Raw genomic sequence first — 54977 nt, 5'->3', positions numbered from 1 at the left:
CGCACCACCTTCACGACCGCTCCCTCACGCAGGTCGCGCAGCCGGTAGAAGACGGCGGGAGCGGTCTTGGTGTCCACGTGGCCGATGATCACGGAGGCGCCGGGGTCGCCCGGCACGGCGCTTCCGGTGTACCAGCCCGCGGTGGACGGCTTGTCGAACGGCGGCAGTTCGACGTCGCCCTCGTAGGACAGGCCGAGCTTCATGAGGGGGGCCTTGAGGTGCAGCGCCGGGATGTCGATCCGCTTGGGGACGACGGAGGACCTGGCGGCGGGCTGGTCCGTCATCCCCTTGCCGCCGGCGACGGCGGCGAACGCGAGCCCGGTGACCACCCCGGCGATGATCACCCCCCGGGTGGACAGCGCCAAGGTCAGGCTCCGGAGCGCCTGCGGGCCACGCCGATGCCGACGCCGAGCGCGGCCAGCAGCACGACGACGGTGACGCCCGTCGGCAGGCCCGAGTCGTCTTCGGGGCCCCCGGCCGCCGTGCCGCCGCCGCCCGCGTGCGGCGCCCGGGTGGGAATCCTCGTGTGGTCCTCGGTGTGGTCGGGCTCCGGCGCGACGATCCTGAACGACGCGCTGCCGATGTCGTTGGTGGCCTCGCAACGCACCTGCACGCGGTAGCCGCCCGCCTTGGCCCCGGCCCTGATGGTCGCGCTGCCGCGCACCATCGGCACGGTCGCGGTCGGGGAGGCCGACGACGGCGCCGGGGCGACCAGCGTGACGAGCCCCGTGAAGGCGTCGGAGCGGGCGGTCGCCCGATACTCGGTGCCGCCCTGGGGCAGCGGGCACCTGGCGGTGATATGGATGCTCTTGGTCGACCCGCCGACGATCCGCTTCGGATCGACCTCCACCCGCACGTCCTGCCGCGAGACCGAGACGAGCGGCGTCGGCAGGGCCGGTGTCAGCGTCATCGTGGGGTCGGTGGAGACCGTCTCGGCCGACGCGGTGCAGCCCAGCGCGCCGAACAGTAAGGCTCCTCCGACGGCGACCTGCGTGATCCTGCTCAACGGCACACCTCTTCCACGCCGGTCCCTTACCCAGAAAATCCTTACCGACTCATGGCCGAGGATCTTCCTTGGTCTCGATGATCCACAGGAACGCGGACAGGCGTCAAGGACTGTGCGGCGGACCGGTCTGGATCGCGTACGAACGACGCCCGGCTTGTCCCCGCAGGTCCTTGTCGCACGTCAGAGTCCGTGTTGCGGCCCTTTATGTGGCTCCGTGCCTCAGGGGGAGGGTGCTCAGGTGAGGGAGAGCTCCGACCAGCGCGGGCCCACGCCCGTCACCCGTACGCGGCGCTCCTCGCCCTCGGCGTCCCGCTCGAGGTGGACCTCCAGGCGGTCCTCGGACAGGCCCTCGACCAGGCCCTCGCCCCACTCGACCACGGTCACCGACTCCTCCAGCGAGGCGTCGAGGTCGAGGTCGTCTACCTCCAGCGTGCCGCCCAGCCGGTAGGCGTCCACGTGCACGAGCGCCGGCCCGCCGGACAGGGACGGGTGGACCCGGGCGATCACGAACGTGGGGGACGTGATCGGCCCGCGCACCTTCAGGCCCTCCGCGACGCCCTGCACCAGCGTCGTCTTCCCCGCGCCCAGCGGCCCGCTCAGCACGACCAGGTCTCCGGGGGCGAGCAGCGTGGCCAGCCGCGCGCCCAGCGCCCGCGTCTCCTCGGCGGTCGCGGCCCGGAACTCGGCCGTGGTCACGCGTTTCCCCTCTCCGCCCGCTTCAGCAGCTCGCGCAGCGCCTCGTTCACCGCGTCGGGCCGTTCGAGCTGCACGAGATGCGACGTCTCAGGCACGATGGTGAGCTGCGCGGTCGGCACGGCCGCCGCGATCGCCCTGCTGTGGTCGAGCGGCGTCAGCCAGTCGCGCTCCCCCACGATGATCGCGGTCGGCACCTTGTTGAGCACGTCGAGCGCGGTGAGCTTGTCGTGCGACATCAGCGCCGGGTAGAAGTCGGCGATCACCTCCGAGGGGGTGGCCCTGATCATCGACTCGACGAAGTCCACGACGGTCGGGCTGACGTTCTTGGAATCGCCGAACCCGAGGTGACGCAGCGCCAGGAACGACAGGTCGGTGCCGGCCTCACGGCCCCGGTCGACCAGCGCGCCGCTCCTGCGCATGATCGAGACGGCGGGCGGCACCGCGAGGTTGACGAGCTTGGAGACCAGGGCGGGCAGGCCCAGGGTGAGCTCGGCGAGCTTGCCCGCCGAGGTCGCGATCAGCGACACCCCGCGGATCTTGTCGCCGAACAGCTCGGGCCGCCGCTCCGCCAGCGCCATGATCGTCATGCCGCCCATGGAGTGGCCCACCACCACGCACGGCCCGGGGACGAGCTCGTCCAGCACGAGCGCGAGGTCCTCGCCGAGGCGCTCGATCGTGCAGTCGCTGGACATCGCGCGGGCGGACTGGCCGTGGCAGCGCTGGTCCCACAGCACCAGCCGGTAGGAGTCGCGCAGGTCGCGCCGCTGGTAGTGCCAGGAGTCCGAGCACAGGCAGTAGCCGTGGCAGAGCACCACGGTCAGCGGGGCGTCCTCCACGCCGTCGATCTCGGCATGGATCTTCACGCCGTCCGAGGTCGTGAGCGTCACCGAACGTCCGTGCAGCTCGCCGAAGGGCTCACTCGCCTCCAGGTCCGGCCGCAGGCGGATGCGGCCGACGGCGTACCTCTTGGCGAGCGTGGCCGCCGCCACTCCCGCCGACGCCGCACCGAAGACCGCTCCGGCGATCCCGACCTTGCGACGTGTGCTCATGCCTGCCCTCCTCGCAGCCGCGGCTCAGCGTCCGTCCGTATGGACGCGAGGCACGCGGGATCCGATCCTCGTCACGATCTCATGGGTAATCGTGCCGAGGGAATCCGCCCATTCCTGACAGGTGGGCTCGCCATTGTCCCCCGGGCCGAAAAGGATCACCTCGTCCCCCGCTTCCGCCGGATCGTCACCGAGGTCGATGACGAACTGGTCCATGCACACCCGCCCGGCGATCCGCCGCCGCCGGCCCGCTGCCAGCACCTCCGCCCGGTTGGTCCCGTTTCGCAGGATGCCGTCCGCATACCCGAGAGGGACGAGACCAAGCGTGGTCTCACGCTCCGTGACGTACAGGTGCCCGTACGACACGCCCGAGCCCGGGGCGGCCCGCTTGACCTGCGCGAGCCTGGCCGTCAGCGTCATGGCGGGGCGCAGGCCGAAGTCGCCCAGCTCGGGGATCGGGCTCAGGCCGTAGACCGCGATGCCCGTGCGGACCATGTCGTACCTCGCCCGCGGCAGCGTGACGGTCGCGGCCGAGTTGGCGAAGTGACGGATCGCGTCGCTCGGCACGCCCGCCTTGTCGGCGACGGCGAGCGCCTCCTCGAACGTCGCGAGCTGGCTCTCGATGGAGGGATGGCCCGGGATGTCCGCGCAGGCGAAGTGCGACCACAGGCCCACGATCTCGATGGCCCCGCTCGCCCGCGCGGCGAGCGCGTGCTCGACCAGAGACGGCCAGTCCGCCGCCGTCGCGCCGCCGCGGGAGTTGCCGGTGTCGGCCTTCAGGTGCACGCGGGCGGTGCGCCCGGTGCGCCGGGCGGCCTCGACGATGTCGTCCACGACCCACGTCGCGCCGGCCGACAGCTCGACGTCCGCGAGCAGCGCGGCGTCCAGCGGCTCTCCGGGCGTGATGAGCCACGACATGACCGGCGCGGTGACCCCCGCCTCGCGCAGCGCCAGCGCCTCGCGGACGAACGCGGTGCCGAGCCGGGTCGCGCCCGCCTCCAGGCACGCCTTCGCCACCGGCACCGCGCCGTGGCCGTACGCGTCGGCCTTGACGACGGCCATCATCTCGGCGCCGGCGGCCGACTCGGCGAGCAGCCGTACGTTGTGCGTGATGGCGGACAGGTCCACGCGTGCCTCGGCCGGGGTCGCGGAGCGCACCGTTGAGAAGCTCATTTTTCCAGTGTGTCAGGTGGACCCGGGTGGATGCGCCCAACCTGACACCGCACGTCAGAGCGTGCGCAGGGCTTCGGGCAGCGCCTGGGCGACGTCGAGGGCGGCGATCGGCGCCTGTCCGCGTGCCGCGTCGCCGCCTCCGGCGGCCGTCCGCGCCGCGAGCCCGTGGACGTACGCCGCGCACGAGGCCGCGTCGTAGCCCGTCAGCCCGGCGGCGAGCAGGGCACCCGCGATGCCCGACAGGACGTCGCCCGTGCCGCCCGTGGCCAGCCAGGGCGTGCCCGTGGTGTTGACCCGCACCGGCCTGTCCTCCTCCGCCACGAGCGTGGTCGAGCCCTTGAGCAGCACCGTCGCCCCCAGCTCGGCGGCGGCCCTGCGCACGTGTTCGAGCCGCCCGGCCTCGATGCGCTCGCGCGGCACGCCGAGCAGCCGCGACAGCTCCCCCGCGTGCGGCGTGAGCACGGTGGGGGCGGCCCGGCGCAGCAGCGTGCGGTCCTTGGCGACCAGCGTCAGCCCGTCGGCGTCCACCAGCACGGGCACCCCGGTGGACAGCACGGCGCGGGCCACCGCGTGCGCCTCCGGGCCCGTCCCGAGCCCGGGGCCGAGCACCCACGCCTGCACCCGCCCGACCTCGTCCAGCGAGCTCTTCAGCACCAGCGACGGATCGAGCACGGTCGTGATGGCCTCCGGCCAGCGGGCCCTGACCAGCCGCACCGGCTCGGCGGAGCTCGCGAAGCGGACCAGCCCCGCGCCGGCGCGCACCGCGCCGCCGACCGAGAGCACGGCGGCCCCGGTGTACCTGTCGCTGCCCGCGGCGATCCCGACCACGCCCCGCCGGTACTTGTCGCTCTCCGCGCCCGGCCGGGGCAGCAGGTCGGCCACGTCGTCGCCGGTCAGCGCGGCCACCTCGGGGTCCGGCAGGAAGGGCCCCAGGCCGATGTCCACCAGCTCGACCGACCCCGCGCGGGCGGCGCCGGGATCGACCAGCAGGCCGGCCTTGTACGCGCCGAACGTCACCGTCAGGTGCGCGCGGACCGCCGGTCCCTCGACCCGTCCGCTGCTCGCGTCCACCCCGCTCGGCACATCGACCGCGACGACCAGGCCGCCGGTCTCGGCGGTCAGCTCCGCCAGCGTCGCGTACGGCTCCCGCAGGGCCCCGCTGCCCCCGATGCCGACGAGGCCGTCCATGACGAGGTCGGCGCCGGCCAGCACTTCGCGCGCCCGTGCGGCGTCGTATGGATGCGCCCGGCCGCCCGCCTGCCGCAGCGCGGCCAGGCCGCCCTCGTGAGTGCGCGAGCCGGCGAGGACCGCCTCCACCCGCGCTCCCCTGCGGGCCAGGCGGGCCCCGGCGTACAGGGCGTCACCGCCGTTGTCGCCGCTGCCGATGAGCAGCGCGACGCGCGAGCCGTACACCCGGCCGCAGGAGCCGGCGAGCAGCTGCGCGCAGACCGCGGCGAGCCCTGCGGCGGCCCTGTCCATCAGCGTCCCCTCGGGGAGCCTCGCCATCAGCGCCAGCTCGGCCGAGCGGATCTGGTCGGAGGTGTAGGCGGTCCGCATGCGTCCGACGGTAGCCTGCCGCGTCGGCGATGGCGATCACCGGCCCGCTGAGGGCTCCCGCTCAGGACTCGGCGACAACGTAGGCGATCGCCATGCCGCCGTCGTGCGACAGGGAGACGTGCCATCGGCGTACGCCGAGGTCGCGGGCCACCTCGGCGGCCCGGCCCGTGATCGTCAGCTCGGGCCGGCCGTGTTCGCCGCGCACGACCTCCGCGTCGAGGTGCCGCAGGCCCGGTGGAGCCCCGAGGGCCTTGGCCACGGCCTCCTTCGCGGCGAACCGCGTGGCCAGCGACTCCAGCGACAGCGCGCACTCGGCATCGGTGAACAGGCGCCTGCGCAGCGCGGGCGTGCGCTCCAGGGCCGCGCCCAGGCGCGCCACCTCGACCACGTCCACCCCGATGCCCACGATCACACCGCCAGCGTACGGCGCGTGCCAGTCGCATGAAGCAAGCGTTCTTCCCCGTCGCGCGCCGAAGTAATCCATCGATTTTTGTCCACAGGCTGTGCACGACCCCGGGTGGGGGCGCGGAAACCCCATGGCTACGCTTGCCGTCGTGGCAGATGGGGACGCGTATGTCGAGCTGAGCCGGGAGCAGTGGCGTGACCTGCGCAAGAACACACCGCTCACGCTCACCGAGGCGGAGCTGGAGGAACTGCGCGGCGTCCACGATCCGATCGACCTGTCCGAGGTCACCGACATCTACCTGCCGCTCACCCGGCTGCTGAACCTGCACTTCACCGGCTCGCGGCAGCGCGGCGCGGCCGTCGGCGCGTTCCTCGGGGAGCAGGACGCGCCCCCGCCGTACGTGCTGGGCATCGCGGGCAGCGTCGCGGTCGGCAAGTCGACCACGGCGCGGCTGCTGCACACGCTGCTCGCCCGCTGGCCCGAGCACCCCCGGGTCGACCTGATCACCACCGACAGCTTCCTGTACCCCAACAAGGTGCTGGAAGAGCGCGGGATCATGCATCGCAAGGGCTTCCCCGAGAGCTACGACCGGCGGGCGCTGGTGAGCTTCGTGGCCGACGTGAAAGCGGGCCGCCACTCGGTGGAGGCACCGGTCTACAGCCATCTGGAGTACGACATCGTGCCCGGCGCGGCGCAGACGGTGGACCGGCCGGACATCCTCATCGTCGAGGGGCTCAACGTCCTGCAGCCCGCGCCGCCGGACGCCCTGGCGGTCTACGACTACTTCGACTTCTCCATCTACGTGGACGCCCGGATGGAGGACATCCGCACCTGGTACGTGGAGCGCTTCCACAAGCTGCGCCGTACGGCCTTCTCCGACCCGAAGTCCTACTTCCGGCACATCGCGGCGCTGTCGCAGGAGGAGGCGACCACGTTCGCCGAGAACGTGTGGCGGGAGATCAACGAACGCAACCTGGTCGAGAACATCGCCCCAACCCGCCGCCGGGCCGGCCTGATCCTGCACAAGGGTCCCGACCACTCCGTCAGACGGGTGCGGCTGCGCAGAACCTAGGATTCAGCCGTGCTGCATCTGCGGGTCATCGCCCCGTTCCAGCGGACCGACCAGGTCATCGAGGTGCTCGACCGTACGCCGGGGGTCACGAACGTCGTGCTCCTGGCCAAGGCGGCCAGGCGACCTGAGGGCGACGTGGTACTCGCCGACGTCGCCAGGGAGGCGGCCAACACGGTCACCGGTCAACTCAAGGCGCTCGGCCTGGAGCGGGACGGCTCGATCACGGCCGAGGAGATCGAGCTGTCGATCTCCCGAGGCGCCGCCGAGGCGGAGGAGCGGGCACCGGGCGAGGGCGACGACGCGGTCGTGTGGGACCACTTCGAGCAGCGTGTGGCCCTCGACAGCCGCATCACGTGGGCGTTCCTGGCGTTCCTCGCCATCGCCACGCAGATCGCCGCGATCGGCGTGCTCATCCCCTCGCAGATCCTGATCGTCGGCGCGATGGTCCTCGGGCCGGAGTTCGGCGCGGTGGCGGCCGTCTCGTTCGGCCTGCTCCGCCGCCGGTGGCCGCTCGTCGGCACCGCGGCCCGCACGCTCGCCGTGGGCTTCGCGTCCGCGATCGCCGTCACCCTGGCCTGCGCCCTCGTCTCGCGCGGCCTCGGCTGGATCACGCCCGACAGCCTGCGGCACCACGACGAGGTGCGCTTCATCGTGACGCCCGACCGGTGGTCGTTCATCGTGGCGCTGCTGGCCGGCGCGGCCGGGGTGCTGTCGATCACGGCGGGCAAGTCCTCCGCGCTGGTGGGCGTCTTCATCTCCGTCACCACCGTCCCCGCGGCCGGCTACATGGCCGTGGCCCTGGCGCTGTGGCGCTGGGACGAGGTCGGCGGCTCGGCGCTGCAACTCCTCGTCAACATCGCCGGGATGGTCGTCGCCGGCGCCCTGACGCTGTTCCTCCAGCGCTCGCTGTGGTCCCGGTACGGCGGCGGTCGGCAACGGGCGTGAGAGGCATACCTGAGGCGTAGGCGGGTTCCTCCATCAGACGGAGGCCCGGCGGACGTCCCGCCCAGTAGGGTCGGATCATGACAGCGAGCGCGACCCCATGCTTCGCGACCGAGGGGCTGACCAAGCGCTTCCCCCGCGTCACGGCGCTCGACGACCTCACGGTCGCGGCCGGAACCGGCGTGACCGGCCTGGTGGGCGCCAACGGCGCGGGCAAGTCGACGCTTATCAAGATCCTGCTCGGCCTGCTCCCGACGACCTCCGGACGCGCCTCGGTGCTCGGCCTCGACACGGCCACCCAGGGCCCGGAGATCCGGCGCGTCGTCGGTTACATGCCCGAGCACGACTGCCTGCCCCCGGACATGTCCGCGACCGAGTTCGTGGTGCACATGGCCCAGATGTCCGGGCTGCCGCGTACGGCCGCCCGCGAGCGCGCCGCCGACACCCTGCGCCACGTCGGGCTGGACGAGGAGCGCTACCGCCCGATGGGCGGCTACTCCACCGGCATGCGGCAGCGCGTCAAGCTCGCCCAGGCCCTCGTCCACGACCCGAAGCTGGTCTTCCTCGACGAGCCCACCAACGGACTCGACCCGCAGGGCCGCGACGACATGCTCGCGCTGATCCGGCGCGTCGGCACCGAGTTCGGCATCAACGTGCTGGTCACCTCCCACCTGCTCGGTGAGCTTGAGCGGGTGTGCGACCACGTCATCGTCATCGACGGCGGGCGGCTGCTGCGTTCCTCGGCGATCCGGGAGTTCACCCGGGCCGAGCAGACCATCGCGGTGGAGGTCGAGGAGGGGCAGCAGCGGCTGGCCGAGCGCCTCACCGCCGGCGGCGAGACGGTCGCGGCGCAGGGCAGGCTGCTGACGGTCCAGGTGTCCGCGGACGACCCCGGCCGCACCTACGACGCCGTACGCGACGCCGTCTGCGACCTCGGCCTCAGCCTCCTGCGGCTGGAGCAGCGCCGGGGCCGCATCGAGGACGTGTTCAAGGAGCCGGTGGCATGACGACAGAGCCGACCGCGGTCATCCACGACATCGGATACCGCCACTACGACGGCGTACGGCTGGGGCGCGGGCGGGCGACGCTCGCCCTCGGCGTGCAGAGCCTGCGCGGCGTGTTCGGGCTCGGCCGCACGGTCCGCGCCAAGATCATGCCACTGGCGCTGGCCGCGATCATGCTGATGCCGACGGTCGTGTCGATCGGCGTGATGGCCCTGGCCAAGCAGTTCATCATGCCCTATCCGAACTACGCGGTCTTCATGCAGGCGGTGATCGCGATCTTCCTGGCCGCCCAGTCGCCGTACCTGGTCGCGCCGGACCTGCGCTTCCGCGTGCTGCCGCTGTACCTGTCCCGCCCGCTGACCGTGACCGACTACGTCCTGGCGAAGCTGACCGCGCTCGCGATCGCGCTGTTCGGCCTGCTGGCGGTGCCGCTCACGATCCAGTTCGTCGGCGAACTGCTCGTGGACCTGCCCGGGCCGCCGCACACCGCCGACTACCTCGGCGCGCTGGGCGGCGCGGTCCTCTACGCGGTGCTGCTGTCCTCCGTGGGCATCGCGCTGGCGTCGTTCACCCCGCGCCGCGGTCTCGGCGTCGCGTCGGTGATCGCCTTCTACATGTTCACCGCCGCCGTCTCCGGGATCTTCGCGGGCGTGCTGATCTCGTCGGGACGCGACAGCCTCGCCGGGTGGGCCCTGCTCCTCAACCCGTTCTTCCTCGTCGACTACGCCCAGTCGGCCCTGTTCGGCACCACGCCCGTCAACACGGAGTCGGCTCCGCCGGGCATCGCGTCCTGCCTGATCCTGCTGGCCGTGGTCGCCCTGGCCGTGACGGGCGTTCTCCTGCGCTACCGGAAGGCGGCGTCGTGACCACCACAAGCTCTCCCGTGACCACCCGCCAGGGCGTGCTCGAACTCGCCCAGGTGTCCCGCTGGTACGGCAACGTCGTGGCGGTCAACGACGTCACGATGACGATCGGCCCCGGCGTCACCGGCCTGCTCGGGCCGAACGGCGCGGGCAAGTCGACGCTGCTGCACATGATGGCCGGGTTCCTCGCGCCGTCCAGCGGCACGGCGACCCTCGACGGCCGCCGCATCTGGCACACCCACGAGATCTACCGGCAGATCGGCCTGGTCCCCGAGAAGGAGGCCGTCTACGGCTTCCTCACCGGATGGCAGTTCGTGCTGTCGTCGGCCCGGCTGCACGGCCTGCCCTCGCCCGCCGACGCGGCCCGGCGGGCCCTCGACCTGGTGGAGATGACGGACGCCTCCGGCCGCCGCATCGAGACGTACTCCAAGGGCATGCGGCAGCGCGTCAAGGTCGCCGCCGCCCTCGTCCACGACCCCCAGGTGCTGCTGCTGGACGAGCCGTTCAACGGCATGGACCCCCGGCAGCGGCTCCACCTCATGGACCTCGTGCGCCGCATGGGCGAGGAGGGCCGGACGATCCTGTTCAGCTCGCACATCCTCGAAGAGGTCGAGCGGGTGGCCCACCACATCGAGGTCCTGGTCGCGGGGCGGCACGCCGCGTCGGGCGACTACCGCGAGATCCGGCGCCGCATGGCCGACCGGCCGCACATGTTCCGGGTCAGGTCGAGCGACGACCGGCGACTGGCCGCCGCGCTCATCGGCGACCCCTCCTCCTCCGCGGTCTCGCTGACCGAGCAGGGGGTCGAGGTCCAGGTGACCGACTACGCGCGCTTCACCGCGCTGCTGCCACGGATGGCGCGCGACCTCGCCGTACACCTGTGGCAGGTCTCCCCCACCGACGAGGACCTGGAAAGCGTCTTCTCCTACCTCATCTCCGGGAGCACGCGATGAACACGGTGGTGGCGGACATCACCTACCGGGCCATGCTCGGGCGCAAGCGGATCTGGCTGCTGGTTCTGCTGCCCGTGGCGCTGGTCGCGCTCGCCGCGCTGCTCAGGCTGGTCAACGGCCAGGACGAGCAGACGGCCGTGCTGCTGATGAAGAGCTTCGCGATCGGCACGATGCTGCCGCTGCTCGGGCTGATCGCCGGGACGGGCGTGATCGCGCCGGAGATCGAGGACGGCACGATCATCCACCTGCTGGCCAAGCCGATCTCGCGCCCGGTGATCGCCGTGACGAAGTTCGTGGTCGCGGCCTCCCTCGTCGCGGTGCTCGCGGCCGTCTCGACCTACGTCGCCGCCTACCTCCTGGCCGGCTCGGAGTCGGGCATCGCGACCGGTTTCACCCTCGGGGCGCTGTTCGGCGGCGTCGCGTACGCCGCAGTGTTCCTGCTGCTGGGCGTGCTCACCCGCCACGCGGTCGCGGTCGGCGTGATCTACGCCCTCGTGTGGGAGGGTGTGGTCGGCGGCTACGTGCCCGGCGCGCGGAAGTTCTCCATCCAGCAGTGGGCCCAGTCGCTCGCCGACCAGGTCTCCTCCTCACCCTTCTTCTCCACCGAGGTGACGCTCGGCTTCGCCGTGCCGGCGATGGTCATCGTCACGATCGGCGCCGTCGTCTGGACCGGCCAGCGCCTGCGCTCCCTGTCCCTGACCGGCGACGACTAGCTAGAGGTTGAAGCCGCCCGACACCTCGACGTTCTGGGCGGTGACCCAACGGCTCTCGTCGGAGACCAGTGTGGCGATCACCGCGCCGACGTCGCCGGGTTCGCCGACCCGGCCGAGCGCGGTCCTCGCGGCGAGGGCCGGGACGACCTCGGGGAACCGGGTGAAGGCGTCGTCGCCGAGGCGGGTGCGGGTCGGACCCGGTGAGACGGCGTTGACGCGGATCCCGCGCGTGCTGAACTCCTTGGCCATGTAGCGGGTCAGCACGACCAGGCCGCCCTTCATCGACGCGTAGGCCGAGTAGCCGGGCTCCAGGCCGGCCTTCGCCACCGAGCTGCTGCTCGTGTTGACGATGGCCCCGCCGTCCGCCATCAGGGGCACCAGCCTCTGCGTGAGGAAGTACGGTCCCTTGAGCAGGACCCGCATGAGCCTGTCGAACGTCTCCTCGCTGGTGTCCTCGATCAACGACGCCTCCGAGGCGCCGGCGTTGTTCACCAGGTAGTCGAAGGTGTCGCGCTGCCACGTGTCGCGCAGCACGTCTGCGACGGTGTCGCGGAAGGCCGCGAAGGTGCCGGTCTCGCCGACGTCCAGCGGCAGTGCGACGGCCCTGCCGCCCTCCTTCTCGATGGCGGCGACCGTCTCCAGTCCTCCTTGCCGGTTGTTGCCGTAGGTCAGGATGACTCCGGTTCCGCGTTTGGCGATCTCGACGGCGGCGCTCTGTCCGATGCCGGAGCTGGCGCCCGTGACGATGGCGACTTTCATTGTCCTTCTCCTGTGGGATGGTCGTAGGTGTCAGCGAGTGAACTCGGCGGCGGGCTCCGGGGACAGGACTCGGGCGAGCCAGTCGGTGCGCGTACGGCGGGCCGTGGCCGAGATCCGCGCCTGGGGATACAGGGCGTCGAATCCGTGGAAGCCGCCCGCCCAGACGTGTAGCTCCGCCTGGCCGCCGGCCGCCCAGATGCGGGTGGCGTAGTCGGCGTCCTCGTCCCGGAAGACCTCGGCTGAACCGGTGTCGACGTAGGTGGCCGGCAGGGCCGACAGGTCGTCCGCCAGCGCGGGCGAGACGTACGCGGGCACCTCGCCGCCGGTGAGGTCGCCGAGCACGGAGCGCCATCCGAACTCGTTCATCTCGCGGGTCCAGACGCCGGGCTCGCCGGAGAACTGGCGGCTCGACGTGCTGGTGTTGCGGTGGTCGAGCATGGGGCAGATCAGCATCTGCGCGGCGATCGGCGGGGTGCCGCGGTCGCGGGCCAGCAGGGTGACGCCGGCGGCGAGGCCGCCGCCCGCGCTGGCGCCCGCGACGACGATCCGGGCGGGGTCGATGCCGAGTTCGGCGGAGTGCTCGGCGATCCAGAGCAGGCCCTGGTAGCAGTCGTCGACCAGGGCGGTGCCGGTGGCCTCCGGTGCGAGCCGATACTCCACGGAGACCACGACCGCGCCGAACCGGTCGAGCCACTCAAGCGGGATGTCGATCTGCGAGAAGCGGTCGCCCATGACCATTCCGCCGCCGTGAATCCAGTAGACGCAGGGCGCGGCGGTGGCGTGGGCGTTCGCCGGGCTGAAGACCGACAGAGGGATCGAGGCCCCGTCCGTGGCGGACGCGGCGACCTCGCGCCGGTCGACCTGCCGGTGCGCGAGGAGGGAGTCGACGGGTGCCGACGGGAGCCGGCGCAGTTGCGCGAGCACTTCCGGGGTGAGCTGGGACATGAGGGGCATGTCGGCCAGCAACTCACGCAGCTCGGGGTCCAGGCCGGGTCGTGCCGGGGTCATGGTCACTGCCTTTCGCGGGGGAGGGGTGGGCCGCTGAATGATCGGCGAGGTCAGAAGGCGGCCTTGCCGCGCACCGGGACGAAGTCGGCGTACTCGGACTCCTTGGCGACCAGCTCGCCGAGCCGCGCGACGATGGCCTGGGCGGCCTCGCCGGCGAAGATCCGCTGGTGGTCCTCCTCGCTGGTCCAGCCCTCGATGACGTGGACGACGTCGGGGTCGGACGCGGAACGGGAGACCAGATAGACGACGCAGTGCTCGCTCGCGCCGGGGCCGCCCTCGTCCAGTCCGGTCAGCAGCAGGTCGACCAGCCGGTCGCCCATTCCGGGCTTGGCGGTCAGGGTGGCGGCGAAGCCGTGGTTGGCGGTCATGCACGCCCTCTCTTTCGGTGGGGGGTTGAGGTGATTCCATTGAATCGGCATGACCTGCGGAAACGTTAGAACGATGCTCCTTCGTGCTTGCACGATCCTCTCGCGTACGGGAACGCCGGCAGGGAACCGTGCTGCAATGGCCGCATGTGCCTCGAAGAGCTCCGCACCCTGCTGGCCCGGCATGCCCGGCCCGACGGGACCACCGCCATCGACGGCGTCCTCGTCTCGAAGGTCGACCGGTCGGACCCGCCGGCGCCCTCGATGTCCGGCACCGTGCTGGCGGTCATCGCCCAGGGCGCCAAACGCCTCGCACTGGGCGACCGGATCTTCGAGTACGGCGCCGGGCAGTACCTGGTGGCGTCGGTCGACCTCCCGGTCACCGGGCAGTTCACCCGGGCGGACCCCGAGCGGCCGGCGCTGGGCTTCGGTCTCGTCCTGGAGCCGTCCGCCGTCGCCGAGTTGCTGCTGCGGGCCGGGCCCGGAGACACTCCCCCCGCCGGTGGAGGCGCGGCGCCGGGGATCGCCGTCAGCGACGCTCCGGCTCCGCTGCTCGACGCGGTGGTCCGGCTGCTGCGCCTGCTCGACGAGCCCCGCGACCGGGCCGTGCTGGCCCCGCTGGTCAAGCGCGAGATCCTCTGGCGCGTGATCACCGGCGAGCAGGGCGCGACGGTTCGCCAGCTCGGCCTCGCCGACAGCGGCCTCAGCCACATCTCCCGGGCCGTGCGCTGGATCCGCGAGCACTACGCGCAAGCCTTCCGGGTCGAGGACCTGGCACGGCTGTCCGGCATGAGCGTCTCCGCCTTCTACCGCAACTTCCACGCGGTGACCGCGATGAGCCCCATCCAGTTCCAGAAGCAGATCCGGCTGCAGGAGGCCCGGCTGCTGCTCGCCACCCACCCGGGCGACGTCACCGGAGTCGGCCACCGCGTCGGCTATGACAACCCGTCACAGTTCAGCCGGGAGTACCGCCGCCAGTTCGGAGCGCCTCCCAGCCAGGACGCCGCCCGTCTGCGCCACGGCGTCCACGGCCCCGCGGCCGTCCTCCCCTGACCTGACCCCGTCGCAGCACAACGACGTACGGACGGCCGCCGCGATCGTGGGGCCGTCCGTACGCCGACGAGACGTCAGAAGGGGCAGGTGCTGCGGTACTCCTCGACGAGCAGGCCGCTGCTCGGGCCGGGGCAGAGGAACCTGCCGTAGCGGGTGTCGTCGTCGACGAACCGCTTCATCCAGGCCACGGCGTACTTGCCGATGGTGGTGTTGGTCGTGTTCGGCGCGAAGTGGGTGGCGTTGTTCAGCTCCAGGTACGCCTTGTCGAGCGACGAGGGCAGGCTGGTGTAGAAGGGCACCGCGTGCGAGGCGACCGGCGCGACCGTGTCGTTGTCCGCACCGATGATCAGCGTGGGGGTCTGCACGCCCGACCAGGTCTTGTCGAGGTTCCACGGCGTCAGCGGGACCGCGGCCCGCAGGGAGGGCCGGTCGGCCACGGCCTCCAGCGTGCCGCCGCCACCCATCGAGTGGCCCATGACGCCGAGCCTGGTCGCGTCCACCCGGCCGCGGACCGAGCTGCGCTGGGTCAGGTAGTCGAGCGCGGCCAGCAGTTGCCGGCCCCGGCTGTCGGGCTGGTCGAGCCGCGTCAGCGTGTCGATGTTGAACACCACGAAGCCGTGCGAGGCGAGCCGGGCCGCCAGCCAGGCGAGGCTCGACTTGTCGGCCGTGTAGCCGGGGGCGATGGCCACGCCGCCGAAGGTCCCCTCGGACGTGGTGGTCGGGTAGTAGATGGTCCCGCCGCCGAAGCCGCTCACCGACAGCGACGACACGTCGATCTGCGCGGTCGCGTACGGCCCGCGCGACGCCTCGAGCAGGGCGTCGGTGGGGTCGGGGCCGTGTACGGCGGCGTGGGCGGCGGGAGCGGCGAGGCCGCCGGCCAGTGCGAGGAGCACGACGAGCAGCAGCGTCGTGACCGCGGAGGACATGCGTCGCAGCAGTGGGGTTGGGGGGTGTGTCGGCACGTCGGTGCACTCCCTGGGGGTAGGAGTGGGACCGGCCACGCGGGCCGGTTCCCGCGAACGGTTTGACCGCCGTCACTGTCGCGCCGTCGACCCCGGACGCGCATCGGTGAAATCACCGGTCCCCGCGGCTCACCGGCCTCACGACAGAAGGCGGGTCAGCTCGACCCGGGAGCGCACGCCGAGCCTGGCGAAGATGTTCCTCAGGTGGTGCTCCACCGTGCGCGGGCTGATGAACAGCCGGGCCGCCACCTCGCGGTTCGTCGCGCCCTCCGCCACGAGGGCGGCGATCTGGAACTGCTGCGCCGTGAGCAGGCGGCCGGCCTCGGAGCGGGAGCCCGAGGGCCGCACCGACTCCCCGGCCGCGCGCAACTCCGCGCGGGCGTGCTCGCTCCACAGGCGGGCGCCGTACCGCTCGAACGTCTCCAGCGCGCCGTGCAGGTGCTCGCGAGCCGCGCCGGGGCGGCGCGACCGCCGGAGCATGCCGCCGTACAGCAACCGCGTACGGGCGGTCTCGAACGCGCACGCCCCCTGACGGTGCAGTTCCAGCGCCTGCGTGAAGCGCTCTCCGGCCTCGGCCGGTGGCGCGAGCAGCGCGTGGCACCGGGCGGCCAGCGCCAGCCGGTCGGGGTCACGGGTGCTGTCGGCCCAGCGGTCCAGCATGACCAGCGCGTCCCGCGCCTGCGCGATGTCCCCGGTGCGCACGGCGCTCTCGACGAGCAGCGGCGTCGCCATCACCCGTACGACGAGGGGGTCGCCGGTGCGGGCCACGGCGCGCAGGCGGTTCACGGCGTCGGCGTGGCGGTTCGCCGCGACGTCCAGATGGGCCAGGGCCAGCGTGCCGAGCGCCTCGGCCACGCTGACGCCGTGGGCGGCGGCCAGCTCGACGGCCCGCGCCGCCCGCAGGACGCAGGTCTCCTCGTCGCCCGCGACGGCGGCGGTGAACGCAAGCCAGGCGAGGTGCTGCGCGCCGCTGGTGGCCCGGCCCGTCTCCTGCGCCAGGCGCAGGCCGTCCATGGCGTTGGCCGCCACCGCGTCGTAACGGCCGCTCCACAGCTGGGCCTGGATCAGGATCTCCAGCATCTGCGGCATGCTGGCGACCGCGCCGTGGGCCCGCGCCACCTCGACCGCCCGCGACGCCAGCGTGAGCGCGTCGGCGCCGTTGCCGAGCAGGAGGTTCGCGACGCCGCCCCACACGAGCACCGAGGGGCTGCCGACCGAGGGCGTCACCTGGGCCACGCGGCGCAGCGACGCGGTCGCCTCGCGGTGCCGGCCCCGGAACGTCGCGGCCATGCCCGCCAGATACTCCAGCGCCAGGCGCGTGACGTGGTCGTCGTCGGGCCGCCGCAACGTCTCGGCGCGCCGCGCGATCGCCAGGAACCGGCGGTTGTCCCCCGCCAGGTAGCTCGCCTCGCCCGCCCGGACCAGCGCGCGTACGGCCTGCTCGCGGTCGGTGCGCAGCAGCCGCTCTGCGGCGGCGAGCAGCGTGTCGCAGGCGCTGTCGGTCTTGCCCGCACGCAACTCCAGGCTGCCCCTGACCAGTTCGGCCCGGGCGCGCACCTCGGCGCCGGCCGCGAGCGTGTCGATCCGGGACAGCAGCGACCTCGCCCGCTGCGGCTGTCCCGCCTGCCAGGCGTAACGTGCGGCGGCGGCCAGCCGTGCGGCCCTGGCCTCGCCCAGCCCGGTGAGCTCGGCCGCCCGTTCGAGGACGCGGAACGGTTCCGGGAAGGCCGCCGCCTTCGGCGCCGCCGCGAGCGCGCGTACGAGGTCGTCGGCGAGCCTGCCGGGGGGACCGTCGAGGGCGGCGGCGCGGTGCCAGGCCCGCCGCAGCCGCTGGTGCTCCCCGCCGGAAACGCCGTCGAGAAGGCTCGCCAGCAGGCGATGGGCGGCCCGCCGCCGGGCGAGGGACGCCTCGGCGTACGCCACGTGCCGCAGGATCGGGTCGGCGAGGTCGAAGCCGCCGTCCGGCGATTCGACGACGACACCCGCGGTCTCCGCCGCCTCCAGGGCCGCCAGCCCGGACCGCGACTCCGCCGCGCGCACCAGCGTGACCGCGTCGATGCCGGGATCGGCCGCGATCAGCAGGACGAGGTCGGCGGTGTCGGCGGGCAGGCCGCGGAGCCGGTCGGCGTACGCCCGCCACAGCCGTCCGCCGCGCGGTGGCGTCTCGGGCGGCGGCGCCGAGCCGTTGCGGTGCGCGTCGGTCAGCGAACCGGCGAGTTCGGCCAGCGCGAGCGGGTTGCCCCGGGCCGCCCGGACCAGCGCCGCGCGCAGGTCCCCCGGCAGACCGTCGGGGACGAGGTCGTCGAGCACCTGCCGGGACGCCCGCTCGTCGAGCGGGGCGAGCGGCAGCGGCGGCAGGTCGCCGGGGGCGGTGCCGGGCTCCGCGGAGGCGAGCAGCACGGCGACGGGGACCGCGAGGGTTCGGCGGGCCACGAAACAGATCGCCTCCCGGCTGGGGGCGTCGAGCCACTGGAGGTCGTCGGCGCACACCAGCACCGGGCGCCCGGCGGTCTGCAGGAGCCGCAGCAGCGCGGCGGGCAGCGCCAGGCTGCCCGTGCCGGCTCCGGTTCGCAGCGCCTCGGCGAGCATCCGTGCGTCGGCCGCCGGCGCATGCAGCGTCGCATCGGCCGTCGTCGCCGAGTCGGCCGCGTCGAGCCGGTCCGCTATCGGGCGGAGCAGGGCGTGCAGCCCGGCGTACGGCAGGTGGGTCTCGCCTCTGACACCCCGGGTGCGGAGCACGAGGAACCCCTGCTCCTCCGGAGCGCCGGTGGCCGCGTGCGCGGCGGCGAGGTCGAGCAGCGCGGTCTTGCCCGCGCCCGGTCCGCCGAGGAGGAGCAGACATCCGCCCGCACCGGCCCGGGCCCGGTCCACGAGCGCGCGCAGCGCCTCCGACTCCTTGTCACGACCCCTTAACGCCCCCGACCGAACACCGGTCAAATAAGACATGCATCAGTGTTACGCGCACATTACGCAAATGAGAAGGGCTTCCAATAAGGAACCCCGCCGGGCACGCACCCGGCGGGGTCCTCAGGAGTGGTGACGCGGGAGCGTCAGACGCAGACCGTGCGGACGACCTCCGCGAGGCGGTCCGCCACGGCTTTGGCCTGGTCGTGCGACTCGGCCTCGACCATGACCCGGATCATGGGCTCGGTGCCGCTCGGGCGGATCAGCACGCGGCCGGTCTCCCCGAGCTCGGCCTCCGCCTCGGCCACCGCCGCCCGCAGTTCGGGGGCGGACGCCTTCGCCTTCGCCACGTCCCTGACGTTGACGAGCACCTGCGGCAGCTTCGTCATCACCGACGCGAGGTCGGCGAGGGAGCGGCCCTGCCGGGCCACCTCGGCCATCAGGTGGAGCGAGGTGAGCAGGCCGTCCCCGGTCGTGGCGTGATCCAGCATGATCACGTGACCGGACTGCTCGCCGCCGAGCGTGTAGCCGCCGTCCTGCATCGCCTCCAGGACGTACCGGTCGCCGACCGCGGTCTCCACCACGGACAGGCCGGCCTCCCGCAGGGCAAGCTTGAACCCCAGGTTGGACATGACCGTCGCGACGACCGTGTCCTTGGCGAGGCGGCCGTCGGCGTGCATCGACAGGGCCAGGATCGCCATGATCTGGTCGCCGTCGACCTCCTCGCCCGCGCCGGTCACGGCGAGGCAGCGGTCGGCGTCGCCGTCGTAGGCGATGCCCAGGTCGGCGCCGCTTTCGACGACGGCCTTACGCAGGGCGGCCAGATGGGTCGAGCCCACGCCGTCGTTGATGTTCAACCCGTCCGGGGCGGCGCCGATCGTCTCCACGGCCGCGCCGGCGCGCAGCAGCGCCTCGGGGGCGACCATGTGCGCCGCGCCGTGTGCGCAGTCGACGACGACCCGCAGCCCGTCGAGGCGGTGGGGCAGGGTGGTCAGCAGGTGGGAGACGTATCGGTCGGCCTCGCCGTACGCCTCGCGCACCCGGCCGACGGACGGGCCGATCGGACGGTCCCACTTCTCCCCGAGCCGTTGCTCGATCTCGTTCTCCACCGCGTCGGGCAGCTTGTAGCCGCCGCGGGTGAAGAACTTGATGCCGTTGTCCGGCGCGGGGTTGTGCGACGCGGAGAGCATGACGCCGAGGTCGGCCCCCAGCGCGTTCGTCAGGTACGCGACCGCCGGGGTGGGCAGCACGCCGAGCCGCAGGACGTCCACGCCCGACGACGCGAGGCCGGCGACCACGGCGGCCTCCAGGAACTCTCCTGAAGCCCGCGGGTCCCGGCCTACGACGGCGATCGGGCGGCCGCGCCGCCCGACACTGGCGTGGAACGCCCCGGCGTCGCCGAGCACGTGCGCGGCGGCCACGGACAGGTCCATGGCCAGTTCCGCGGTGAGGTCGCGCCCGGCGACCCCACGTACCCCGTCGGTGCCGAAGAGGCGCCCCCGTGAGGGGGCGCCTACGGGCTCCCGCGACATTAACGCTTGCTGTACTGCGGAGCCTTGCGGGCCTTCTTGAGGCCGTACTTCTTCCGCTCCGTGGCGCGGGCGTCACGGGTGAGGAAGCCGGCCTTCTTCAGCGGCGGGCGGTTGACCTCGGCGTCCAGAGCGGCGAGCGCGCGGGACAGGCCCATGCGCAGCGCGCCGGCCTGGCCGGTCACGCCACCGCCGTCGATGCGGGCGATGACGTCGAACGCGTCCTCGGCGCCGAGCACGACGAACGGCTCGTTGATCAGCTGCTGGTGGACCTTGTTCGGGAAGTAGCTCTCCAGCGAGCGGCCGTTGATCGTCCACTTGCCGGTGCCCGGCACGATGCGGACACGGGCGATGGCCTCCTTGCGGCGGCCGGTGCCGTACGAGTTGCCCGTGGTGACGGGCTTGCGAACGGCGCCCTCGCCGGCGGGGGCCGACTCGGTGGTGTACTCGGAGGGGAACTCCTCCGCGGAGTAGTCTTCCGGCTCGCCCTCGACGAGCGTCTCGATACCGGTGGGCTCGGCCACGGTTCTCCTCTTAACTTTCCTGGCTCGCGATTACTGGGCGATCTGGGTGATCTGGAAGGGCACCGGCTGCTGGGCCTGGTGCGGGTGCTCGGCGCCGGCGTAGACCTTGAGCTTCTTGGCCATCTTCCGGCCCAGGGCGTTCTTGGGAAGCATGCCACGGACGGCCTTCTCGACGGCCCGGTCCGGACGCTTCTCCATGAGCTCGCCGTAGCTGACGGAGCGCAGACCACCGGGGTACCCCGAGTGGCGGTACGCCTTCTTCTGCTCGAGCTTGTTGCCGCTCAGGGCGATCTTGTCGGCGTTGATGACGATGACGAAGTCACCCGTGTCGACATGCGGAGCGAAGATCGGCTTGTGCTTCCCGCGGAGCAGGGTCGCCACCTGGCTGGCCAGCCGGCCGAGTACGACGTCGGTCGCGTCGATGACGTACCACTGACGTTCGACGTCGTTGGGCTTCGGTGAGAACGTGCGCACGGCAGTGCCTTCTGTCGGAATGTGAACTCTCGGTAGGTTGCGCAGGCACGGCGACAACCTCCGTCTCCACGTGTACGGGAGAAGACGCCGGACGCGCCGTGCACCGGTCTGCGGACAGACCGATCCACACACAACGAACTAGCAGACTACCGACCCGATGCCGCCTGGTCAAAACAGCGAAGGCGGCGGGTCATTGGAACGACTCATTTGAACGTTCATCAAATCCATACCCAATCGCCTCTTCTTCCCCATGGCGCGGATCCCTATATTTGACTGCGGTATGTGGCAGACCCCTCACAAAAATCACACCTTCCGTGGCCCCCTACGGGGGACTCAGATGGGTCTGCTGGCGTGCGCCGTGGCCATCCTGCTCACCGGCGTCGTGATCGGCAGGATGAGCGCCAGGTCGGGCGAGGTCGACGACGTCTACCTGCGCAAGTCGGAGCCGTCCCCGTCGCCGAGCGCGAGCGCGGCGGGCGCGGTGCCGCGTGACCGGCCCACGCTCGACCACGTGCTGCGCACCGTGGCTCCGGTCGTCCCCCGGGAGGTGCCGCAGCGCCGGCCCCGGAAGGAAAGGCCGCCCTCCAACCTGATCGACGGCTCCGACGGCGGCTCGCGGCACACCGTTCTCACGCCCGGGACGGACGGCGGCGACGACACATACGACGCCGACTCGATGCGGTCCGCCTCGATGGAGGCCGAGGTCGTGCGCCTGGTCAACGCCGAGCGCCGCAGGCACGGCTGCCGGCCCCTGCGCGTGGACCCCCGCCTGGTGGAGTCCGCCCGCGCGCACTCGGACGAGATGGCGTCGAGCAGGCTGTTCCGGCACAGCTCCCCCGGGGGCGCCTCTCCCTGGGACCGGATGGGCGCGGCGGGCTACTCCGACGGCGGGGCCGAGACGATCGCCAGGGGCTACCAGACCGCCGAGGCGGTCGTACGCGGCTGGATGGCCGGGCGGAGCGACCGCGCCACGCTGCTCGACTGCCGCCTGGTCGCGACCGGGGTCGGCGTGAGCACGGGCGAGGGCGGCCCGTGGTGGACCGAGGACTTCGGGTATTCCTGACCCTTCCTCATCTGTCCAATTAGCCGACTAATCTCAGCGCCATGGGTTATCCCGGCGACCAGCAACCACCTCCGCCGCATCATCCCCCGGATCCACGCAGGCGGGACCTGCCGCCGTACTCCGGTGGGGACGACTCACCCCTCGCCGGCCGTCGTGACGCGCCCCCGTACGGCGGGGGCCAGCCGCCATACCCGCGCGAGCAGTCGCCGTATGAACGCGAGCAGGCGCCCTACCAGCGTGAACCATCGCCGTACGCCCGCGAGCAATCGCCCTATGAACGCGAGCAGGCGCCTTATCAGCCCTACCAACAGCAGCCCTACCAACAGCAGCAACAGCCCGAGCAGCCGCCGTACGCCGGGCGCGGGCCGTACGAGCAGGACGGCCCCCACCGGGTGGAGCAGCTCGCGTCGGGCCCGTACGCGTCCCCGGCCGGCGGTCAGGCGGGTGGCGACTGGGACGCGCGGCGGCAGCCGACGGCGCCGCGGGAGCCTGCGCCGCCGGAGCCCGTGTGGGATCCGGACGCGAAGGGCCCCTGGTGGCGTCGCCCCTGGGCCCTCGGCCTCGCCCTGCTGGCCCTGATCGGGGCGCTGTTCACCGGCCTGTGGTACGCCGCGCGCAACGAGAAGCCGCCGGTCGCCGCCCCGACGCCCACCAGCCGCCCCTCACCACCGCTCGTCTCCGAAGGCCCTCCCGGCAAATTCGGCTACACCGCCTCACGGGCGACCGACAAAACGCCGCTGTCGCTCCGGGAGCTGTTCGCGAAGAGCAAATTCGTCAAGAACAAGCGTTCGTACGTCCGCACGGCGTTCCGCAAGGAGAAGAAATGCGCGGACGGCGTCACCGGCGACAAAATCACCAAGGCGCTCAAGGCGGGCGGGTGCACACAGTTGCTGCGGGCGAGCTTCGCGGACTCCAAGGGCACGGTCATCGGCACCGTGGGCGTCGCCAACCTGAAGACCTCCGCCACGGCGAAGAAGGTCGCCTCCGCCGGGGGCGGCGGTGAGCGCAAGGACTACCTCAAGCCGCTGCCGGGCAAGGACGAGGCCACCAAGCACCTCGGCACCGGCGAGGCGTACGCGGGCGGCTGGACCCACGGCCACTACGCGGTGCTGCTCTGGTTCCAGTTCAAGGACGGCCACAAACCAGCCAAGAACGAGTTGAAACGGCTCTACCAGACCGCGGTGGACGTCACCGACGCGACTGTTTTCCCTGCCCTCGACACCCGCTCGCTGAACGGTGGCCCCAGCTGAGGCCAGGCGTTCACTGAGGTGGGAGCCGGTGGGCGACCCGGGGCGGCACGGACCGAAACGCCCATAGGGGCACGCCGATCGCGCCCGCGACGTTACGCTTCCGGCTATGCGTGGCAAGGATTCCGGTTCCGAGCACGAACACGAAACGGCGTCGGCCCGCCGCGAGGCGGACGCCGAGGGCTCGGCGACACCTCCGACGCCACCTCCGAGCTTCGGCCAGACCCCGCCGCCCGGATTCGGCCGGCCCCCGGCGGACGACGGCACGGCCTGGGCCCCGGACGTCGCCGGTGCGGCGGACCGGCCTCCGGTCGTGCCCTACCCGACCAGGTATGGGCCACCCGGCGGTCTCGGGGCACCCGAATCGCCCGACGACCCGGAGAGCACGAACAGGTTCAGGGCCGTTCCGGCGTACGGCCCGCCGCCCGCCGCCCCCGGCGTACCGGGAAACGCCGGTGTGCCGGGGAACGCTGGAGTATCGGGGGAACCCGGGGGCCTTCCCGCGCCGCGCCGCCCCGGCGACGAGGCCCTTGCCCTGCCCGCGCCCGATGAGCCGCATCCCGGCCCCGGGGCCGGCCACGGAGCCGGGCCCGCAGTCGGCCACGGCGCGGTGCCACCGCAGCCCGCGTACGGCGCGGGGACGCCCTCCTGGCAGCAACCGGAGGGCCAGGGCATCCACTCGTGGCAGCAGCCCGGCCACGGCGACCAGCAGCCGACCGGCCACGGCGACCAGCGGCATCCCGGGTACGGCCCGCCCGCCTGGCAGCCCCCGGCTCCGGCCACGCCCCCATGGCAGCCTCCGCCCGAGAACGCCGATGCGCGACCGCCCGCGCCGGGCCCGGCGCCTTGGCAGCCCGCGGGCCAGGGCGTCCAGGCCTGGCAGCCCCCGGCCGACCCGAACGCCGTGCGCTGGGAGCAGCCGCCGGGCCCGGACGCCCCGTCCTGGCAGCCCACGCAGCCGCCCTGGCAGCCCGCCCAGAGCGCGGGCGGCCCCGGCTACCCGCAGACGCCCCCGCCTCCCGGCCCACAGCAGCCCGCGTACGGCCACGGCGCGCCCGGAGCGGGCACCGGGCCTCAGCCGCCCGCGTACGGCCCCGGGACGCAGCCCTGGCAGCCGCCCATGGAGGGGCCCAACCCGGCGTGGCAGCAGCCCGTGGAGGGGGCGAACCCGGCGGCGTGGCAGCCTCCGGCCGACACGGGAGCGCAGCCGTGGCCCTCGCAGGGCCCCGGAGCGCCGACCTGGGAACCGCCGCCCCCACCCGGCTCACCTGGCTCGGCCCCGCAGCCGTGGCAGCAGGAGCCCCCCTCAGCGGGCTCGGGAGCCCCGCAGATGTGGCCGGCCCCCGTCAATGATCCCGCTGCCCAGCCCGGCCCCAACCCCGGTCCACAGCCCGGCGGCGTCACCTCCTGGCCCTACTCCGGAAACGAGCCACAGTGGCCGCAGGGCCCCGCACAGGCGGGGACGGGTGACACCGGCCCCACCTCCTGGCCGCCCCCGGCAGGCGGCGAACCGGCCCCGCCCGGCGCCTTCGGCACGTCCCCCTCGCCGTACGACGAGGGGGGTCAGGGTGGGGCATGGCAGGGCCCTGCCGGGCCCGCCGCCTGGTCGCAGCCCGGCGGCCCTCCCGCCGCACCGCCCGCGTACGGGCCGGACCAGCAGCACGCCGGTGGTCCCTGGGCCGCCCAGCCCGGCGAGGCGGCGCCCGGCGTGCCGTCATTCCACGAGTGGGGGTCCGCCCCCGCCGGGGGGCAGCCGTCCGGCGGGGAGGCCTGGCCACAGGCGCCGGTCCCCCACCAGGGGCATCCACCCGCCGCCCCGCCGCAGTACGGACCGCAGTACGGCTCTCAGCACGTGCCGCAGGGCGGGCCGCAGGACGGGCCGCAGGACGGGCCGCAGCATGGGCCGCGCTATGGGCCGCCTCCGGTCGCGCTACCGGGGCAGGAGCACGCCTCCGGCGGCCACCAGCCCGGGGCGTACCCGGGCGCACCGCCCCAGCCCGGTCCGGGATTCCCGGCCGGGCAGCCGGAGGCGTACGCGGAGGAAGCCACGTCCCCGGAGGCGGTCCGGCCCGGAGAGCCCGGCGACGTGCCTGTGTGGCCGCCACGGCTGCCGGGCGAGCCGTACCCGCAGGGGGAGATGCCCGCGGGCACCTCCTGGCCCCCGACGAACGCCTATCAGGACGAGCCCGGCACGGCGCAGGCGTCCGAGGGCCCGGCCGGCGACCGGGCGGGCACGAGCGAGTCAGGCGGCACGCCCGGCGACGCTATCCCGCTCACCGGCACGCCCAACCACAGCGCTGCGCCGGACCACACCGGCGCGCCGGACCACAGCACCGCGCCGGACCACACCGGCACGCCCGCGGACACGGCGCATCACGCCGATGTGCCTGCCGATGAGCGAATCGACGAGCGAACGCTGCCCGCCGAAGGACCGGGACAGGCGGGCGAGTCCGCAGGGGCGGGTGTGCCCGCGCAGGACGCTCCCGCGGGGAGCGTCCCGCCGCCCGGCGCGCCGGCGTCGTATCCTCCCGCGCCGGGTCACGCCGGGCCGCCCGAGGGCTTCGGGGCCGAGATCGCCCATGCGGCGACCCCGGTCGAGGGGTTCCCGATGCCCGGCACACCGTACGAACCCGGCCAGGCTCTCGCCCACTCCGAGCAGACCACTCCGCACAGCGAACCGCAGTACGCGTCCTTCGACAGGACGACACAGCCACTGCCTCCGCCACAGCGGGAGGAGCCGTTCCCGGCGCCCACGCAGACATGGAGCGCGCCTGGTCAGGCGCCCGACAGCGCACCGTCCGGTACACCGCTGGGGAGACAGGACGACACGCAGGATCAGTCGCCGTCCCAGTCGCCGTCCGCGACGTCCCCCTCGGATGTCCCGCCATCCGCCGTACCCCCGGGTGCGGCGTCATCCGACACGCCGCCCACGGGCCCGTCCGCGAGCGACGGCGCCACCGGGGCGGACTCCCCCGACCCCAATTCAGGACATATGGCACCAAAATCTCCCACGACCGGTTCGCCCTCGCAGCCGAGCCGTGAGACCCCGTTCGCGTTCACGCCGGTGACACCGGCCAAGGCGGGCAAGCCGGCGCCTCCACCCGGATTCGGGCCGACTCCCTCCGCCCCCGGCGGCCTCTCCCCTGAGGGCAACCTCCCGGCGACGCTCGGCCCCGCCGGCCCTCCGCCCTCCGGCGGGAAGGTCAAAAGGATCGTGATGGCCGCCGGTGCGGTGATCGTCGTGGGGGCGATCGGCACCGCGGCCTACTTCGCCTACTCCGGCGAGCCGGACGGCGAGCAGGCCGCCAGTACGCCGGCGGCCACCACCGCGGCGCCCCCCTCCGAGGAGCCGACGCCGAGTTCCACGGTCGCCTCCGCCATCCTCGACTCGGAGCAGACCGACCCGAAGACCCTCAAGCCGGGAGAGGCGTTCCCGGACGAGAAGGTGACGCTGGCGGGGCGGACGTACCGCCGGGTCAAGGTCGACGTGACCGACGACTGCGGGAAGGCGGCGGCGGGCGCGTTCGCGCAGGCCCTCACCGAGCAGCAGTGCCGCAGGGTGCTCAGGGCCACCTACGTGGACGGCAAGCGCCAGTACGCCGTGACCACGGGCATCGCCGTGCTGCCCGGCAAGACCGAGGCCCTCGCCGTGGACCAGGCCAAGGATCTCAAAGCGAACGTCTGGTTCCGCGGCCTCGACGGTGACAAGGCGAGCCGGGCGGACAAGGTGTCGATCTCCGGCGGCTACGCGGCCGGCATGGTGTGGGGACGCTACATCGTGTTCAGCTACGCCACCTACGCCGACGGGCACACGCCGGACGCGAACGACAAGAACCTCGCGCCGATCAGCGGCGCCTTCCGGGACAACATGGCGAAGGTGATCGAGAAGCGCGCCTCACGCTGACGCTCCCGGCGCGTGGTCTCCACACGGGGACCACGCGCCGCCACGGCCGCGCCGTCAGGAGCATCGGAGTCAAGGACTCAGCGTGCGCACGCGGCGGGTGGCGGCGGCCCGCCGCGCCAGTTCCTCCGGCTCGGGGTAGCGCACCTCCTCGAGCGTGAGACCGTGCGCGGGCGCGACGTGGACACCCGAGTCCCGTACGGCTCTCGCCAGCACCTCGCCGGGCCACTCGACGGGCCGCCTGCCCTCCCCCACGGTCAGCAGCGAGCCGACCAGCGCCCGGACCATCGAATGGCAGAAGGCGTCGGCGACCACGGTCGCGAGGAGGATCCCGTCCTCGCCCCTGACCCACTCGAGCCGCTGCAGCTCGCGGATCGTGGTCGCGCCCTCGCGCCTGCGGCAGAAGGCGGCGAAGTCATGCTCGCCCAGGAGACGGGCGGCCGCCGCGTTCAGCAGGTCCACGTCCAGCGGCCGGGCGTACCACAGCACCTCGCGCCGCCGCAGCGGGTCCACCCCGCCGGGGGCGTCGCCGACGCGGTAGCCGTACCGGCGCGACAGCGCGGAGAACCGGGCGTCGAAGCCCTCGGGCGCCACGCTGACGGCGTGCACCCGTACGTCGGGGGGCAGCACCCCGGCCAGCCGCCTCGTCAGCGCAGCGAGCCACTCAGCGCCGCGCTCCTCCCACGCCTCATCCGGGTCCACGGGAACGGGGGCACGCACGGACGAGGCGGCGGCCAGCGCCGCGACCGGAAGGTCGACGTGCGCCACCTGTCCCCTCGCGTGGACGCCGGCGTCGGTGCGGCCCGCGACGGTGAGCGACGGCGGGGCGTCCAGGCGCAGGATCCGGCCCAGCGCGTCCTCGATCTCCCCCTGCACGGTCCGCCGTCCGGGCTGGCGCGCCCAGCCGGAGAAGTCCGTGCCGTCGTAGCCCAGGTCCAGCCTCAGCCGCAGTTCTCGCTCCACGCCATCCCTCGTACGGTGCCTCGTACGGTGCACAAACGAAGAGCGGGCCCAGCATCCCCCGAAGGGAAACTGAGCCCGCTCACAGAGCCTGGGATCAGGCCTCGTCCTTCTTCTCACCCTCAGCCGACTCGGCGGCCTCGGGAGCCTCCGCCGTCTCGGCGGCGGTGCCCTCGGCGGCCTCGTCCTGCGCGGCCGGCGTCTCCTCGACCTCGGCCGGAGCGGCCTCGGCGGCGGGCGCGGCCGGAGCCGTACGGGAGACCCTGACCGGGTTCAGCTGCTCGGTGACCAGCTCGATGACCGCCATCGGAGCGGCGTCGCCCTTACGCGGGCCGAGCTTGGTGATCCGGGTGTAGCCACCGGGACGCTCGGCGTACGTCGGAGCGATCTCGGTGAAGAGGTGGTGGACGACGCCCTTGTCGCGGACGACCGTCAGCACCTGGCGACGGTTGTGGATGTCGCCCTTCTTCGCCTTGGTGATCAGCTTCTCCGCGAGCGGGCGGAGACGCCTGGCCTTGGCCTCGGTGGTGGTGATCCGGCCGTTCTGGAACAGCGAGGTGGCGAGGTTCGCCAGGATCAGCCGCTCGTGGGCCGGGCTGCCGCCGAGGCGGGCGCCCTTGGTGGGCTTGGGCATTTCATGCTCCTCATGGATAACCCGCTCCGGCCGTGTCAGGTACCGGGGTCGGGCCGACCGGCGTACCGGTCGTGACTTGTCATCGCCGTCTCATGCCGCCCTCGGCGGGCGGCACGAGACGGTGTGGTGCGGGTGCCGCTCAGTACTGCTCGGTCTCGATGAACCCGCCGTCCTCGTCGTCGTACCCGCCGCCGGCGACGGCGGAGGGGTCGAACCCGGGCGGGGAGTCCTTGAGAGCCAGGCCCATCTCGTGCAGCTTCTGCTTGACCTCTTCGATCGACTTGGCGCCGAAGTTGCGGATGTCCAGCAGGTCCTGCTCGCTGCGGGCGACGAGCTCACCCACGGTGTGGATGCCCTCGCGCTTGAGGCAGTTGTACGAACGGACGGTGAGGTTGAGCTCCTCGATCGGCAGCGCCAGGTCGGCCGCGAGAGCCGCGTCCGTCGGCGACGGGCCGATGTCGATGCCCTCGGCCTCGACGTTGAGCTCACGGGCCAGGCCGAACAGCTCGACCAGGGTCTTGCCGGCCGAGGCCACCGCGTCGCGGGGCTTCATGGACGGCTTGGTCTCGACGTCGAGGATCAGGCGGTCGAAGTCCGTGCGCTGCTCGACACGGGTGGCCTCGACCTTGTAGGTGACCTTGAGGACCGGGGAGTAGATCGAGTCGATCGGAATCCGGCCGATCTCCTGGCCAGGCTGCTTGTTCTGAGCGGCGGAGACGTAGCCGCGGCCGCGCTCGACGGTCAGCTCCATCTCCAGCTTCGCCTTGCCGTTCAGCGTGGCGATGTGCAGGTCGGGGTTGTGCACCTCGACACCGGCCGGAGGCGCGATGTCGGCGGCGGTGACCTCACCCGGGCCCTGCTTGCGCAGGTACATCACCACGGGCTCGTCGTGCTCGGAGGAGACGACCAGCGACTTGAGGTTCAGGATGATGTCGGTGACGTCTTCCTTGACCCCGGGCACGGTCGAGAACTCGTGGAGCACGCCCTCGATGCGGATGCTGGTGACCGCCGCCCCCGGGATGGAGGACAGCAGCGTGCGCCGCAGCGAGTTGCCGATGGTGTAGCCGAAGCCCGGCTCGAGCGGCTCGATGATGAACCTGGACCGGTGCTCCTCGAGCGACTCCTCCTGGAGGCTCGGGCGCTGTGCGATGAGCATCAGGATCTCCTGGATCCGGGACGGCCCCGTCACGGCGGACGAGTGGTCCCTGGGTTACGGCGACGCCCGCTATTTGACGCCGCTCGCCTACAACCATGATGCCGTACGGCCGGGAGTGTACCGGCCGTACGGCGTCATGAACTGCCGGGGCCCTACTACTTGGAGTAGAGCTCGACGATCAGCTGCTCCTGGACCAGCGTGTCGATCTGCTGGCGGACCGGGAGCTGGTGCACGAGGATGCGCATGTTCTCGGCGGAGACGCCCAGCCAGGCCGGGACGGTCTTGTCGCCGGCGGTCGCGCGGGCCACCTCGTACGGAAGCAGGTTGCGCGACTTCTCGCGGACCTCGATGATGTCGTGCTCGCGCACGCGGTACGACGGGATGTCGACCTTCTTGCCGTTCACGAGGAAGTGGCCGTGGCGCACCTGCTGGCGGGCCGCGTCACGCGACTCGGCGAAGCCGGCGCGGTAGACCACGTTGTCGAGACGGCTCTCCAGGATCTGGAGCAGGTTCTCACCCGTCTTGCCCGCCTTGCGGTTGGCTTCCTCGTAGTAGTTGTGGAACTGCTTCTCGAGGACGCCGTAGATGCGGCGGGTCTTCTGCTTCTCACGGAGCTGGAGCTGGTACTCCGACTCCTTCGGACGGCCGCGGCCGTGCTCACCCGGCGGGTACGGGCGGATCTCGATGGGGCACTTGGCGGACTCGCACTTCTTGCCCTTGAGGAAGAGCTTGGTCTTCTCACGGCGGCAGAGCTTGCAGTCCGGACCCGTGTAACGAGCCATTTCTTTCTACTCTCCTGAGCTCAGACGCGACGGCGCTTGGGCGGACGGCAGCCGTTGTGCGGGACCGGGGTCACGTCCTGGATGGACCCGACCTCGAGGCCGGTCGCCTGCAGCGAACGGATCGCGGTCTCACGGCCGGAACCGGGGCCCTTGACGAAGACGTCGACCTTGCGCATGCCGTGCTCCATGGCGCGGCGGGCGGCGTTCTCGGCAGCCATCTGCGCGGCGAACGGGGTGGACTTGCGGGAGCCCTTGAACCCGACGTGGCCGGCGCTGGCCCAGGAGATCACGTTCCCGTTCGGGTCGGTGATCGAAACGATCGTGTTGTTGAACGTGCTCTTGATGTGGGCGTGCCCGTGAGCGACGTTCTTCTTTTCCTTGCGGCGCACCTTCTTCGGTGCGCCCTGGCGGCTCTTCGGCGGCATTGAAGCGCTAACTCCTGGAAATGTGGCTGCTAAGGACTACTTCTTGCCCGGCTTCTTCTTGCCGGCGACGGTCTTCTTCTTGCCCTTGCGGGTGCGCGCGTTCGTCTGCGTCCGCTGACCGTGGACAGGCAGCCCCTTGCGGTGCCGGATGCCCTGGTAGCAGCCGATCTCGATCTTGCGTCGGATGTCGGCCTGAATCTCGCGGCGGAGGTCACCCTCGATCTTGTAGTTCGCCTCGATGTAGTCACGCATCGGAACGAGCTCGGCGTCCGTGAGCTGGTGGACGCGCAGATCGGGGCTGATGCCGGTCGCGTCAAGGATCTCCTTGGCGCGGGTGCGGCCGATTCCGAAAATGTAGGTGAGAGCGATCTCCAGCCGCTTGTCGCGGGGGAGGTCGACGCCAACCAGGCGGGCCATGGTCGGGCATTCTCCTTCAGTGTGGCGGAGGTCTTGCGCCACACTTCCCCTCCCATGCCCGGGCGAGGGCCCCGGCCTCCGACCGGGGGTCTCCCGCGTGGTACGGCTCTCGCCGCCTGCGCGGGTGTGTGACGCGATTTCGTTGTTCCGGCCCGCACGCGGGTCGAGCCCGCCACGGGGACGGACTCAGCAGGGGCCTGGTGGCGACGTACTGAGGACTGAGCTCAGCCCTGGCGCTGCTTGTGGCGCAGGTTGTCGCAGATCACCATGACGCGACCGTGCCGGCGAATCACCTTGCACTTGTCGCAGATCTTCTTGACGCTCGGCTTGACCTTCATAGTCCTTATTCGTTCCGCATACGGCCCGCCCCGCTGGAGGGGGGCTACTTGTACCGGTAGACGATCCGCCCACGACTCAGGTCGTAGGGGCTCAACTCCACGACCACCCGGTCGTCGGGCAGGATCCTGATGTAGTGCATCCGCATCCGCCCGCTGATGTGGGCCAGGACCTTGTGACCGTTGTCGAGCTGCACCCGGAACATGGCGTTCGGGAGCGACTCAATAACAGTGCCCTCAATCTCGATGGCGCCGTCTTTCTTGGCCATGGCCCTCGCGTTTCAACTGATCGGATCGTCTGAGGCTTCGGAACACTAAGCAGCCGCGACCTTCGGGCGCTTCCAGAGAGCGGCGACCAGCCAGGCCGCCTAGGCGCAAAGGTCATAGTGAACCGACAAAGGAGTGTACGACAACCCGGGCCGAATTGCGAAACGACGGCAGGGGTCCCGACACAACCAGATCACAGAGTACCCCCGGCGGGGGCGTCCGGCCAATTCGGCGTCGGGCCGTTCCCTCAGGCCGGCTCCGGGGGAAACCGCCGCACCCGCCCGCCCGGCACCGCCGAAATGCCGGGACGGGTGGGTGCGGCCCGATCACCGCGGGGGCACGACCCGAGCGGGGCCGTACGTCGCGACACCGGACCTCTACCCGCCCGCGGCTCCCGCGACGGCGGCCCTCCGGTAAAGAACGCTCAGGTGTCGCGCCGGCGGGACTGACCGGCCGTTCCGGCCATCGTGTTGATGAGGAGGATGACACCCCAGGGGCCCATGACCCACATGGGCCAGGGATAGACGAAGTGACCCGAGCTGACGCCGACGATGAGCCAGATCATCCAGTTCACGGCGCTGGCGCCCGCCCAGGCGGTCCAGGCGGCCTTGAGGCCGGCCCGCGCCTTGTCGTCACGCCGGGCCGGACGGGGCCGTCGTGCGGAATCGGTCGTCGAGGCGGGCAGCCGGTGCAGGTCGATCTCGGGCAGGTCGGAGGTGAGCTTGGCGAGTTCCCCGTACGTACGACTCTGGTAGACCTGCTCCAGCCGCTCGTTGAACTCGTCGATGGTGAGCCTGCCCTCGGCCACGTGCTCGCGCAGTGCCGCGGCGACCCGGTCCCGGTCGCCGTCGGAGGCCCGCATCTCAGGCGCTGCCGCCATCACCATCTCCAGGCTGTTCGAGCGATACGACCATTATTGTTCACGCGCCGCCGGAGCGGGCGTGCCGGATCAGGAGGCGCTCTCCCCCGCGTCCACGACGACGCCGGGGAAGCGCGAGGCTCCGCCGTCGAGCGCCGTGAGAACCAGGGGGCCGTTCTCCGTCACCGCGACGCTGTGCTCGAAATGGGCGGAGGCGCGGCCGTCGAGCGTCACGACCGTCCAGTCGTCGGCCAGCACCTTGGTGCGGTCGGTGCCGAGGTTCACCATCGGCTCGATCGCGAAGCACATGCCCACCTCGAAGCGGGGGCCGCGCCCCGGCCTGCCGTGGTTGGCCACCCAGGGGTCCATGTGCATCTCGGTGCCGATGCCGTGCCCGCCGTACTCCTGGGGGATGCCGTAGCGGCCCTGAGAACGCACGTACTGCTCGACCTGGTGACCGACGTCGGACAGGTGCCCGCCGACCCGCAGGGCGGCGATGCCCCGCCACATGGCCTCCTCGGTCACCCGCATGAGCTCGGTCAGCGCGGGGTCGACCTCGCCGATCCCGACGGTGATCGCCGAGTCGCCGTGCCATCCGTCGAGGATCGCGCCGCAGTCGATCGAGATGATGTCGCCCTCGCGGAGCGGGCGGCGGTCGGTGGGGATGCCGTGCACGACCTCGTCGTTCACGGAGGCGCAGATCGTGGCGGGGAAGCCCTGGTAGCCCTTGAATGACGGGATCGCGCCCTCGCCCCGGATCGCCTCTTCGGCGATGGCGTCGAGGTCGAGCGGCGTCATCCCAGGCCGTACCGACGTCCGGAGCAGTTCCAGCGTCCGGGCCACGACAAGGCCGGCCGCGCGCATCTTCTCCAGTTGCTCGGCGCTCTTGATCTGAATTCCGTGCCGATTCTTCTTGAACACGTAACGCACCCCCTCCCGAAATTGTCCCATATAAGCCTGAACGCCACCCCATGGAGTGGAGTGGCGTTCCCGGCTGCGGTAATGAATCAGTCGGCGAACCGCCGCAGCGCCGACATCGCCCGCTGGGTGATCTCCTCGACCGGCCCGGTCGCGTCGACCCCCTGCAGGATTCCCTCATCGGCGTAGAACGAGATCAGCGGCGCCGTCTGCTCCTGATAGACCTCCAGGCGGCGCCTGATGGTCTCCTCGCGGTCGTCGTCCCGCTGGAAGAGCTCCCCGCCGCAGGCGTCGCAGACGCCCTCCACGGCGGGCGGGTCGAACACGACATGCCACACCTTGCCGCACGAACGGCACGTGCGGCGGCCCGCCAGGCGGCGTACGACCTCGTCGTCCTCGACGACCAGGTTGAGGACCACGTCGAGCGCCGTGCCGAACTCGGCCAGCATCTTCTTGAGGACCTCGGCCTGGGGCACGTTGCGGGGGAAGCCGTCCAGGAGGAAGCCCTCCTGCGCGTCGTCCTCCGACAGCCGGTCGCGGACCATGGCCACGGTCACCTCGTCGGGGACGAGGTCGCCGCGGTCCATGTACTCCTTGGCGAGCTTGCCGAGCTCCGTGCCGCCGGAGACGTTGGCACGGAAGATGTCACCTGTCGAGATTTTCGGGATCGACAGGTGCGAAGCGATGAACTGGGCCTGCGTCCCCTTACCCGCTCCGGGGGGCCCAACCAGGACGACGCGCACTATCTCAGGAAGCCCTCGTAGTTGCGCTGCTGAAGCTGGCTCTCGATCTGCTTGACCGTGTCCAGACCAACACCAACCATGATCAGAATGCTGGTCCCTCCGAACGGGAAGTTCTGGCTCGCTCCGGCCACCGCCAGCGCGATGATCGGGATGAGCGAGATCACACCCAGATACGGAGCGCCTGCGGCCGTGAGCCTGTTGAGCACGTAGCTCAGGTACTCAGCGGTCGGCCGGCCCGGGCGGATGCCCGGGATGAACCCACCGTACTTCTTCATGTTGTCAGCCACTTCAGGGGGGTTGAAAGTGATGGACACGTAGAAGTAGGTGAAGAACACGATCAGCAGGAAGAACGTGGCCATGTAGACGGGGTGGTCGCCCCGAATCATGTTCTGCGCCAGCCACTCGATCACCGCGTTGGGCTTCTGGCTGTTGCCGAACAGCGTCACCAGAAGCTGCGGGAGGTAGAGCAGCGACGAGGCGAAGATGACCGGGATGATGCCGGCCTGGTTCACCTTGAGCGGGATGTAGGTCGAGGTGCCGCCGTACATCCGGCGGCCGACCATACGCTTGGCGTACTGCACCGGGATGCGGCGCTGCGCCTGCTCGATGAACACGACGACGCCGATCATCACGACGCCGACGATCATCACGACGACGAACTTGAACGGGCTCTGCCGGAAGATGTTCACGAGCTCCGACGGGAACACCGCGATGACCTGGGTGAAGATCAGGATCGACATGCCGTTGCCGACGCCGCGGTCGGTCACCAGCTCGCCCAGCCACATGATCACGGCGGTGCCGGCGGTCATCGTGATGACCATGGTGACCAGCGGGAAGATGTCCTGGCTGAGCAGGATCTCCTGGTTGCAGTTCTGGAAGAGCTGCCCGCTGCGGGCCAGTGCGACGAACGCGGTGGACTGCAGCACCGCCAGCCCGATGGTCAGGTAACGGGTGTACTGCGTGATCTTCGCCGTGCCCGCCTGGCCCTCCTTCTTGAGGGCCTCCAGCCGGGGGATCACCACCGTCAGCAGCTGCAGGATGATGCTCGCGGTGATGTACGGCATGATGCCGAGCGCGAACACTGAAAGTTTCAACAGGGCGCCGCCGCTGAAGAGCTGCACCATCCCGTAGATGTTGGCAGCGTCTCCCGCCTGGGCCTGCTCCAGACACAGGGCCACGTTCTTGGCGTTGACCCCCGGAGTGGGAAGCACCGAGCCAAGCCGGAACAGCACGATGATGCCCAGTGTGAAGAGCAGCTTCTTGCGCAGGTCAGGCGTCCGGAACGCCCGGGTAAACGCGGTCAGCACGGTCCCTCCTGCGCGCCAGTGACGCGGTAACGGTCGGCGATGGCCCGCAAGGCGTCCATCGACATGTCTTCCTGCCAGAGTGCTTGGTCGGACACGGGTGGAGCCCCGTGCCAGGCGAACTCTAACGCACTACGGGCGCGGAGGCTCATAACGAACCTCCGCGCCTCGTGGAGCGTCATGCCTACAGCTCGGAAACCGAGCCACCGGCCGCGGCGATCTTCTCCTTCGCGCTGGCGGAGAAGGCGTGCGCCTGCACGTTCAACGCCACGGAGATCTCGCCGGTGCCCAGCACCTTCACGGGCTGGTTCTTGCGGACCGCACCCTTGGCCACCAGGTCGTCGAGCGTGACCTCGCCGCCCTGGGGGAACAGCTCCCCGAGCCTGTCCAGGTTGACGACCTGGTAGGTCGTCTTGAACAGGGCGTTGGAGAAGCCCTTCAGCTTCGGCAGCCGCCGCTGGAGCGGGACCTGGCCACCTTCGAAGCCCGGCATCACGGCCGTACGGGCCCTGGTGCCCTTGGTGCCACGGCCGGCCGTCTTGCCCTTGGAGCCCTCGCCGCGGCCCTTGCGGGTCTTGGCCTTGTTGGAGCCGGGGGCCGGACGGAGGTCGTGGATCTTGAGCGGAGCGTTCTCGGTCATGACTAGTCGACCTCCTCAACCTCGACGAGGTGCGACACCTTGGCGACCATGCCCCGGATCTCCGGGCGGTCCTCCTTGACGACGACGTCGCCGATTCGCTTCAGACCCAGCGAGCGCAGCGAGTCACGCTGGTTCTGCTGTCCACCGATCTTGGACCGGGTCTGGGTGATCTTCAGGCGAGCCATCGCTAGCTCACCGCCTTCGCGGCCGCAGCGGCCTCGGCCAGACCCTCGGCGCGAGCCTTCAGCATCGCCTTGGGAGCGACGTCCTCGATCGGCAGGCCACGGCGGGCGGCGATCTCCTCGGGCCGGCTGAGACCCTTCAGAGCGGCCACGGTGGCGTGCACGATGTTGATCGGGTTGTCCGAGCCGAGCGACTTGGACAGCACGTCGTGGATCCCGGCGCACTCCAGGACCGCGCGAACCGGGCCACCCGCGATGACACCCGTACCGGGCGAGGCCGGACGCAGGAGGACGACGCCGGCGGCGTCCTCGCCCTGCACCGGGTGCGGGATGGTGCCCTGGATCCGCGGGACCTTGAAGAAGTGCTTCTTGGCCTCCTCGACACCCTTGGCGATCGCCGCGGGCACCTCCTTGGCCTTGCCGTAGCCGACCCCGACGAGACCGTTGCCGTCGCCGACGATGACCAGCGCGGTGAAGCTGAAGCGCCGACCACCCTGGACGACCTTGGCCACTCGGTTGATCTTTACGACGCGCTCGATGTACGAGACGCCCTTGTCTGCGGCGCCACCGCGGCGGTCCTCACGACGGTCACGCCGCTCGCCACCGCCGCCGGCACCGCGACGCGGAGCTGCAGCCATCAGTGGTTCCTCTTCTCGTTGCTCTTGGGACGGGTCGTCAGTCGCGACCCCCGGACCGGAGTCATCAGAACTCCAGCCCGCCTTCACGGGCGCTGTCCGCGAGAGCGGCGATGCGCCCCGCGTAGCGGTTGCCACCGCGGTCGAACACGACAGCGGTGATCCCGGCGGTCTTGGCCCGCTGAGCGAGAAGCTCGCCGACCTTCTTCGCCTTCTCGGTCTTGTCACCCTCGGCGCCGCGCAGCGAGACGTCCATGGTGGACGCGCTCACCAGCGTGTGGCCCTGAGTGTCGTCGACGATCTGCACGAACAGGTGACGCGTGGACCGGTTGACGACCAGGCGCGGACGCTCGGCCGTGCCGAAGACGTTCTTGCGGACACGGCGGTGCCGGCGGGCCCGGGAGACCGTGCGGGCGGCCGTGTGCTTGCCGAACGCAGTCTTTCCAGCCATGCCTACTTACCAGCCTTTCCGACCTTGCGGCGGACAACCTCGCCCTGGTAGCGCACGCCCTTGCCCTTGTACGGGTCCGGCTTGCGCAGCTTCCTGATGTTGGCGGCGACCTCGCCGACCCTCTGCTTGTCGATGCCGTCCACGTGGAACAGGGTCGGCTTCTCGACGCGGAAGCTGACGCCCTCGGGGGCCTTGACGATCACCGGGTGGCTGAAGCCCAGCGAGAACTCCAGCTCCGTCGGGCCCTTGGCCTGGACGCGGTAACCGACGCCGACGATCTCGAGCGTCTTCGTGTAGCCCTGCGTGACACCCGCCACCATGTTGGCGATGAGCGTGCGGGACAGACCGTGCAGCGCACGGACCTTGTTCTCGTCGTTCGGGCGGGTGACGGCGATGGTGCCGTCCTCGCCACGCGAGACCTCGATGGGCTCGGCGACCGTGTGAGTGAGCGTGCCCTTGGGCCCCTTGACCTGGACTTCCCGGCCGTCGATCGTGATGTCGACACCCGCCGGTACGGGGATGGGCAGCCGTCCGATTCGCGACATGCTGAGTGCCTCCCCTCGTTACCAGACGTAGGCGAGGACTTCCCCGCCCACTCCACGCTTGCTCGCCTGCCGGTCCGTCATCAGGCCGCCGGACGTCGAGATGATCGCGACGCCCAGACCGCCCAGAACGCGGGGCAGGTTGTCCTTCTTTGCATAGACCCGCAGACCGGGCTTGGACACCCGGCGCAGGCCCGCGATGGCGCGCTCGCGGCTGGGGCCGAACTTCAGCTCCATCACGAGGTTCTTGCCAACCTTCGCGTCCTCGACGCTCCAGCCCTGGATGTAGCCCTCCTGCTGGAGGATTTCCGCGATGTGCGCCTTGATCTTGGAGTAAGGCATGCTCACGGTGTCGTGATAGGCCGAGTTCGCGTTACGCAGACGCGTCAGCATGTCTGCGATCGGGTCGGTCATCGTCATGGCCGGTGGCCTTCCTCACCGCGGTTTCCCCGATGGGACCTTCGGTGTGGTCGTGGGCGCTGTGGTCAGCGCCCGGTTGATATGACTTCTGGTGCAGCTGGCCCGCGGAGGGCTTACCAGCTCGACTTGGTGATGCCGGGCAGCTCGCCCCGGTGCGCCATCTCGCGGAAGCACACGCGGCACAGCCCGAACTTGCGGTAGACAGCGCGGGGACGGCCGCAGCGGGAGCAACGAGTGTACGCCCGGACCTCGAACTTCTGCTTGCGCGCTGCCTTGACCTTCAGCGACGTCTTCGCCATGATCAGGCCTCCTTGAAGGGGAAACCGAGGAGCTTCAGCAGCGCCCGGCCCTGCTCGTCGTTCTTCGCGGTGGTCACGACCGTGATGTCCATGCCCCGCTGCCGGTCCACCTTGTCCTGGTCGACCTCGTGGAACATGACCTGCTCGGTGAGGCCGAAGGTGTAGTTGCCGTTGCCGTCGAACTGCTTCGGCGACAGGCCGCGGAAGTCCCGGATACGCGGCAGCGCCAGGGACAGCAGGCGGTCGAGGAACTCCCACATGCGGTCGCCGCGCAGCGTCACGTGCGCGCCGATCGGCATGCCCTCACGCAGCTTGAACTGCGCGATGGACTTGCGGGCGCGGGCGACGGCCGGCTTCTGGCCGGTGATGGCGGTCAGGTCGCGCACGGCGCCCTCGATGAGCTTCGAGTCGCGGGCGGCCTCGCCGACACCCATGTTCACCTTGATCTTGGTGATCGTGGGCACCTGCATGATGTTCTCGATGCCGAACTCCTCGCGCAGCTTCGCGATGATCTCCTCGCGGTAGCGCTGCTTGAGGCGCGGAACGGTGCGCTCTTCAGTCGTGGCGGTCATCAGCTGTCCTCACCCGTCGCCTCGGCCTCGCCCTTGTCGGCGGCCTTCTTCTCGGGCTTCTTCTCGTCATCCTTGAGCTTCTTGACGTTGCTCACGTGGATGGGAGCCTCCATGGTCTGCACGCCGCCTTCCTTGGCGCCGCGCGGGCCCTGGTTGGTGACCTTGGAGTGCTTCTTGATCATGTTGACGCCCTCGACCACCACGCGCTCGTCACGCGGGTAGGCGGCGATGATCCGGCCCTTGGCGCCCTTGTCCTTGCCGGCGATGACCTGGACGAGGTCGCCCTTCTTCACGTGCAGCTTCGGCATCACAGCACCTCCGGCGCGAGCGAGATGATGCGCATGAACTTCTTGTCGCGCAGTTCACGGCCCACCGGGCCGAAGATGCGGGTGCCCCGGGGGTCGCCGCTGTCCTTGATGATGACGGCGGCGTTCTCGTCGAAGCGGATGTAGGAGCCGTCGGGGCGGCGGCGCTCCTTCACGGTGCGCACCACGACAGCCTTGACAACGTCGCCTTTCTTAACGCCTCCGCCGGGAATGGCGTCCTTCACCGTGCCCACGATGATGTCGCCGATTCCCGCGTAGCGCCGACCCGAGCCACCGAGCACGCGGATGCAAAGGATCTCCTTGGCACCCGTGTTGTCGGCGACCTTGAGCCGCGACTCCTGCTGGATCACGTCTACTCCTGTGTGTCGTGCCGGTTCTCACCCTCGTGGTGAGCCTGGCCGAACCTGATGTGGTCTTTTTCCCTCGGCGACAGCCGTACGACCGCCGCCGCGGGCGGACGGGACCGATGGCCGGCCCCGCCCCTTGGACGCCATCATGGGGGGCGGTCTCCCACCCCCCACGAGGCGCGTCTGTGGTGTTACTTGGCCTTCTCGAGGATCTCGACGACCCGCCACCGCTTGGTGGCCGAGAGCGGCCGGGTCTCCATCAGGAGGACGCGGTCGCCGACGCCGCAGGCGTTCTGCTCGTCGTGGGCCTTGTACTTGGTCGTACGGCGGATGACCTTGCCGTACAGCGGGTGCTTGACGCGGTCCTCGACGGCGACGACGACGGTCTTGTCCATCTTGTCGCTGACGACCAGGCCCTCACGGGTCTTGCGGTAGTTCCGCTGCGTCTCGGTGGTCGGGGTCTCGGTTGCTTCAGACATCGCTCGGCTCCTTCTCGACCGTGACGATTCCGAGCTCGCGCTCGCGCATCACGGTGTAGATGCGGGCGATCTCGCGGCGGACGGCGCGCAGCCGCCCGTGGCTCTCCAGCTGACCCGTCGCCGCCTGGAAGCGGAGGTTGAACAGCTCCTCCTTGGCTTCCTTCAGCTTCTGGACCAGCACCTCCTGGTCCTCGACACGCAGCTCCGCGGCGGTCAGACCCTTAGCCATCACGCCTCACCCACTTCACGCTTGACGAAACGGCACTTCATGGGGAGCTTGTGCATCGCGCGCCGCATGGCCTCGCGGGCCACGGGCTCGGCGACACCGGACAGCTCGAACATGACACGGCCGGGCTTGACATTGGCGATCCACCACTCCGGAGAGCCCTTACCGGAACCCATACGGGTCTCGGCCGGCTTCTTCGTCAGGGGGCGGTCCGGGAAGATGTTGATCCACACCTTGCCGCCACGGCGGATGTGCCGGGTCATGGCGATACGCGCGGCCTCGATCTGGCGGTTGGTCACGTAGGAGTGCTCAAGCGCCTGAATGCCGAACTCGCCGAAGACGACCCGGGTGCCGCCCTTGGCGGCGCCGCTGCGGTCGGGCCGGTGCTGCTTACGGTGCTTGACCCTGCGCGGGATCAGCATGGTCAGCTCCCTTCAGCACCCGGCTGCTCCGCCGGGCCGGTCTCGGGGGCGGCCTGCGCGGCCGCCTCAGTCCTGGGTGCACGGTCGTTACGGCCCGCGCCGCCACGACGGGGACGGTCGCCGCCGCCACGACGCGGACGCTCGCCCGCGCCACCGCGACGGTCGTCACGCTCGCGACGCTGGCCCGCGCGGGCGCCGGCCGCAGCCGCCTCCCGCTCGGAACGGCTGGTCGGGGCCTCGCCCTTGTAGATCCACACCTTCACGCCGATGCGGCCGAAGGTGGTGCGGGCCTCGTAGAAGCCGAAGTCCACGTCCGCACGGAGCGTGTGCAGGGGCACGCGGCCCTCGCGGTAGAACTCCGAGCGCGACATCTCGGCACCGCCCAGACGGCCGGAGCACTGGACACGGATGCCCTTGGCCCCGCTCTTCATGGCGGACTGCATGGCCTTGCGCATGGCCCGGCGGAACGAGACGCGGCTGGACAGCTGCTCGGCCACGCCCTGCGCGACGAGCTGCGCGTCGATCTCGGGGTTCTTCACCTCGAGGATGTTCAGCTGGACCTGCTTCTTGGTCAGCTTCTCCAGGTCGCCGCGGATGCGGTCGGCCTCGGCGCCGCGGCGGCCGATGACGATGCCCGGCCGGGCGGTGTGGATGTCGACCTGGACGCGGTCGGTCGTGCGCTCGATCTCGACCTTGGAGATGCCGGCCCGCTCCATGCCCTTCTGCAGCATGCGACGGATCGCCACGTCCTCGGCGACGTACGACTTGTACAGCTTGTCGGCGTACCACCGGCTCTTGAAGTCGGTCGTGATGCCGAGGCGGAACCCGTGCGGGTTAACCTTCTGGCCCACTAGCGGGTCCTTCCCTTCGGCTCGCGGGACTCCACGATCACAGTGATGTGGCTGGTCCGCTTGTTGATCCGATAGGCACGACCCTGGGCACGCGGGCGGAAGCGCTTGAGCGTCGGGCCCTCGTCGACCCACGCCCGGCTCACGAAGAGCGTGTCCCGGTCGAGCTTGAAGTTGTGCTCAGCGTTCGCGATCGCGCTCGAGAGCACCTTGTAAACGGTCTCGCTCGCCGCCTGGGGAGCGAACTGCAGCACGGCCTGCGCCTCCGAAGCGGGCAGCCCGCGAATGAGGTCCACCACGCGGCGGGCCTTCCGGGGCGTGTGGCGCGCGTACCGCGCCTGTGCCCTGGCTTCCATCGCTTTCTCCTCTAACTGCTGGCTTGAAGGCGCTTACCGCCGGCTGCGGCGGTCTTCCTTGACGTGGCTGCGGAACGTCCGCGTGGGGGCGAACTCACCGAGCTTGTGACCGATCATCGACTCGGTGATGAACACCGGGACGTGCTTGCGGCCGTCGTGCACGGCGATCGTGTGGCCGATCATGTCGGGCACGATCATGGAGCGCCGCGACCACGTCTTGATGACGTTCTTGGTGCCCTTCTCGTTCTGGGCGTCCACCTTCTTCTGAAGGTGATCGTCCACGAAGGGACCCTTCTTAAGACTACGTGGCATTTCGGCTGCTCCTACCGCTTCTTCCTCTTGCTCCGACGACGGATGATCAGCCGGTCGCTGGGCTTGTTCGGCTGCCGGGTGCGGCCCTCGGGCTTGCCCTTCGGGTTCACCGGGTGGCGACCACCGGAGGTCTTGCCCTCACCACCGCCGTGCGGGTGGTCGACCGGGTTCATGGCGACACCGCGGACCGTGGGGCGCTTGCCCTTCCAGCGGTTGCGGCCGGCCTTGCCGATGCTGATGTTGGCCTGCTCGGCGTTGCCCACCTGGCCCACCGAGGCCCGGCAGCGCACGTCGACCTGACGCATTTCTCCGGACGGCATACGCAGCGTGGCGTACATGCCCTCCTTGGCGAGCAGCTGGATCTGCGCGCCGGCGCTACGGCCGAGCTTGGCGCCGCCACCGGGACGCAACTCCACCGCGTGGATGAAGGTACCGGTCGGGATGTTGCGCAGCGGCAGGCAGTTGCCCGGCTTGATGTCGGCCGTGGGGCCGTTCTCGACCTGGTCCCCCTGCTTGAGGCCGACCGGGGCGAGGATGTAGCGCTTCTCGCCGTCGGCGTAGTGCAGCAGCGCGATGCGGGAGGTGCGGTTCGGGTCGTACTCGATGTGCGCGACCTTGGCCGGGATCCCGTCCTTGTCGTGGCGGCGGAAGTCGATGATCCGGTAGGCGCGCTTGTGCCCGCCTCCCTGGTGCCGGGCGGTCACCCGGCCGTGGACGTTACGGCCGCCCTTGCTGTGCAGTGGGGCAAGCAGCGACTTCTCCGGCGTGCTGCGCGTGATCTCGGCGAAGTCCGAGACGCTCGCGCCGCGCCGACCCGGAGTCGTCGGCTTGTACTTACGGATGCCCATCTTTTTCGTTCATCCTTCGTCGGTTCGTACCGGTCGGGGTCCGCCTCACGGCGGTCCCCCCGGTGCTTTCTTCCTCGGGGCCGGTCCCTCGCTCGGTGGCGAGGGGCCCCTCTCCCCGCTGCGGCAGGTGCTAGCCGATCTGACCGAAGATGTCGATCCGCTCGCCCTCGGCCAGGCTCACGATCGCGCGCTTGGTGTCCGGGCGCTGGCCGTAGCCGTGCCGGGTCCGCTTGCGCTTGCCCTGACGGTTGATCGTGTTCACGCCGGTCACCTTGACGCCGAAGATCTGCTCGACGGCGATCTTCACCTGCGTCTTGTTGGCACCCTTGCGCACCAGGAACGTGTACTTGTTGTGCTCATCGATCAGGCCGTAGCTCTTCTCGGAGACGATCGGCTTGAGGATGATGTCGCGCGGGTCGGCGATCTTCTGCATCAGGCCTCTTCCTTCCCGCTGTTCGCCAGCCGGGCCACGACCTGGTCGTAGGCCTCACGGGTGAAGACCACGTCGTCGTGGCAGAGCACGTCGTAGGTGTTCAGCTGTCCCGCGTCCAGCAGGTGGACCTCGGGCGCGTTGCGCAGGCTCAGCCAGGTGAGCTCGTCGTTCTCGTCGACCACGACGAGCACGCTGCGGGCCTGCGTGATCTTGCGCAGCGCCTCCAGGGCGGCCTTGGTCTTGGGCGTGTCACCCGTGACCAGGCTGCTCACCACGTGGACGCGGCCGCCGCCGGCGCGGTCGGACAGCGCGCCCTTCAGGGCCGCCGCCTTCATCTTCTTGGGCGTCCGCTGCGCGTACGAGCGCGGCTGCGGGCCGTGGACGGTGCCACCGCCGGCGAACTGCGGAGCGCGGGTCGAACCCTGGCGGGCGCGGCCGGTGCCCTTCTGCCGGTACGGCTTCTTGCCGCCGCCGGAGACGTCACCGCGGGTCTTGGTGGCGTGGGTGCCCTGCCGGCGAGCGGCGAGCTGGGCGACGACCACCTGGTGGATCAGCGGGACGTTGACCTTGGTCCCGAAGACCTCCTCGGGGAGGTCGACGGTCCCCGTCTTGGCGCCGCTGGCGTCGAGGACGTCAATGGTCGTGGTCACTTCGCAGCAACCCCCTTCTTGGCAGCGGTGCGGAGGAGGACCAGGCTGCCGTTGGCACCGGGGATCGCACCCTTGATCAGGATGAGGCCCTTCTCGGCGTCCACGGCGTGCACCTTGAGGCTCTGGACCGTCGTGCGGACGTTGCCCATCCGGCCGGCCATGCGCAGGCCCTTGAAGACGCGGCCCGGGGTGGCGCAGCCACCGATGGAACCCGGGGAGCGGTGCTTGCGCTGGGTACCGTGCGAAGCGCCCAGACCACGGAAGTTGTGGCGCTTCATGACACCGGCGTAGCCCTTGCCCTTGCTCTTGCCCGTGACGTCGACGTACTGGCCGGCCTCGAAGGTGTCGGCGAGGATCTCCTGGCCGATCGTGTACTCGGAGGCGTCGTCGGTGCGAACCTCGGCGAAGTAGCGGCGCGGGGTGATGTCGTGCTTGCGCAGGTAGTCGCCCAGGGGCTTGTTCACCTTGCGCGGGTCGATCTGCCCGTAGCCGAGCTGAACGGCGGAGTAGCCGTCCTTCTCCGGAGTGCGGACCCGGGTCACCACGCACGGACCGGCCTCGACGACGGTGACCGGGATCACCCGGTTCGCCTCATCGAAGACCTGGGTCATGCCGAGCTTCTTGCCCAGGACGCCCTTGATCTGCTTAGCCATGTCAGTGCGTTCCTTAGAGCTTGATCGAGATGTCCACGCCGGCGGGAAGGTCGAGACGCATGAGCGAGTCGACCGTCTTCGGCGTCGGGTCGATGATGTCAATCAGCCGCTTGTGCGTACGCATCTCAAAGTGCTCGCGGCTGTCCTTGTACTTGTGCGGCGACCGGATGACGCAGTACACGTTCTTCTCGGTCGGCAGCGGCACCGGGCCAGCGACCTTGGCGCCGGTCCGCGTCACCGTCTCGACGATCTTCTTGGCCGAGCTGTCGATGACCTCGTGGTCATACGCCTTAAGCCGGATGCGGATCTTCTGTCCCGCCATAATGGCCTCGGTGTCCTTCGCTGTCGTCCTATAAAGCATCGCGCGGCCTGTTGCCGCAGGTCTGTTTCCACATGACCGACGCCCGGATCCTGTCCGGTGTTCCGTGATCTGGCAGTGGCTTCGGTCGAAGTGCGGCCGAAAGCACTGCGAGATCACGGTCTCGTCGTCCGTGGGGGACCGTCTCCGGCCCCTGCGCGGTGCGGCGGTCAGGCCCTTGTGGACCCGACCGCCGCCCAGCGGTGCTGCTACTTGATGACCTTCGTGACGCGACCGGCGCCGACGGTGCGGCCACCCTCGCGGATCGCGAACTTCAGGCCCTCTTCCATGGCGACCGGCTGGATGAGCTGGACGGTCATCTCGGTGTTGTCACCGGGCATGACCATCTCGGTGCCCTCCGGCAGGTTCACCACGCCCGTCACGTCAGTCGTACGGAAGTAGAACTGAGGACGGTAGTTGTTGAAGAACGGCGTGTGGCGGCCGCCCTCGTCCTTGGACAGGATGTAGACCTGCGCCTCGAACTCGGTGTGCGGGGTGGTCGTGCCCGGCTTGATGACACACTGACCGCGCTCGACCTCCTCGCGCTTGATGCCGCGCAGGAGCAGACCGACGTTGTCACCGGCCTGGCCCTCGTCGAGGAGCTTGCGGAACATCTCGACGCCGGTGACGGTCGTCGTGGTGCTCTTCTCCTTGATGCCGATGATGTCGACGGTCTCGTTGACCTTGACGACACCGCGCTCGATACGGCCGGTGACGACGGTGCCGCGACCGGTGATCGAGAACACGTCCTCGATCGGCATGAGGAACGGCTTGTCGGTGTCACGAACCGGCTCGGGGACGTTCTCGTCCACGGCGTTCATGAGCTCGATGATGGAGTCGCCCCACTTCTCGTCGCCCTCGAGCGCCTTGAGCGCCGATACGCGCACGACCGGCAGGTCGTCGCCCGGGAACTCCTGGGCGGACAGCAGCTCGCGGACCTCGAGCTCGACGAGCTCCAGGATCTCCTCGTCGTCGACCATGTCGGCCTTGTTGAGGGCCACGACGATGTAGGGAACGCCGACCTGGCGGGCCAGGAGGACGTGCTCCTTCGTCTGCGGCATCGGGCCGTCGGTCGCCGCGACCACCAGGATCGCGCCGTCCATCTGGGCGGCACCGGTGATCATGTTCTTCACGTAGTCGGCGTGACCGGGGCAGTCCACGTGAGCGTAGTGGCGCTTCTCGGTCTGGTACTCGACGTGCGCGATGGAGATGGTGATTCCGCGAGCCTTCTCCTCGGGCGCCTTGTCGATCTTGTCGAACGGGGTCGCCTCGTTGAGCTGCGGGAAACGGTCGTGAAGCACCTTGGTGATCGCCGCGGTCAGAGTGGTCTTGCCGTGGTCGATGTGCCCAATGGTGCCGATGTTCACGTGCGGCTTGTTCCGCTCGAACTTGGCCTTGGCCACTGATCTGTCTCCTTAGAGATTCTGACTTGACTTGCGTCTTCTACCCTCAGGCTGTGCACGGCGGAGGCACTCCCCCGCCGTGCACCGAGCGGAACTATTCGCCCCGAGCCTTCGCGACGATCTCCTTGGCGATGCCCGGGGGCACCTCCGCGTAGGAGTCGAACTGCATGCTGTAGCTCGCCCGTCCCTGAGTGCGGCTGCGCAGGTCACCCACGTAGCCGAACATCTCGGAGAGCGGAACGAGCGCCCTGATGACGCGGGCGCCGGACCGTTCGTCCATTGCCTGGATCTGTCCGCGACGACCGTTCAGGTCGCCGATGACGTCTCCCATGTAGTCCTCGGGCGTGGTGACCTCGACGGCCATCATCGGCTCGAGGAGTACGGCGTCTGCCTTGCGCGCGGCCTCCTTGAAGGCCATCGAACCGGCGATCTTGAAGGCCATTTCCGACGAGTCGACCTCGTGGAAGGCGCCGTCCTGAAGCGTGACCTTGACGCCGACCATCGGGTAGCCGGCGAGCACACCGAACTCGGCCGCCTCCTGCGCACCCGCGTCCACCGACGGGATGTACTCCCGCGGGATGCGGCCACCGGTGACCTTGTTCTCGAACTCGTAACCGTCGTTGCCCTCGCCCAGCGGCTCCAGGTCGATGATCACGCGCGCGAACTGGCCGGAACCACCGGTCTGCTTCTTGTGCGTGTACTCGACCTTCTCCACCTTGCGGCGGATGGTCTCGCGGTAGGCGACCTGCGGGCGGCCGACGTTCGCCTCGACCTTGAACTCGCGGCGCATCCGGTCGACGAGGATCTCCAGGTGGAGCTCGCCCATACCCCAGATGACCGTCTGGCCGGTCTCCTCGTCACGGCGGACCTGGAAGGACGGGTCCTCCTCGGCCAGCCGCTGGATCGCGGTGCCCAGCTTCTCCTGGTCGCCCTTGGTCTTGGGCTCGATGGCCACGTTGATGACCGGCGCCGGGAAGGTCATCGACTCGAGGACGACCTGCTTGACCGGGTCCGAGAGGGTGTCACCGGTGGTGGTGTCCTTCAGGCCCATGACGGCCACGATCTGACCAGCGGTCGCGGTCGGGCGCTCCTCGCGCTTGTTTGCGTGCATCTGGTAGATCTTGCCGATCCGCTCCTTCTTGCCCTTGACCGAGTTCACCACGGTGGTGCCGGCCTCGAGCGTTCCGGAGTAGACGCGGATGTAGGTCAGCTTGCCCAGGTGCGGGTCGCTCATGATCTTGAAGGCCAGGGCGGCGAACGGCTCGTTCGGGTCCGCGTGACGCTCGACGATCTCCTCCTCGTTGCCCACCGCGTGGCCCTTGAAGGCCGGGATGTCGGTGGGAGCCGGGAGGTAGGCGACGATCGCGTCGAGCAGGGGCTGCACGCCCTTGTTCTTGAACGCGGTGCCGCACAGGACCGGGTTGATCGCGCCGCTGATGGTCGCCCGGCGGATGGCCGCGACGAGCTGCTCCTCGCTGGGCTCGACGCCCTCAAGGAAGAGCTCCATGAGCTCGTCGTCGTTCTCCGCGACGGTCTCGACCAGCTTGTCGCGCCACTCACGGGCCGCTTCGGCGTGGTCGGCCGGGATGTCGACGGTGTCGTACATCTCGCCCTTGGCCGCCTCGGCGCTCCAGAGCAGGCCCTTCATCTTCACCAGGTCGATGACGCCCTTGAAATCGGCCTCGACGCCCCAGGGAAGCTGGATGACCGCCGGGGTGGAGCCCAGCCGGTTGATCATCATGTCGACACAGCGGTGGAACTCCGCGCCGACCCGGTCCATCTTGTTGACGAAGCAGATGCGGGGCACGCCGTAGCGGTCGGCCTGGCGCCAGACCGTCTCCGACTGCGGCTCCACGCCCGCGACACCGTCGAACACCGCGACCGCGCCGTCGAGAACACGCAGCGACCGCTCGACCTCGATGGTGAAGTCCACGTGTCCGGGCGTGTCGATGATGTTGATCGTGTGATCAAGCCAGCTACAGGTGGTCGCGGCGGACGTGATCGTGATGCCGCGCTCCTGCTCCTGCTCCATCCAGTCCATGGTGGCAGCGCCCTCGTGGACCTCACCGATCTTGTAGTTGATGCCGGTGTAGAACAGGATGCGCTCAGTCGTCGTGGTCTTGCCCGCGTCGATATGGGCCATGATCCCGATGTTGCGGACCCTGGCCAGGTCAAGAGCGGTCGTGGTGGCCACTTCTTCGCGTCCTTAACTCGTCGTCGGTGCTCACTACCAGCGGTAGTGGGCGAAGGCCTTGTTGGACTCGGCCATCTTGTGCGTGTCCTCGCGCCGCTTGACGCTGGCGCCGAGGCCGTTGCTCGCGTCGAGCAGCTCGTTCATGAGCCGCTCGGTCATGGTCTTCTCGCGGCGCGCCCGGGAGTACTGGACGATCCACCGCAGGGCCAGCGTGGTGCTGCGCGAGGCCTTGACCTCGACCGGCACCTGGTAGGTGGCGCCACCGACGCGGCGGCTCTTCACCTCGAGCGTCGGACGGACGTTGTCGAGAGCACGCTTGAGGGTGACGACCGGGTCGTTGCCGGTCTTGTCCTTGCAGCCCTCGAGGGCGCCGTAGACGATCGACTGCGCGAGGGAGCGCTTGCCGTCCAGGAGAACCTTGTTGATGAGCGCGGTGACCAGCGGCGAGTTGTGCACCGGGTCAGCGACCAGCTGGCGGCGGCCAGGGGAACCCTTGCGCGGCATGTCAGCTCTTCTCCTTCTTAGCGCCGTAACGGCTGCGGGCCTGCTTGCGGTTGCGGACGGCCTGGGTGTCCAGCGAACCACGGATGATCTTGTAGCGAACACCCGGCAGGTCCTTCACACGACCACCACGCACGAGCACCATCGAGTGCTCCTGGAGGTTGTGGCCCACCCCGGGGATGTAAGCCGTGACCTCGATGCCGTTGGTGAGCCGAACACGGGCCACCTTGCGCAGCGCCGAGTTGGGCTTCTTGGGGGTCGTCGTGTAAACGCGGGTGCAAACGCCGCGCCGCTGCGGGCTCCCCTTGAGGGCAGGAGTCTTGGTCTTGCTGACCTTGTCCTGCCGGCCCTTTCGGACCAACTGCTGAATGGTGGGCACCGCGTCTCCGTTTCGTGCCTAGCCGGTGATACGTAGGACCCGATCGAGGTGGCGATGCCGCCTCTCCCAGGCTTGCAGGTACTGCCGGTGTCATGACCTGCTGTTTTTCCATCCCCTTCGACCCCCGCGCTCGGGCGTGTCGCGCTCTTGTCGCATCACACCCGGGCGGACCCGGTCGATCTGGAGGAATCACACGGCGCCCCCACACGCCTCCCTCGTCGGGAAGCGGCATTTGAGCGCACGCATGCGAGCCCACAGACGGGCACGAAGGTAAAGCCTACCCGCCCCCGTACAACACGTCAAAACAGAGGAGGACGCCCCGGAGGGACGTGCCCCGCTGTCTCGACGTGCCGCTGCGCCGACGGCCCACGACGGACCGCCGAAGGACTCGGCCCCCCATCATACCGTCCCCACGAGGGGCTTCTCACGGTTTCCGCACCGTCCCCGCCCTGCGTCGCGCGCCCGGCACGCTCGGGCGGCCGGGCGGGCGGCCGGACAAACCGGAAGCGGCCCGGGGCGTGATGCCCCGGGCCGCTTCCGTACGTCCCCGCCGCGGCGATCGCTCACCGCGGCGACCTGTCAACGGCCGTACTGACCGAAGTCGTACTCCTCCAGCGGGACGGCCTCGCCGCTGCCGGAGCCGAAGGTGTAGTCCGCCGCCGAGCCGTCGTAGCCGCCGACCGTGTACATCGCGGCCTTGGCCTCCTCGGTCGGCTCCACCCGGATGTTGCGGTACTGGGGCATGCCCGTACCGGCCGGGATGAGCTTACCGATGATGACGTTCTCCTTGAGGCCGAGCAGCGAGTCCGACTTGGCGTGGATCGCCGCGTCGGTGAGGACTCGCGTCGTCTCCTGGAAGGACGCCGCCGACAGCCACGACTCGGTGGCCAGCGAGGCCTTGGTGATGCCCATCAGGACCGGACGGCCGGAGGCCGGCTGGCCGCCCTCCGCCACGGTCTGACGGTTCATCGCCTCGAAGCGCGGCCGCTCGACCAGCTCACCGGGCAGCAGCTCGGTGTCGCCGGACTCCAGCACGTTCACGCGCTTGAGCATCTGCCGGACGATGACCTCGATGTGCTTGTCGTGGATCGACACACCCTGCGAGCGATAGACCTGCTGCACCTCGTCCACCAGGTGGAGCTGGACGGCACGCGGGCCGAGGATCCGCAGGACCTCGTTCGGGTTGCGCGCACCGGCGACCAGGAGCTGGCCGACGTCCACGTGCTGCCCCTCGGAGACCAGCAGGCGCGACCGCATCGACACCGGGTAGGCGACCTCGTCGGAGCCGTCGTCCGGAGTGATGACGATCTTGCGAGTCTTGTCGGTCTCGTCGATCCGGACCCGGCCGGCGACCTCGCTGATCGGGGCCACACCCTTGGGGATGCGGGCCTCGAACAGCTCCTGGACACGCGGCAGACCGTGGGTGATGTCGGCGCCCGCCACACCACCGGTGTGGAAGGTACGCATGGTCAGCTGGGTGCCGGGCTCACCGATCGACTGGGCCGCGATGATGCCGACGGCCTCGCCGACGTCCACGAGCTTGCCGGTGGCCAGCGAACGGCCGTAGCAGGTCGCGCAGACACCGATCTTGGCCTCGCAGACGAGCGTGCTGCGGGTCCTGACCGTCTCGATGCCGGCGTTGACCAGCGCCGTCACCACGTCGTCGTTGATGTCGACGCCCGCCGAGGCGATGAGCTTGCCGTCCACCTCGACGTCCTCGGCCAGGATGCGGCCGTGCACGTTGCTCTCGGCGTTCTCGGCCTTGACCAGGTTGCCCTGGGAGTCGCGCTCGCCGACGTGCAGCGGGACGGCCCGGTCGGTGCCGCAGTCGATCTCGCGCACGATGACGTCCTGCGCGACGTCGACCAGACGACGGGTCAGGTAACCCGAGTCGGCGGTCCGCAGGGCGGTGTCCGCCAGACCCTTCCGCTGACCGTGGGTCGAGATGAAGTACTCCAGCACCGACAGGCCCTCGCGGAAGGAGGACTTGATCGGCCGCGGGATCGTCTCACCCTTGGTGTTGGACACCAGGCCGCGGATGCCGGCGATCTGCCGGACCTGCATGCGGTTACCGCGGGCGCCCGAGTTGACCATCATCCAGACCGGGTTGGTCGCCGGGAACGCGTTGACCATGTCGGTCTCGACGTCCGCCGTCGCGTGGGTCCAGATCTCGATGAGCTCCTGACGGCGCTCCTCGTCGGTGATCAGACCGCGGTCGTACTCCCGCTGGACCTTGTCGGCCCGCCTCTCGTACGACTCCATGATCTCGGCCTTGTTCGGCGGCGCCACGACGTCCTCGATGGAGATCGTGACACCGGCGCGGGTCGCCCAGTAGAAGCCCGCGTCCTTCAGCGAGTCGAGCGCGTTGGCCACCTCCACCTTCGGGTACCGCTCGGCCAGCTCGTTGACGATCGCCGAGAGCTGCTTCTTGCCGACCTGGTAGTTCACGAAGGGGTAGTTGGCGGGCAGCGTCTGGTTGAACAGGCACCGGCCCAGCGTGGTCTCCAGCCGGATCGGGTCGCCGGACTCCCAGCCCTCGGGGGCCTCCCAGCCGCGCGGCGGCGGGACGTCCTTGAGCCGCACCTGGATCTTGGCCTGGATGTCCAGCTCGTGGCGGTCGAAGGCCATGAGGGCCTCCGACACCGTGGCGAACACCCGGCCCTCGCCGAGGCCACCCTCCTTCTGGGTGGTCAGCCAGTACAGACCGATGACCATGTCCTGGGTGGGCATCGTCACCGGCTTGCCGTCCGCCGGCTTGAGGATGTTGTTGGTGGACAGCATCAGGATCCGGGCCTCGGCCTGGGCCTCGGCCGACAGCGGCAGGTGCACCGCCATCTGGTCGCCGTCGAAGTCCGCGTTGAACGCGGTGCAGACGAGCGGGTGGATCTGGATGGCCTTGCCCTCGACGAGCTGCGGCTCGAAGGCCTGGATGCCCAGGCGGTGCAGGGTGGGCGCACGGTTGAGCAGCACCGGGTGCTCGGTGATGACCTCTTCCAGCACGTCCCACACGACCGGCTTGGACCGCTCGACCATCCGCTTGGCGGACTTGATGTTCTGCGCGTGGTTGAGATCGACCAGGCGCTTCATCACGAACGGCTTGAACAGCTCCAGCGCCATCTGCTTGGGCAGGCCGCACTGGTGGAGCTTGAGCTGCGGGCCGACGACGATGACCGAACGGCCGGAGTAGTCGACGCGCTTGCCGAGCAGGTTCTGCCGGAAACGACCCTGCTTACCCTTCAGCATGTCGCTGAGGGACTTCAGCGGACGGTTGCCGGGGCCCGTGACCGGGCGGCCGCGGCGGCCGTTGTCGAACAGGGCGTCGACGGCCTCCTGGAGCATCCGCTTCTCGTTGTTCACGATGATCTCGGGCGCGCCGAGGTCGAGCAGACGCTTGAGGCGGTTGTTCCGGTTGATGACCCGGCGGTACAGGTCGTTCAGGTCCGAGGTGGCGAAGCGGCCACCGTCGAGCTGGACCATCGGCCGCAGGTCCGGCGGGATCACCGGGATGCAGTCGAGGACCATGCCGCTCGGCGAGTTGCGGGTGTTGAGGAACGCCGCGACGACCTTGAGCCGCTTGAGGGCGCGGGCCTTCTTCTGGCCCTTGCCGCTGCGGATGGTCTCCCGCAGGTTCTCCGCCTCGGCCTCCAGGTCGAAGCTGGCCAGCCGCTCCTGGATGGCCTGGGCGCCCATGCCGCCGCGGAAGTAGCGGCCGAACCGGTCGCGCATCTCGCGGTAGAGCAGCTCGTCGCCCTCCAGGTCCTGGACCTTGAGGTTCTTGAAGCGGCTCCAGACCTCCTCGAGGCGGTCCAGCTCGCGCTGGGCCCGGTCGCGGAGCTGGCGCATCTCGCGGTCGGCGCCCTCACGCACCTTGCGGCGGGCGTCGCCCTTGGCGCCGGTGGCCTCCAGCTCGGCCAGGTCGGCCTCGAGCTTCTTCTGGCGGGCCTCGATGTCGGCGTCACGGCGCTGCTCGATGTGCTGCCGCTCGACGGAGATCTTCGCCTCCAGCGACGGCAGGTCGCGGTCACGCATCTCGGTGTCGACATGCGTGATCATGTACGCCGCGAAGTAGATGACCTTCTCCAGGTCCTTCGGGGCCAGGTCGAGCAGGTAACCGAGGCGCGACGGGACGCCCTTGAAGTACCAGATGTGGGTGACCGGAGCGGCCAGCTCGATGTGGCCCATCCGCTCGCGGCGCACCTTGGCGCGCGTGACCTCGACGCCACAGCGCTCACAGATGATGCCCTTGAAGCGGACGCGCTTGTACTTGCCGCAGTAGCACTCCCAGTCCCGGGTCGGACCGAAGATCTTCTCGCAGAAGAGCCCGTCCTTCTCCGGCTTGAGGGTCCGGTAGTTGATGGTCTCCGGCTTCTTCACCTCGCCGTGCGACCACTGCCTGATGTCGTCGGCGGTCGCGAGGCCGATGCGCAGCTCGTCGAAGAAGTTGACGTCGAGCACTAGATAATCCCCTTTTGAATCAGACC

At 70.3% G+C, this 54977-nt stretch carries 63 protein-coding genes (1 of these 63 running past the window's edge); 10 read left to right on the top strand and 53 right to left on the bottom strand.

The features are described from left to right. The 7 genes from Msi02_RS21375 to Msi02_RS21345 form a co-directional block, all read right to left on the bottom strand. Positions 1-365, bottom strand: partial view of a class F sortase gene (locus tag Msi02_RS21375; protein ID WP_239108582.1) — the 5' portion only. It extends 190 nt beyond the left edge of the window; only the first 365 of its 555 coding nucleotides appear in the window; the start codon lies at positions 363-365; its stop codon lies beyond the left edge, outside the window. Positions 366-367: 2 nt separating this feature from the next. After that, positions 368-1006, bottom strand: a complete 639-nt coding sequence (locus Msi02_RS21370; RefSeq protein WP_204049941.1) for a hypothetical protein — start codon at positions 1004-1006, stop codon at positions 368-370. A 234-nt stretch (positions 1007-1240) separates the two neighbouring features. Continuing rightward, positions 1241-1702, bottom strand: coding sequence for a tRNA (adenosine(37)-N6)-threonylcarbamoyltransferase complex ATPase subunit type 1 TsaE (gene tsaE / locus Msi02_RS21365; RefSeq protein ID WP_079316236.1), 462 nt, complete (start codon positions 1700-1702; stop codon positions 1241-1243). Next, positions 1699-2751: an alpha/beta fold hydrolase gene (locus tag Msi02_RS21360; RefSeq protein WP_079316237.1), complete on the bottom strand. Its 1053-nt coding sequence runs from the start codon at positions 2749-2751 to the stop codon at positions 1699-1701. Before Msi02_RS21360 ends, tsaE begins: the two co-directional genes overlap by 4 nt. A gap of 24 nt (positions 2752-2775) precedes the next feature. Beyond that, complete coding sequence (gene alr / locus Msi02_RS21355) at positions 2776-3921, bottom strand: alanine racemase (protein ID WP_204049940.1); 1146 nt, start codon at positions 3919-3921, stop codon at positions 2776-2778. Between the two features lie 54 nt (positions 3922-3975). Further along, positions 3976-5478 carry an NAD(P)H-hydrate dehydratase gene (locus Msi02_RS21350; protein WP_204049939.1) on the bottom strand — a complete coding sequence of 501 codons (1503 nt, stop codon included), beginning with the start codon at positions 5476-5478 and terminating at the stop codon, positions 3976-3978. Between the two features lie 61 nt (positions 5479-5539). After that, complete coding sequence (locus Msi02_RS21345; RefSeq protein WP_204049938.1) at positions 5540-5890, bottom strand: holo-ACP synthase; 351 nt, start codon at positions 5888-5890, stop codon at positions 5540-5542. Positions 5891-6014: 124 nt separating this feature from the next. Here Msi02_RS21345 and coaA point away from each other — a divergent pair, with 124 nt between their 5' ends. From coaA to Msi02_RS21315, 6 genes are all read left to right on the top strand, one after another. Beyond that, complete coding sequence (gene coaA, locus Msi02_RS21340) at positions 6015-6956, top strand: type I pantothenate kinase (protein ID WP_204049937.1); 942 nt, start codon at positions 6015-6017, stop codon at positions 6954-6956. A 9-nt stretch (positions 6957-6965) separates the two neighbouring features. Then, positions 6966-7901 (top strand): DUF389 domain-containing protein, encoded by a 936-nt coding sequence (locus Msi02_RS21335; protein WP_204049936.1) that lies wholly within the window; start codon positions 6966-6968, stop codon positions 7899-7901. Between the two features lie 77 nt (positions 7902-7978). Continuing rightward, positions 7979-8905, top strand: a complete 927-nt coding sequence (locus tag Msi02_RS21330; protein WP_079316242.1) for an ABC transporter ATP-binding protein — start codon at positions 7979-7981, stop codon at positions 8903-8905. Continuing rightward, positions 8902-9768: an ABC transporter permease gene (locus Msi02_RS21325; RefSeq protein WP_204049935.1), complete on the top strand. Its 867-nt coding sequence runs from the start codon at positions 8902-8904 to the stop codon at positions 9766-9768. Before Msi02_RS21330 ends, Msi02_RS21325 begins: the two co-directional genes overlap by 4 nt. Further along, positions 9765-10718 (top strand): ABC transporter ATP-binding protein, encoded by a 954-nt coding sequence (locus Msi02_RS21320; RefSeq protein WP_239108581.1) that lies wholly within the window; start codon positions 9765-9767, stop codon positions 10716-10718. The genes Msi02_RS21325 and Msi02_RS21320 overlap by 4 nt, the downstream gene beginning before the upstream one ends. Beyond that, positions 10715-11431: an ABC transporter permease subunit gene (locus tag Msi02_RS21315; protein ID WP_204049934.1), complete on the top strand. Its 717-nt coding sequence runs from the start codon at positions 10715-10717 to the stop codon at positions 11429-11431. Before Msi02_RS21320 ends, Msi02_RS21315 begins: the two co-directional genes overlap by 4 nt. On the opposite strand, the gene Msi02_RS21310 is transcribed toward Msi02_RS21315, so the two are convergent. The 3 genes from Msi02_RS21310 to Msi02_RS21300 are packed head-to-tail and all read right to left on the bottom strand — an operon-like array spanning position 11432 to position 13566. Next, a complete protein-coding gene (locus Msi02_RS21310) occupies positions 11432-12190 on the bottom strand; it encodes an SDR family NAD(P)-dependent oxidoreductase (protein ID WP_204049933.1) in 759 nt (252 codons plus the stop codon). A 30-nt stretch (positions 12191-12220) separates the two neighbouring features. Continuing rightward, positions 12221-13198: an alpha/beta hydrolase gene (locus Msi02_RS21305; protein ID WP_204049932.1), complete on the bottom strand. Its 978-nt coding sequence runs from the start codon at positions 13196-13198 to the stop codon at positions 12221-12223. A 50-nt stretch (positions 13199-13248) separates the two neighbouring features. Further along, positions 13249-13566, bottom strand: a complete 318-nt coding sequence (locus Msi02_RS21300; RefSeq protein WP_204049931.1) for a putative quinol monooxygenase — start codon at positions 13564-13566, stop codon at positions 13249-13251. 144 nt (positions 13567-13710) lie between these two features. Between Msi02_RS21300 and Msi02_RS21295 the strand changes: the two genes are divergently transcribed. Then, positions 13711-14616, top strand: a complete 906-nt coding sequence (locus Msi02_RS21295; RefSeq protein ID WP_204049930.1) for an AraC family transcriptional regulator — start codon at positions 13711-13713, stop codon at positions 14614-14616. Between the two features lie 74 nt (positions 14617-14690). Here the strand turns inward: Msi02_RS21295 and Msi02_RS21290 are convergent, their stop codons facing one another. The 5 genes from Msi02_RS21290 to rplM all read right to left on the bottom strand — a co-directional run bounded on the left by Msi02_RS21290 (position 14691) and on the right by rplM (position 21009). Then, complete coding sequence (locus Msi02_RS21290) at positions 14691-15542, bottom strand: alpha/beta hydrolase family protein (protein WP_204049929.1); 852 nt, start codon at positions 15540-15542, stop codon at positions 14691-14693. Between the two features lie 174 nt (positions 15543-15716). Beyond that, complete coding sequence (locus tag Msi02_RS21285; RefSeq protein WP_204049928.1) at positions 15717-18524, bottom strand: helix-turn-helix transcriptional regulator; 2808 nt, start codon at positions 18522-18524, stop codon at positions 15717-15719. A gap of 104 nt (positions 18525-18628) precedes the next feature. Continuing rightward, positions 18629-20014: a phosphoglucosamine mutase gene (gene glmM, locus Msi02_RS21280; protein WP_204049927.1), complete on the bottom strand. Its 1386-nt coding sequence runs from the start codon at positions 20012-20014 to the stop codon at positions 18629-18631. Further along, positions 20014-20535, bottom strand: a complete 522-nt coding sequence (gene rpsI / locus Msi02_RS21275) for a 30S ribosomal protein S9 (RefSeq protein WP_079316250.1) — start codon at positions 20533-20535, stop codon at positions 20014-20016. The genes glmM and rpsI overlap by 1 nt, the downstream gene beginning before the upstream one ends. A 30-nt stretch (positions 20536-20565) precedes the next feature. After that, positions 20566-21009, bottom strand: coding sequence for a 50S ribosomal protein L13 (gene rplM / locus Msi02_RS21270; protein ID WP_079316251.1), 444 nt, complete (start codon positions 21007-21009; stop codon positions 20566-20568). A gap of 337 nt (positions 21010-21346) precedes the next feature. Between rplM and Msi02_RS21265 the strand changes: the two genes are divergently transcribed. The 3 genes from Msi02_RS21265 (at position 21347) to Msi02_RS21255 (ending at position 27223) form a co-directional block, all read left to right on the top strand. Beyond that, on the top strand, positions 21347-22072 hold the full coding sequence (locus Msi02_RS21265) for a CAP domain-containing protein (protein WP_204049926.1): 726 nt from the start codon (positions 21347-21349) through the stop codon (positions 22070-22072). A 41-nt stretch (positions 22073-22113) separates the two neighbouring features. Next, a complete protein-coding gene (locus Msi02_RS21260) occupies positions 22114-23322 on the top strand; it encodes a hypothetical protein (protein WP_204049925.1) in 1209 nt (402 codons plus the stop codon). Positions 23323-23428: 106 nt separating this feature from the next. After that, on the top strand, positions 23429-27223 hold the full coding sequence (locus Msi02_RS21255) for a hypothetical protein (protein ID WP_204049924.1): 3795 nt from the start codon (positions 23429-23431) through the stop codon (positions 27221-27223). Positions 27224-27292: 69 nt separating this feature from the next. On the opposite strand, the gene truA is transcribed toward Msi02_RS21255, so the two are convergent. The 38 genes from truA to Msi02_RS21065 form a co-directional block, all read right to left on the bottom strand. Next, positions 27293-28183, bottom strand: coding sequence for a tRNA pseudouridine(38-40) synthase TruA (truA, locus tag Msi02_RS21250; protein WP_204049923.1), 891 nt, complete (start codon positions 28181-28183; stop codon positions 27293-27295). Positions 28184-28277: 94 nt separating this feature from the next. Continuing rightward, a complete protein-coding gene (gene rplQ, locus Msi02_RS21245) occupies positions 28278-28814 on the bottom strand; it encodes a 50S ribosomal protein L17 (protein ID WP_204049922.1) in 537 nt (178 codons plus the stop codon). A gap of 139 nt (positions 28815-28953) precedes the next feature. Next, positions 28954-29970 carry a DNA-directed RNA polymerase subunit alpha gene (locus Msi02_RS21240; RefSeq protein ID WP_030508347.1) on the bottom strand — a complete coding sequence of 339 codons (1017 nt, stop codon included), beginning with the start codon at positions 29968-29970 and terminating at the stop codon, positions 28954-28956. A gap of 155 nt (positions 29971-30125) precedes the next feature. Beyond that, complete coding sequence (gene rpsD / locus Msi02_RS21235) at positions 30126-30752, bottom strand: 30S ribosomal protein S4 (RefSeq protein WP_142563118.1); 627 nt, start codon at positions 30750-30752, stop codon at positions 30126-30128. Positions 30753-30772: 20 nt separating this feature from the next. Then, the gene (gene rpsK / locus Msi02_RS21230; RefSeq protein WP_020542285.1) at positions 30773-31177 is read right to left on the bottom strand and encodes a 30S ribosomal protein S11; all 405 of its coding nucleotides are present in this window, start codon (positions 31175-31177) and stop codon (positions 30773-30775) included. A 36-nt stretch (positions 31178-31213) separates the two neighbouring features. Beyond that, entirely contained in the window at positions 31214-31594 is a 381-nt protein-coding gene (rpsM, locus tag Msi02_RS21225; RefSeq protein ID WP_079319852.1) for a 30S ribosomal protein S13, read from the bottom strand. 224 nt (positions 31595-31818) lie between these two features. Continuing rightward, entirely contained in the window at positions 31819-31932 is a 114-nt protein-coding gene (rpmJ, locus tag Msi02_RS21220; protein WP_003956441.1) for a 50S ribosomal protein L36, read from the bottom strand. A gap of 44 nt (positions 31933-31976) precedes the next feature. Beyond that, positions 31977-32198, bottom strand: a complete 222-nt coding sequence (gene infA, locus Msi02_RS21215; protein WP_030508344.1) for a translation initiation factor IF-1 — start codon at positions 32196-32198, stop codon at positions 31977-31979. 422 nt (positions 32199-32620) lie between these two features. Then, positions 32621-33076 carry a DUF1707 SHOCT-like domain-containing protein gene (locus Msi02_RS21210; protein WP_079319853.1) on the bottom strand — a complete coding sequence of 152 codons (456 nt, stop codon included), beginning with the start codon at positions 33074-33076 and terminating at the stop codon, positions 32621-32623. A gap of 69 nt (positions 33077-33145) precedes the next feature. Beyond that, positions 33146-33976, bottom strand: a complete 831-nt coding sequence (gene map / locus Msi02_RS21205; protein ID WP_204049921.1) for a type I methionyl aminopeptidase — start codon at positions 33974-33976, stop codon at positions 33146-33148. 86 nt (positions 33977-34062) lie between these two features. Then, positions 34063-34716, bottom strand: coding sequence for an adenylate kinase (locus tag Msi02_RS21200; protein ID WP_079319854.1), 654 nt, complete (start codon positions 34714-34716; stop codon positions 34063-34065). Then, a complete protein-coding gene (gene secY, locus Msi02_RS21195) occupies positions 34716-36023 on the bottom strand; it encodes a preprotein translocase subunit SecY (RefSeq protein WP_079319855.1) in 1308 nt (435 codons plus the stop codon). Before secY ends, Msi02_RS21200 begins: the two co-directional genes overlap by 1 nt. Before the next feature lie 181 nt (positions 36024-36204). Beyond that, positions 36205-36660 carry a 50S ribosomal protein L15 gene (gene rplO / locus Msi02_RS21190; protein ID WP_079319857.1) on the bottom strand — a complete coding sequence of 152 codons (456 nt, stop codon included), beginning with the start codon at positions 36658-36660 and terminating at the stop codon, positions 36205-36207. 2 nt (positions 36661-36662) lie between these two features. After that, positions 36663-36845 (bottom strand): 50S ribosomal protein L30, encoded by a 183-nt coding sequence (gene rpmD / locus Msi02_RS21185; protein ID WP_079319858.1) that lies wholly within the window; start codon positions 36843-36845, stop codon positions 36663-36665. 2 nt (positions 36846-36847) lie between these two features. After that, on the bottom strand, positions 36848-37480 hold the full coding sequence (rpsE, locus tag Msi02_RS21180) for a 30S ribosomal protein S5 (RefSeq protein WP_079319859.1): 633 nt from the start codon (positions 37478-37480) through the stop codon (positions 36848-36850). A gap of 64 nt (positions 37481-37544) precedes the next feature. Continuing rightward, complete coding sequence (gene rplR, locus Msi02_RS21175) at positions 37545-37928, bottom strand: 50S ribosomal protein L18 (protein ID WP_079319860.1); 384 nt, start codon at positions 37926-37928, stop codon at positions 37545-37547. A 2-nt stretch (positions 37929-37930) separates the two neighbouring features. Then, a complete protein-coding gene (rplF, locus tag Msi02_RS21170; protein WP_079319861.1) occupies positions 37931-38473 on the bottom strand; it encodes a 50S ribosomal protein L6 in 543 nt (180 codons plus the stop codon). Between the two features lie 18 nt (positions 38474-38491). Further along, on the bottom strand, positions 38492-38890 hold the full coding sequence (gene rpsH / locus Msi02_RS21165; RefSeq protein WP_030508333.1) for a 30S ribosomal protein S8: 399 nt from the start codon (positions 38888-38890) through the stop codon (positions 38492-38494). Between the two features lie 113 nt (positions 38891-39003). Further along, a complete protein-coding gene (locus Msi02_RS21160; protein ID WP_030451489.1) occupies positions 39004-39189 on the bottom strand; it encodes a type Z 30S ribosomal protein S14 in 186 nt (61 codons plus the stop codon). 2 nt (positions 39190-39191) lie between these two features. Next, positions 39192-39761, bottom strand: coding sequence for a 50S ribosomal protein L5 (gene rplE / locus Msi02_RS21155; protein ID WP_030508332.1), 570 nt, complete (start codon positions 39759-39761; stop codon positions 39192-39194). Beyond that, complete coding sequence (gene rplX, locus Msi02_RS21150; RefSeq protein ID WP_204050016.1) at positions 39761-40060, bottom strand: 50S ribosomal protein L24; 300 nt, start codon at positions 40058-40060, stop codon at positions 39761-39763. The genes rplE and rplX overlap by 1 nt, the downstream gene beginning before the upstream one ends. A gap of 8 nt (positions 40061-40068) precedes the next feature. After that, on the bottom strand, positions 40069-40437 hold the full coding sequence (gene rplN / locus Msi02_RS21145) for a 50S ribosomal protein L14 (RefSeq protein WP_030508330.1): 369 nt from the start codon (positions 40435-40437) through the stop codon (positions 40069-40071). A gap of 188 nt (positions 40438-40625) precedes the next feature. After that, positions 40626-40913, bottom strand: coding sequence for a 30S ribosomal protein S17 (rpsQ, locus tag Msi02_RS21140; RefSeq protein WP_079319862.1), 288 nt, complete (start codon positions 40911-40913; stop codon positions 40626-40628). Next, on the bottom strand, positions 40906-41142 hold the full coding sequence (gene rpmC / locus Msi02_RS21135) for a 50S ribosomal protein L29 (protein ID WP_079319874.1): 237 nt from the start codon (positions 41140-41142) through the stop codon (positions 40906-40908). The genes rpsQ and rpmC overlap by 8 nt, the downstream gene beginning before the upstream one ends. Beyond that, on the bottom strand, positions 41142-41561 hold the full coding sequence (gene rplP / locus Msi02_RS21130) for a 50S ribosomal protein L16 (RefSeq protein WP_030508327.1): 420 nt from the start codon (positions 41559-41561) through the stop codon (positions 41142-41144). The genes rpmC and rplP overlap by 1 nt, the downstream gene beginning before the upstream one ends. A gap of 2 nt (positions 41562-41563) precedes the next feature. Then, a complete protein-coding gene (gene rpsC / locus Msi02_RS21125) occupies positions 41564-42412 on the bottom strand; it encodes a 30S ribosomal protein S3 (RefSeq protein WP_204049920.1) in 849 nt (282 codons plus the stop codon). Further along, positions 42412-42765, bottom strand: a complete 354-nt coding sequence (rplV, locus tag Msi02_RS21120) for a 50S ribosomal protein L22 (protein WP_079319864.1) — start codon at positions 42763-42765, stop codon at positions 42412-42414. The genes rpsC and rplV overlap by 1 nt, the downstream gene beginning before the upstream one ends. A gap of 33 nt (positions 42766-42798) precedes the next feature. Then, positions 42799-43077, bottom strand: a complete 279-nt coding sequence (gene rpsS, locus Msi02_RS21115; protein WP_079319865.1) for a 30S ribosomal protein S19 — start codon at positions 43075-43077, stop codon at positions 42799-42801. Between the two features lie 11 nt (positions 43078-43088). Beyond that, positions 43089-43925, bottom strand: coding sequence for a 50S ribosomal protein L2 (rplB, locus tag Msi02_RS21110; protein ID WP_079319866.1), 837 nt, complete (start codon positions 43923-43925; stop codon positions 43089-43091). A 130-nt stretch (positions 43926-44055) separates the two neighbouring features. Further along, the gene (rplW, locus tag Msi02_RS21105) at positions 44056-44358 is read right to left on the bottom strand and encodes a 50S ribosomal protein L23 (RefSeq protein ID WP_076432505.1); all 303 of its coding nucleotides are present in this window, start codon (positions 44356-44358) and stop codon (positions 44056-44058) included. Continuing rightward, entirely contained in the window at positions 44358-45008 is a 651-nt protein-coding gene (rplD, locus tag Msi02_RS21100) for a 50S ribosomal protein L4 (protein ID WP_079319867.1), read from the bottom strand. The genes rplW and rplD overlap by 1 nt, the downstream gene beginning before the upstream one ends. Then, positions 45005-45661, bottom strand: coding sequence for a 50S ribosomal protein L3 (rplC, locus tag Msi02_RS21095; RefSeq protein WP_204049919.1), 657 nt, complete (start codon positions 45659-45661; stop codon positions 45005-45007). Before rplC ends, rplD begins: the two co-directional genes overlap by 4 nt. A 13-nt stretch (positions 45662-45674) precedes the next feature. Then, complete coding sequence (gene rpsJ, locus Msi02_RS21090) at positions 45675-45983, bottom strand: 30S ribosomal protein S10 (protein WP_012887830.1); 309 nt, start codon at positions 45981-45983, stop codon at positions 45675-45677. Between the two features lie 245 nt (positions 45984-46228). After that, positions 46229-47422, bottom strand: coding sequence for an elongation factor Tu (gene tuf, locus Msi02_RS21085; protein WP_079319869.1), 1194 nt, complete (start codon positions 47420-47422; stop codon positions 46229-46231). A 94-nt stretch (positions 47423-47516) separates the two neighbouring features. Beyond that, a complete protein-coding gene (fusA, locus tag Msi02_RS21080) occupies positions 47517-49565 on the bottom strand; it encodes an elongation factor G (protein WP_239108594.1) in 2049 nt (682 codons plus the stop codon). Between the two features lie 84 nt (positions 49566-49649). Beyond that, on the bottom strand, positions 49650-50120 hold the full coding sequence (rpsG, locus tag Msi02_RS21075) for a 30S ribosomal protein S7 (RefSeq protein ID WP_079319871.1): 471 nt from the start codon (positions 50118-50120) through the stop codon (positions 49650-49652). A gap of 1 nt (position 50121) precedes the next feature. Continuing rightward, entirely contained in the window at positions 50122-50496 is a 375-nt protein-coding gene (gene rpsL / locus Msi02_RS21070; protein ID WP_030508316.1) for a 30S ribosomal protein S12, read from the bottom strand. A 579-nt stretch (positions 50497-51075) separates the two neighbouring features. Beyond that, the gene (locus tag Msi02_RS21065) at positions 51076-54951 is read right to left on the bottom strand and encodes a DNA-directed RNA polymerase subunit beta' (RefSeq protein WP_079319872.1); all 3876 of its coding nucleotides are present in this window, start codon (positions 54949-54951) and stop codon (positions 51076-51078) included. Positions 54952-54977: the final 26 nt, after the last annotated feature.

The organism is Microbispora siamensis (genome assembly GCF_016863095.1).
Lineage (GTDB): Bacteria > Actinomycetota > Actinomycetes > Streptosporangiales > Streptosporangiaceae > Microbispora > Microbispora siamensis.
The sequence above is the reverse complement of the archived record's forward strand: the minus strand, read 5'-3'. Positions and strand labels throughout refer to the sequence as shown.

Excerpts from the sequence above, each read along its gene's own strand:
- Msi02_RS21360 (WP_079316237.1), bottom strand. The coding sequence starts at position 2,751 with ATGAGCACACGTCGCAAGGTCGGGATCGCCGGAGCGGTCTTCGGTGCG.
- alr (WP_204049940.1), bottom strand. The coding sequence starts at position 3,921 with ATGAGCTTCTCAACGGTGCGCTCCGCGACCCCGGCCGAGGCACGCGTG.
- Msi02_RS21350 (WP_204049939.1), bottom strand. The coding sequence starts at position 5,478 with ATGCGGACCGCCTACACCTCCGACCAGATCCGCTCGGCCGAGCTGGCG.
- coaA (WP_204049937.1), top strand. The coding sequence starts at position 6,015 with ATGGCTACGCTTGCCGTCGTGGCAGATGGGGACGCGTATGTCGAGCTG.
- Msi02_RS21330 (WP_079316242.1), top strand. The coding sequence starts at position 7,979 with ATGACAGCGAGCGCGACCCCATGCTTCGCGACCGAGGGGCTGACCAAG.
- Msi02_RS21325 (WP_204049935.1), top strand. The coding sequence starts at position 8,902 with ATGACGACAGAGCCGACCGCGGTCATCCACGACATCGGATACCGCCAC.
- Msi02_RS21315 (WP_204049934.1), top strand. The coding sequence starts at position 10,715 with ATGAACACGGTGGTGGCGGACATCACCTACCGGGCCATGCTCGGGCGC.
- Msi02_RS21310 (WP_204049933.1), bottom strand. The coding sequence starts at position 12,190 with ATGAAAGTCGCCATCGTCACGGGCGCCAGCTCCGGCATCGGACAGAGC.
- Msi02_RS21305 (WP_204049932.1), bottom strand. The coding sequence starts at position 13,198 with ATGACCCCGGCACGACCCGGCCTGGACCCCGAGCTGCGTGAGTTGCTG.
- Msi02_RS21300 (WP_204049931.1), bottom strand. The coding sequence starts at position 13,566 with ATGACCGCCAACCACGGCTTCGCCGCCACCCTGACCGCCAAGCCCGGA.
- Msi02_RS21295 (WP_204049930.1), top strand. The coding sequence starts at position 13,711 with ATGTGCCTCGAAGAGCTCCGCACCCTGCTGGCCCGGCATGCCCGGCCC.
- Msi02_RS21290 (WP_204049929.1), bottom strand. The coding sequence starts at position 15,542 with ATGTCCTCCGCGGTCACGACGCTGCTGCTCGTCGTGCTCCTCGCACTG.
- Msi02_RS21285 (WP_204049928.1), bottom strand. The coding sequence starts at position 18,524 with ATGTCTTATTTGACCGGTGTTCGGTCGGGGGCGTTAAGGGGTCGTGAC.
- glmM (WP_204049927.1), bottom strand. The coding sequence starts at position 20,014 with ATGTCGCGGGAGCCCGTAGGCGCCCCCTCACGGGGGCGCCTCTTCGGC.
- Msi02_RS21265 (WP_204049926.1), top strand. The coding sequence starts at position 21,347 with ATGGGTCTGCTGGCGTGCGCCGTGGCCATCCTGCTCACCGGCGTCGTG.
- Msi02_RS21260 (WP_204049925.1), top strand. The coding sequence starts at position 22,114 with ATGGGTTATCCCGGCGACCAGCAACCACCTCCGCCGCATCATCCCCCG.
- Msi02_RS21255 (WP_204049924.1), top strand. The coding sequence starts at position 23,429 with ATGCGTGGCAAGGATTCCGGTTCCGAGCACGAACACGAAACGGCGTCG.
- rplQ (WP_204049922.1), bottom strand. The coding sequence starts at position 28,814 with ATGCCCAAGCCCACCAAGGGCGCCCGCCTCGGCGGCAGCCCGGCCCAC.
- Msi02_RS21240 (WP_030508347.1), bottom strand. The coding sequence starts at position 29,970 with ATGCTCATCGCACAGCGCCCGAGCCTCCAGGAGGAGTCGCTCGAGGAG.
- rpsD (WP_142563118.1), bottom strand. The coding sequence starts at position 30,752 with ATGGCTCGTTACACGGGTCCGGACTGCAAGCTCTGCCGCCGTGAGAAG.
- rpsK (WP_020542285.1), bottom strand. The coding sequence starts at position 31,177 with ATGCCGCCGAAGAGCCGCCAGGGCGCACCGAAGAAGGTGCGCCGCAAG.
- rpsM (WP_079319852.1), bottom strand. The coding sequence starts at position 31,594 with ATGGCCCGCCTGGTTGGCGTCGACCTCCCCCGCGACAAGCGGCTGGAG.
- rpmJ (WP_003956441.1), bottom strand. The coding sequence starts at position 31,932 with ATGAAGGTCAAGCCGAGCGTCAAGAAGATCTGCGACAAGTGCAAGGTG.
- infA (WP_030508344.1), bottom strand. The coding sequence starts at position 32,198 with ATGGCCAAGAAAGACGGCGCCATCGAGATTGAGGGCACTGTTATTGAG.
- Msi02_RS21210 (WP_079319853.1), bottom strand. The coding sequence starts at position 33,076 with ATGGCGGCAGCGCCTGAGATGCGGGCCTCCGACGGCGACCGGGACCGG.
- rplO (WP_079319857.1), bottom strand. The coding sequence starts at position 36,660 with ATGACCGAGAACGCTCCGCTCAAGATCCACGACCTCCGTCCGGCCCCC.
- rpmD (WP_079319858.1), bottom strand. The coding sequence starts at position 36,845 with ATGGCTCGCCTGAAGATCACCCAGACCCGGTCCAAGATCGGTGGACAG.
- rpsE (WP_079319859.1), bottom strand. The coding sequence starts at position 37,480 with ATGGCTGCAGCTCCGCGTCGCGGTGCCGGCGGCGGTGGCGAGCGGCGT.
- rplR (WP_079319860.1), bottom strand. The coding sequence starts at position 37,928 with ATGGCTGGAAAGACTGCGTTCGGCAAGCACACGGCCGCCCGCACGGTC.
- rplF (WP_079319861.1), bottom strand. The coding sequence starts at position 38,473 with ATGTCGCGAATCGGACGGCTGCCCATCCCCGTACCGGCGGGTGTCGAC.
- rpsH (WP_030508333.1), bottom strand. The coding sequence starts at position 38,890 with ATGACGATGACCGACCCGATCGCAGACATGCTGACGCGTCTGCGTAAC.
- Msi02_RS21160 (WP_030451489.1), bottom strand. The coding sequence starts at position 39,189 with ATGGCGAAGACGTCGCTGAAGGTCAAGGCAGCGCGCAAGCAGAAGTTC.
- rplE (WP_030508332.1), bottom strand. The coding sequence starts at position 39,761 with ATGACCGCCACGACTGAAGAGCGCACCGTTCCGCGCCTCAAGCAGCGC.
- rpsQ (WP_079319862.1), bottom strand. The coding sequence starts at position 40,913 with ATGTCTGAAGCAACCGAGACCCCGACCACCGAGACGCAGCGGAACTAC.
- rpmC (WP_079319874.1), bottom strand. The coding sequence starts at position 41,142 with ATGGCTAAGGGTCTGACCGCCGCGGAGCTGCGTGTCGAGGACCAGGAG.
- rplP (WP_030508327.1), bottom strand. The coding sequence starts at position 41,561 with ATGCTGATCCCGCGCAGGGTCAAGCACCGTAAGCAGCACCGGCCCGAC.
- rplV (WP_079319864.1), bottom strand. The coding sequence starts at position 42,765 with ATGGAAGCCAGGGCACAGGCGCGGTACGCGCGCCACACGCCCCGGAAG.
- rpsS (WP_079319865.1), bottom strand. The coding sequence starts at position 43,077 with ATGCCACGTAGTCTTAAGAAGGGTCCCTTCGTGGACGATCACCTTCAG.
- rplB (WP_079319866.1), bottom strand. The coding sequence starts at position 43,925 with ATGGGCATCCGTAAGTACAAGCCGACGACTCCGGGTCGGCGCGGCGCG.
- rplW (WP_076432505.1), bottom strand. The coding sequence starts at position 44,358 with ATGCAGAAGATCGCCGACCCGCGCGACATCATCCTCAAGCCGATCGTC.
- rplC (WP_204049919.1), bottom strand. The coding sequence starts at position 45,661 with ATGGCTAAGCAGATCAAGGGCGTCCTGGGCAAGAAGCTCGGCATGACC.
- rpsJ (WP_012887830.1), bottom strand. The coding sequence starts at position 45,983 with ATGGCGGGACAGAAGATCCGCATCCGGCTTAAGGCGTATGACCACGAG.
- fusA (WP_239108594.1), bottom strand. The coding sequence starts at position 49,565 with ATGGCCCATATCGACGCGGGCAAGACCACGACGACTGAGCGCATCCTG.
- rpsG (WP_079319871.1), bottom strand. The coding sequence starts at position 50,120 with ATGCCGCGCAAGGGTTCCCCTGGCCGCCGCCAGCTGGTCGCTGACCCG.